The sequence below is a fragment of the Motiliproteus sediminis genome, assembly GCF_017912535.1.
Taxonomy (GTDB): domain Bacteria; phylum Pseudomonadota; class Gammaproteobacteria; order Pseudomonadales; family Balneatricaceae; genus Motiliproteus; species Motiliproteus sediminis.
This window is the reverse complement of sequence record NZ_JAERQK010000009.1, coordinates 1-57,012: the sequence shown is the minus strand read 5'-3', so window position 1 is coordinate 57,012 and position 57,012 is coordinate 1. Positions and strand designations below refer to the sequence as shown.

The following is a 57,012-nucleotide window of genomic DNA, read 5'->3' as shown; positions in this document are numbered from 1 at the left end:
GCGCATCCGCGTCAGCCCACTGAAGAGCTTCGACGACGCCCTGATCGGCACCAACTACCAGAGCGAAGACCCGGAAAGCCCGGCCCTTGACCAGCACCTTGACATCTTCAAACGCGTGCAGCTTCTGGGTGCCGACGTGCAGCAGAATGGCAGCTACACCCTGACCCTGGCCTACGTTGCATCCGGTCGCATGGACGCGGCATGGTGCAAAGGCATCACCGAGTGGGAGCTGGAGCCAAGCCTGCTACTGCTGCAGGAAGCAGGCAGCCTGAGTGGCGACTTCAATGGCGGCAACGCGCTGGCGCAGCGCGGCGAACTGGTGGCGGCCAACCCCAAGCTGTTCAAGCAACTGCTGCAAACTATTCGCCCCACCCTCGGCTAGTCCGGGCGCGAAGACACAAAAAAGGCGACCTTCGGGTCGCCTTGTTTTGTCCGTCAAACGCGTTACTCGAACGCGCTGCGCAGCACAATGGTCTCGTTGCGATCCGGCCCCGTGGAGATAATATCGATCGGCGCCTCAACCAGCTCCTCAAGGCGCTTGATATATGCACGCGCATTGGCGGGCAAGGCATCCAGAGAGCGCGCACCGACAGTAGACTCACTCCAGCCCGGCAGCTCTTCGTAAACGGGAACCACCGCTTCGTAGCCTTCGCTGTCGTAAGGAGTAGGCACCTCGTTGCCTGCAGCATCACGATAAGCCACACACACCCTGATAGTCTCGAGTCCATCCAGCACATCCAGCTTGGTCAGGCAGATACCGGAAACCGAATTGATCTGAATGGAGTGCTTCAATGCAACTGCGTCAAACCAGCCGCAGCGGCGCGCACGCCCCGTGGTGGCGCCAAACTCATGCCCCTGCTTGGCCAAGTGTGCGCCAACCTCGCAACCGAGCTCCGTCGGGAAAGGACCGGAGCCGACCCGAGTGGTGTAGGCCTTGGTAATACCCAGAATGTAATCCAGATAAAGCGGACCGAAGCCACTGCCGGTGGCCGCGCCACCGGCAGTGGTGTTGGAAGACGTCACGAAGGGGTAGGTACCGTGGTCGATATCCAGCAGCGACCCTTGCGCCCCCTCGAACAGAATATTGTCACCGTTACGGCGGAAGTCATGCAGCATGCCGGAAACATCGGCCACCATCGGCCGCAACTCTTCCGCCATTGCCATGCAGTGATCCAGCGTTTGCTGGAAGTCGACCGGCTCCACCTTGTAGTACTGGGTCAGGGAGAAGTTGTGATACTCCAGCACCTCCTTGAGCTTGGTAGCAAAGCGCTCCGGGTCAAGCATATCACCCAACCGCAAACCCCGGCGCGCCACCTTGTCCTCATAGGCCGGGCCGATACCCCGACCAGTGGTGCCGATCTTGTTTTCGCCACGAGCCAGTTCGCGCGCTTGGTCCAGAGCCACGTGATAGGGCAGAATCAATGGACAGGCGGGACTCAGACGCAGGCGCTCACGCACCGGCACATCCCTGACTTCCAGCTCAGCAATCTCCTTCAGCAGCGCTTCCGGCGACAACACTACGCCGTTGCCGATCATGCACAGCTTACCTTCGCGCAGAATGCCTGACGGAATCAGGTGAAGAACGGTTTTCTCACCATCGATCACCAGTGTATGGCCGGCATTGTGACCGCCCTGGAAGCGCGCCACCACGGCCGCCTGCTCAGTGAGCAGATCGACGATCTTACCCTTGCCTTCATCGCCCCACTGGGTACCCAAAACAACGACATTCTTGCCCATAGTCGGTAAATCTCTGTGCGTAAATTCAGTTAATTCAAACGGCTTTGACAACCCAGTTGCCATCCACCTCAACCAGTTGACGATTGCAGCCCATGTCCACTGCATCCGCCACAGCACCGGGTAACGCGCACACCACGCGCTCACCCGCTACCCGTAATTCGTTCACGCGACGCGCCAGCGCGGCGCAATCACTCACCGGCGCAAGGACACCTTCTGCCGGTGCGACCTCAGCGCAGGACATTTCGACGATCACTTTCAAATCGGCGCTAAAACCCGTCGCCGGGCGCGCCCGACCAAACACTTTGCCGATCTGATCGTAACGCCCACCCTTGGCGACCGCCTGACCGTACTCCGGCACATATACGGCAAACACCAGGCCGGTGTGATAGTTATAACCACGCAGCTCGGCCAGATCGAAGTAAAGCGTGACCGCCGGGAAGCGCTCGGTTACAGCAGCGGCCACCTGAGCCAAATCGGCCAGCGCCGCCGCAACCCCGGAATCGTCACCAAGGCTTTGCTGGGCAGCAGCCAGCACCGACTGATCACCGCTAAGACGACACAACGCCTTCAGGCGTTCCCGCTGCGCGTCAGCCACCGGCAATCGTGCCAGCAGCTCACCCAACTCCGTCATGGCCTTGCCCTGCAACAAGCGGAACAGTTCCGCCTCATCATCGGCATTCAGCCCGGCTTCGGCAACCAACGATCGATAGATCGCTACGTGGCCAAGATCCAAGGTCAGCTTCTCAACACCGGCCGCCGCCAGCGCCTCCAGCATCAGACACACCACCTCGATATCGCTTTCCACCCCGGCGTGGCCATAGAGTTCGGCGCCCACCTGCAGCGGCGAACGACCAGCCTGCAGTGTCGCCGGTACGGTATGCAGTACCGAGTTGGCATAACAGAGTCGAGTCGGACCCTGGTGATTCAAACTGTGGGCATCGATACGCGCCACCTGCGGCGTGGTGTCGGCCCGCAACCCCATCATCCGCCCGGTGAGCTGGTCCGTCACTTTAAAAGTACTCAGATCCAGATCGTTACCGGTACCGGTCAGCAGCGACTCGAGGTACTCCACCATCGGCGGCATCACCAGGTCGTAGCCCCAACAATCAAACAGGTCCAGCAAGCGACGGCGTAACGCCTCGACCCGGCGCGCCTCGGCAGGCAGAATTTCCTTCACACCATCCGGCAACAGCCAGCGATCTGCGATGGACATAGGGTATCGAACTCCTTTAATCACCGGCTCAGCGAATCAGGTATAGCGCGCCGGTACCGATCAACATACTGAACAGTCCCATCAGCCGCAGCGAACGATCATCGATTCTTGCCAGCTGAGCCACCAGGGCGCGCCAGCGCTGGGGGTAGAGAAAAGGCACCACCCCCTCAAGAACCAGCATTAAACAGCCGGCAACCGCCAATTCGTGCCACAAATCCATCAGGTTACCGCTGCGTAAACCGTTTCGCCGACGCCAAAAAAAACCGGGACTGATCCCGGTTGGCGAATACTATCACGAAAAAGAGGACGGGCGCAGCTATTAATCCAGCCGCGCCCGAGACCCTATTTGCTGTTACCGCCGGTAGCGCTATTCAGATACTTGAAGAACTCACTTCCCGGCTCCAGCACCATCACGTCACCCTTGTTGGAAAAGGTTTCGCGGTAAGCCCCCAGGCTACGGTAGAAGGAGTAAAACTCGGGATCCTGACCATAGGCCTTGGCGTAGGTAGAGGCCGCCAGGGCATCCCCTTCACCACGGATACGTTCGGCATCACGGAAGGCGTTAGCCAGAATAACCGTGCGCTGGCGATCGGCATCCGCGCGGATCCCCTCGGCCAGCTCCTTACCCTTGGAACGCAGCTCGCGCGCTTCCCGCTCACGCTCAGTACGCATCCGATCGTACACCGACTGACTCACCTCGGCCGGCAGATCGATCCGCTTGACCCGCACGTCGATCACTTCGATACCCAGCTCCTCGGAGGTGATGTCGTTAAGCTCTTTGGTCAGCTCCACCATCATCTCTTCACGCTCGCCGGACACCACCTCGTTCAGCGTACGGCGGCCGAACTTGTTCCGCAGCCCTGTATCCATCCGCGACGACAACAGGTCGGATGCCCGGAACTCGTCACCCGAGGTCGCGGTATAGTAGGTGCGCACGTTGGAGATCTTCCACTTCAGGAAGGAATCCACGATCAAGCGCTTCTTCTCCAGCGTCAGATAGTCCTGCGGACGCGAATCCAGCGTCTGGATACGGGCATCAAACTTACGCACCTCGTTCACTACAGGCAGCTTGAAGTGCAGCCCCGGCTGGATATCCGGATTAACCACCTCGCCAAAGCGCAGCAATACCGCGCGCTCGATTTCGCTGACGATGTAGATCGACTTGGAGCCAACAATCAGGACCAGCAGCAGTGCCGCCAGCCCGGCAAAAGATTTACCACCCATGGTTAACGCTCCTCCCTTCTGGGTGCAGCCTGACGACGCAGACGCTGGATGACCTCATCGGCTACCTGCTCCGTGCTCGCATCGCTAAACGCCTGCGAAGACTTGACTGAAGAGGCACGCCCGCCACCCTGCTCGACCAAACGGTCCAGTGGCAGGTACATGATGTTGTTGCCACCCTCGACATCCATCAGCACCTTGGTGGAGCTGGACATCACCGACTGCAGCGTATCCAGGTACATCCGCTCGCGGGTAACCTCCGGCGCCTTGCTGTACTCGGCCTGCAGTTGGATAAAGCGGCTCGCCTCACCCTCTGAGCGAGCAACCACTTCTTCACGATAAGCATTGGCCTCTTCCAGCAAGCGCTGAGCCTTACCGCGCGCTTCCGGAATGATGCCGTTGGCATAGGATTCCGCCTGGTTCTTTTCGCGCTGCTCGTCCTCACGGGCCTTGATCACATCATCAAAGGCTGACTGCACTTGTGTCGGTGCACGCGTGCTTTCGACGTTGACCTTGGAGATCTGCAGACCAGTGCCGTAGTCGTCCATATAGCTCTGCAGGCGATCCTGCACTTCGGTCGCCAGCAATGCCCGCCCCTCGGTGAGGATAAAGTGCATCTCGGAGGTACCCACCACGTGACGCAACGCACTCTCAAGCGCATGGGACAGGCTCACTTCAGGATCTCGCACCTGCAGCACAAACGCCTGGGGATCGGTAACCCGGTATTGCACCTTCAGCCCCACCTCGACGATATTCTCGTCTTCGGTCAGCATCAGCGCGCGGTGGTCCTTGGAACGAACCTGAGTCACGTTGACGGTAAAGCGCTGGTCGATCAGGGGCGGATTCCAACGCAGACCCGGCAGCACGGTGTCATGGTATTTACCCAGGCGCAGAATAACGCCACGCTCCTGTTCGTTAACGGTATAAAAGCCCATTGCAGCCCAGATAACCGCCGCGCCCACAACCAGCACCAGCAGGCCACCAAGCCCCAAACTGGAAGGACCGCGACCGCCTCCTTTGGAAGAGCCACCTCCACCGCCGAAGATACCGTTCATCTTCTCCTGCAGTTTCTTCAGTGCTTCGTCCAGATCGGGAGGCCCCTGATCGCCACGATTACCGCCACCGCGGTTACCGCCACCCCAAGGATCTTGATTACCCCCGTTTCCACCCGGCTCATTCCAGGCCATAACAGTCTCCGTTTGATTAACAATTCAGCGCCAGCGCATTGTAGGAAGCCACCCATCAGCTTTCAAGGTAGCGCCCTTCAATGCGCGGGCTCCAGATAGCGCTCGGGACGGATACCCGCCCGGCTGAGCGCCTGCAGAAAATCGCGTTTGCGAGTGCGCACCTCAAGTTCGAGCTGACCGTCATCGGCCACCCTTTCGGCCAAAACCGCACCCAGTGCATAGAGCTGAGCCCGAAAAGCCCCTTCCCGCGGCTCCAGCGTCAGCCATCGGTGGACAATATCCTGACCGAGCAGTTCACTCGCCGCTTCGAATAGAAGATCCAGACCAAGCCCTTGCTGCGCCGATAACCAAACCCTAACCGGTTTGCCATCGGCATCACGATCGATGCGCGGCAGGGCACCCTCGATCAGATCGATCTTATTGTAGACCTCAAGCATCGGCACCTGGTCGGCACCGATTTCGTCCAGCACCGCATGGACTTCGCCGATGTTCAGGTCACGCTCTTCGGATGCTGCATCGATCACATGCAGCAACAGGGTTGCCTCAATCGTTTCCTGCAGCGTGGCGCGAAACGCCTCCACCAACTTGTGCGGCAAGTGACGAATAAAGCCGACCGTATCAGCCAGTACCGCAGGCCCCACATCGGCCAGCTCGATCCGGCGCAACGTCGGATCGAGTGTCGCGAACAGCTGGTTGGCCGCGTACACATCCGAGGTAGTCAGGGCATTAAACAGGGTCGATTTGCCCGCGTTGGTGTAGCCCACCAGCGACAACGTCGGCGTTTCACTGCGCCGGCGCGCCCGCCGCCCCTGATCGCGCTGGCGGCGAACTTTCTCCAACCGCCGGTGGATCGATTTGATCCGTGCCCGTAGCAGACGCCGGTCGGTTTCCAACTGGGTTTCACCCGGCCCACGCAGACCAATCCCCCCCTTCTGTCGCTCCAGGTGGGTCCAGCCACGAATCAAGCGGGTAGACATGTGCTCAAGTTGCGCCAGCTCCACCTGCAACTTACCTTCGTAGGTGCGCGCACGCTGGGCAAATATATCGAGAATCAAACCGGTACGGTCAAGCACCCGACACTTCAGGACTCGTTCCAGATTGCGCTCCTGACCGGGCGAAAGGGCATGATTGAACAGCACCAGCTCAGCCTCGTGAAGACGCACCTGCTCCGCGATCTCTTCGACCTTTCCGGCGCCAATAAAATATTGAGGGCTGGGACGATGACGGGCACCTCCGACCAGAGCGACCGGATCGGCGCCTGCTGAAAGTGCCAACTCTTCGAACTCCCTCGGGTCTTCACGATCCTCTTCATCACTCAGATCAAGATGGACCAGTACCGCTACTTCGCCCGATTCAGGGCGTTCGAAAAACAAGCAAATACCTCAGATCAGGCGTTATCCCCTTCGGGACTCAACACCGGAGTCTTGACCGGACGCGAAGGAACCACGGTAGAGATAGCGTGCTTGTAGACCATCTGACTAACGGTATTTTTGAGCAGAATCACAAACTGATCGAAGGACTCAATCTGCCCCTGCAGTTTGATACCGTTGACCAGAAAGATAGAAACGGGAACCCGCTCCTTGCGCAACACATTCAGATAAGGGTCTTGTAAGGTTTGCCCTTTTGACATTCTGTACTCCTTAAGCACTGACTCGTAGTCAAATAGTTGGTTTCTGGTTAGCGTCGCTGGGTAACGGATTCAGCGCCTGACGGAAGCGCCCAAGCATAGTCGCTTTGCAGCATTGCTCTTCCCTATATTAGGTAGTGATCCACCAATTTCAAGGCGTTGCTGACGAATTCCGGATCCGTAGCGTCCACCCGATGCAGATCGGACCAGCTGCGCAACCAGGTCAGCTGGCGCTTGGCCAATTGACGCGTTGCGATAATACCACGGTCAACCATCTGTTCGTAATCGATTTCGCCTTCAAGATAAGACCACATCTGCCGGTAACCCACGCAACGAATGGACGGCAGGCCCGGATGCAGGTCACCGCGCTGGTAAAGCAACTCCACTTCGGCCTGAAAACCTGCGCCCAGCATCTGCTTGAAACGGGTCTCAATGCGGCGATGCAACATGGCGCGATCGGGAATCTCTACGGCCAACTGCAACAGTTTGAATGGCAACCCCGCCTGCTGCTGCGCCTGCCACAACTCGGTGAGGGTCTTGCCACTGATTTCGTAGACCTCCAGAGCCCGCTGCAACCGCTGGGGATCGTTGGGATGGATGCGCCCGGCCGACACCGGATCAACGACCTGCAGGCGTCGATGAAGCGCCTCCCACCCGTGCTCCTCCGCGTCTGCCATCAGCCTGGCACGCACTGCCTCATCCGCTGGAGGCAGGGCTGCCAGCCCTTGCAGCAGCGCTTTGAAATAAAGCATGGTGCCGCCCACCAGTATCGGCAAGCGCCCCCGGGCATGACTGGCGCCGATGGCCGCCATGGCGTCAGCGCGAAACTCCGCGGCCGAATAGCTTTCCCGCGGATCGCGGATATCAATCAACTGGTGAGGGTACTGCGCCAGAATCGCAGGCTCCGGCTTGGCACTGCCGATATCCATACCACGATAAATCAACGCCGAATCCACACTGATGATATCTACCGGCAACTGATCGGCCAGGCGTATGGCGAGATCAGTTTTGCCGGTCGCGGTAGCGCCCATCACGCAGAGCACCGGAGGCATAGGCTTGGCCATGATTACTGCCCCCGCATAAAGAGCTTATCCAGCTCCACCATACTCAGCTGGGTCCAGGTGGGCCGACCATGATTGCACTGACCACTGCGCTCAGTATGCTCCATGTCTCGCAGCAGCGCGTTCATCTCCGCCACCGTCAGCTGGCGGTTTGCACGGACCGAGCCATGACAGGCCATGGTGGCAAGGATTTCATTCTGTTGCGCTTCAATACGGTCGCTACTGCCCAACGCCCGCAGGTCAGCGATCACATCGCGCACCAATTGCTCCACATCGCCGGATTTAAGCAGTGCCGGTACCTGCCGGATCACCAGTGATTCGTCGCTCATGGTCTGCAGTTCGATTCCAAGACGCTGAAACAGCTCGGCATACTCCTCGGCGCAGCCTACGTCCGCCGCGCTAACCGCCATATTGACCGGCACCAGCAACGGCTGTGATTGCACGCCCTGCTGCTCGTAGGACTGTTTCAACCCCTCATAAACGATCCGCTCATGGGCCGCATGCATATCCACCAACACAAGCCCTTGAGTATTCTGCGCCAGGATATAGATGCCGTGCAGTTGCGCCAGCGCATAGCCGAGCGGCGGCACGGCGAGTTCTTCACCCGTATCCGGGTCCACCGCCGCAGGTATCGACTCTGGAGCCGCAGCTAGTCCGCCAGCAAGCGGGCCCGATTCAATCAACCGACCGTAAGCTTGTACCTGCTCCGCTACCTGCCCCGCCACCGGGCGCTCCGGAGCCTGGTAAAGATTCATCGCATGTTGACCGCGAAATTCACCCGCTGCCACACCGCTCACGGCAGCAGCAGGAGCGGGTGCCAACGTATCGCCGCCGCTATTCGCTGGGGCGGGGACCACACCACTGGACTGATCAGCAGGACTGACTTCAGCCAGCCCGCGATGCAGGGTACGGAACAAAAAGTCATGCACCAGCCGGCCATCGCGAAAACGCACCTCGTGTTTGGTTGGATGCACGTTGACGTCAACATCCGCCGGATTCAGCTCCAGGTAGAGCACAAAGGTAGGGTGGCGCCCACCATAGAGCACATCTCGGTAAGCTTGACGCACCGCATGTGCCACCAGCTTGTCGCGAATGGCCCGCCCATTGACAAAGAAGTACTGCAGATCGGCCTGGCTGCGAGAAAAGGTCGGCAACCCAACCCAACCCCAGAGCCGCAAGCCGGAGGCTTCCACGTCCAGCGCGATGGCGTTGTCAATAAATCCGGTGGAACAGAGACTGGCCACTCGGCGCAGCTGCTCCTGCTCGCTCGCTGCCGGGCGTAATTGGTGAATCACCCGGCCGTTATGACTGAGCTGAAAGCCAACATCATAACGGCTCAACGCCAAACGCTTGACCACCTCCTCGAGGTGCCCGAACTCGGTTTTCTCGGTGCGTAAAAACTTGCGCCGCGCCGGCGTGTTGAAGAACAGATCACAGACTTCAACACTGGTGCCTTGCGGATGCGCCGCGGGCTTGACCGCCGCTTCCATCTCGCGCCCCTCGGCCACCACCTGCCAAGCTTCGGCCGAATCGGCGCTACGGGAGGTCAGCGTCAAGCGGGAGACAGAGCTGATACTGGCCAGGGCCTCGCCACGAAACCCCAGGGTAGCCACCGCTTCCAGGTCGTCGAGGTCACGAATCTTGCTGGTGGCGTGGCGACTCAGCGCCAGTGCCAGATCATCACGAGGAATGCCGTTACCGTTGTCCCGCAGGCGAATGCGTTTGACACCACCCTGGTCCACATCGAGTTCGATCCGGTCGGCACCGGCGTCGATACTGTTTTCGAGCAGCTCTTTCACCACCGACGCCGGGCGCTCGACCACCTCCCCCGCTGCTATTTGGTTGGCAAGACGAGGAGATAACAGCTGAATACGGCTCATGAACAAAACGGTCCGAAACTAGGATATAAAGATCAGGATGCGGGGATCTGCAGCACCTGACCCACGCGGATCAGGTCATTCTTCAATCCGTTGATTTCACGCAGGCGCTGGATGGAAACACCCTGTCGACTGGCAATGACCGACAGGGTATCACCTCGGGCCACCCGATAGGAACGCCCGGTGCGCTGCTCCTTGAGCAACGCCAGTTGGGTCATCGCCGGCGGTTTGCGCTCGAAGTGTTGTTTAACACCTTTGAATACGGCATGAGCCAGTTTGCGCTGATGGTCGCGACTTTTCAGCAAACGCGCTTCAGTGGGGTTGGAGATAAACCCGGTTTCCACTAGGATCGACGGAATATCCGGCGATTTCAGCACCACAAAACCTGCTTTTTCAACATGCTTCTTGTGCAGCCGCGCCACCCGACCCATGTTACGCAAGACATATCCGCCCACCTCGCTGCTGTCACCGATCACCGCAGTCATCGACATATCCAGCAGCACCCCCGCAAGCACATCATCCTTGTCGGTCAGGCTTAGAGTGCCGACACCGCCAATAAGGTCGGTACTGTTCTCTCGTCCGGCCAGCCAGCGCCCCATCTCACTGGACGCCCCCCGCGCCGACAGCGTCCAGACCGAGGCGCCACGGGCGCGCTTGTCTTTGAACGCATCAGCATGAATCGAAACGAACAGATCGGCCCCCGATTTACGGGCGAGCCGGGTCCGATCACGCAGGGACACGTAGTAGTCTCCCTCACGAATCAGCACGGGCTTGAATCCCGGCTCGGCACTCAACAGACGGTGCAGTTCCTTGGCGATTGCAAGAACCACCTCCTTTTCCCGCAACCCGCCGGGACCAATCGCACCGGGGTCGTCACCGCCGTGACCGGCGTCGATGGCAACGACCACATCACGCCCCTTGACCAACTTCTGGGTCTGGGCGGTATCAGCGACGGTTTTTTCCTTCGGCTGGTCAGCGGTGACCAGATCGACCACCAGGCGGTGGCCATACTGGTCGTTGGGGGCCAGATCAAAACTACGCGGCTGTACTTTACCCCGCAGATCAAGCACCACTCGCAAGTCATCACCCTTGCGGATACCGCTGCGCACCGCCTTGATGGGACTGTTATCAAGGTCCAGTACAGCAAGATCAAACGCCATCTTGCTGTTATCAATATCCAGCACAATGCGGTCCGGGTTATCCAGCGGAAACAGCTTATGATTGACGGGGCCGCTGAGGTCAAACACCAGACGAGTGTGATCCGGCGCACGCCAAACGCGCACCTTGTCGATGCTGGCAGCACCGCTCAGGGTACTTACCATCAACAGCAGCAGGACGCTCACAACTCTCAGCACGCTGCCCGGTTCCCCTTCTTGCTAGTCATTTGTAGTTATCATTATTGTCGGCCCGGCTCCCGAAAACCGTAGCCTCAGTTTTGGACCACTGATTTGGCCAATCGCTCCACGACGGCGCGCCCTCGCTCGCTCACCCCGTCACAACGCAGACAGCGCCCCTCGCCCGCCAGGCTAATGTGGACCTCCAGATCAGCTTGCGGCAGCACGCCCTCACCCCGTTCGGGCCACTCAATCAACCGCAGTGCGCGGATGGCGAAGTAGTCGCGAATACCCAGATACTCCAGTTCCTCCGGGTCAGCAAGGCGGTAGAGATCAAAATGATAAACCACTCCATCCGCCATGTCATAAGGCTCAACCAGGGTATAAGTCGGGCTTTTCACCGCGCCCGCATGGCCAAAATGCTGCAACACCCCCCGGCAGAGGGTGGTTTTACCCATGCCCAGATTACCGTGCAGAAAAACGGTCAGATCGTCGCCGGCGGCCGCTGCCAGCTGCCGCCCCCAGGCCACCATAGCAGCTTCGCCGTGCAGCTCGCCCTGCCAGCACATCCCGCTCATACCTCCTCCGCAAACAGATCTGGATTGAGCCAACGTCGCATCGGCAAAAGCAGGTCCGTCGCCAGCAGGCCACGCTCGCCGTGACTGGCAGCCAACTGATCCGCCGCCAAGGCATGCACCAGCACCGCGGCCGCGGCGGCCTCTTCGCAGGCCAAGCCCTGAGCCAGCAAAGCACCCATCGTGCCCGCCAAGACATCACCCATACCGCCACTGGCCATGCCAGGATTGCCCTGCGCGCACACCCACACCCGCTCGGCGGACGCCACCAGCGTACCCGCCCCTTTCAACACCACAACACCGCCATATCGCTGCTGCAGCCGCTTGACGGCAGCGAAGCGGTCGGCCTGAATGTCAGCAACACTGCAGCCCAGCAATCGGGCCGCTTCCCCCGGGTGCGGCGTCAATACCCAGTTGTCTCGCTGGCGTTCGCTCACCAGCTCACCCCTATCCAGCAGATTGAGCGCGTCCGCATCCAGCACCAGCGGACAACTCAGACGCTGGACCACATGCAGCAGCTGACCGGACCAAGCGCTCTGTCCCAGCCCCGGCCCGATCACCACCACCGTCGGACGCTGCAGCAGCGGCTCCAGATCCTGGCCCGAACGAACCCCATGCACAATAAGCTCAGGTGTGCGAGCGTTCAGCGCCGGCTGATGTGCCGCGCGCGTAGCAACGGAGACCAGGCCTGCGCCGCTTCGCAACCCCGCCTCCGCCGCCATGGCAACCGCACCAGCCATGGCATGATCGCCACCGACCACCAGCAGGTGTCCGTAGCGCCCTTTATGAGCGTTGCGCTCGCGTCGTGGCAGCCAGGCCCGCAGACAGGCCGGCGCAAGCAACTGCAATCCGGTTGGCACCTGCGCATAAACCGCGTCATCAACCTGCAGGTCATCAAACAGGCAATCGCCGCGGTACTGAGCGCCCTCATTGGTCATCAGTCCGCGCTTGCGACCGATAAAGCTTATGGTCACCGCAGCATTCACCGCCACCCCCATTACCGCCCCGGTGTCCGCGCACAACCCCGAGGGGATATCCACCGCCAGCACCGGCAGCCCGGACTCATTCAGCTGTTCAATAGCCTGCCGATACTCGCCGCGCACCTCGCTGCCAAGGCCGGTTCCGAGCAGGGCGTCAACGGCCACATCCGCATCGATGGATTCGGCAGGGTCATAAGGCCGTACTTTTACCCCACGCTGCTCGGCCCACTGCAATGCCTGCAACGCCTCGCCTTGCAAGCGCGCTCGGGTAGCCTCACCACCGGCCATCCGCACCTGCACCTCAAGCTGCTGTTCCAGCGCCAGCGCGGCGATCACCAGTCCGTCGCCGCCATTATTGCCGCCGCCGCAGAGGACCAACAGCCGCTGCGCCTCGGGCCAGCGTCGACGCAGTGCCCGATAGCTGGCCCGCCCGGCCCGCATCATCAGCTCGAATCCGGGCGTGCCTGACGCAATCGCCAACTGATCCAGCCGGCGAGTCTGCTCGGCGGTGTATAGTTGCGGCCGGCGCACGTCTGCCTGTGGCATAGGGGTTCCTACCTTCGTTAGAATAGTTAGCGATTATACGGAGCGATGACGCTCGGTTCCAAGCACCACAGCGGTCGCCATGCCAGCCACACCCAAACAGCTCAACCCCGAACAACTCACCCAGGAAGTGCGCTCCCTTGCCGCCGAATTGGGATTCAGCCACGTGGGCGTGAGCGGTATCGATATTGCGCACCAGCAACCGCGACTGGAGCGCTGGCTAAAAGCCGGCTACCACGGTGACATGGCGTTTATGGAACGCCATGAAAGCCTGCGGTTACACCCAGAGGCCTTGCATCCGGGCACGCTCAAGGTGATCTGCGTAACGCTGGACTACCTGCCGCCGGATGTGGAAACGGTACGTGTACTGCAGAACCCCCATCAGGCTTACATCTCCCGCTACTCGCTGGGGCGCGACTACCACAAAACCCTGCGCAAACGGCTGGTACAGTTCGCCAAACGGATAGAGCAACGCTGGGGGAGCTTTAACTATCGCGCCTTTGTCGACAGTGCACCGGTGTTGGAAAAACCCCTGGCGCAGCAGGCGGGTCTCGGTTGGCAGGGTAAGCACAGCCTGCTGATCAACCGCCAAGCCGGCAGCTACTTCGTCCTCGGCGAGCTCTTTACTGATCTGCCTTTGGTCGAGGATCCGCCGTACACCCAAGACCACTGCCGCAGCTGCAGCGCCTGTATCGATATCTGCCCCACCGATGCGATTGCCGAGCCTTACGTGTTGGACGCCCGCCGCTGCATCTCCTACCTGACCATCGAACTCAAAGGCTCCATTCCCGCAGAATTGCGTCCCTTGATCGGTAATCGGGTCTTTGGCTGCGATGACTGCCAACTGGTCTGCCCCTGGAATCGCTACTGCCACTTCAGCGCCGAAGACGACTTTAAACCGCGCCACGACCTCGACCGCACGGAGCTGGCCACCCTGATCAGCTGGGACGAGGAAACCTTTCTGAAAAACACTGAGGGGTCAGCGATCCGGCGCACCGGCTACGAGGGCTGGTTGCGCAATCTGGCGGTCGGGCTGGGCAACAGCGGCGGTGGAGAGGCCGCCATCAAGGTCTTGAATCAGCATCGCGACCACCCCTCCGAGGTGGTACGCGAGCATGTCGCCTGGGCGCTACAGCGCCTGGTCGCGGGGGAACCGCCATCCACACTGCCACTGACCGAGCGCCAACCGCGCAAGGTGCGCCACCTGCTCTAGGGAAGGGATGCAGGCCTGACGGCTAGCTCCCGGGCTCGGCGGCACGCGATGCCGGCAGGCTGAGTCGCGCGTGACGCTCAGTCGGCGCGAATAAACTCCGCGCGGTAGTGACGCAGCTCGTTGACCGAGTCCTTGATGTCGTCCATAGCCAGGTGCGCACCACTCTTTTTCACTCCCGCCAACACATCCGGGCGCCAGCGTCGCGCCAACTCCTTGAGGGTGCTGACGTCCAGGTTGCGGTAGTGAAAGAAGTGCTCCAGCTTTGGCATGTAGCGGTAGAGAAAACGGCGATCCTGACAGATGCTGTTACCGCACATGGGCGAAGCCCGCTCGTCGACGTACTGACGCAGAAATGCCAGCGTCTGGGCTTCGGCTTCCGCCTCGCTGATGGTGCTGTTGCGGACCCGCTCGGTCAGGCCGGACTGGCCATGCTGGCGGGTACACCACTCGTCCATGCCATCCAGCAGCGCATCCGGCTGATGCACCGCGATAGTTGGCCCCTCCGCCAGTAGATTGAGGTTGGCATCGGTAACCAGGGTAGCAATTTCGATAATGCGGTCGTTATCGGGATCGAGGCCGGTCATCTCCAAATCGATCCAGATCAGGTTTGTTGCACGCGACATAACGGCCTCTCGTCCGGTGAAATTGTGGTATGTTTGCCTTTTAAATCTGCGGTTTCAAGTCCCCGCCTCCGATAAGGCTACGTTTTCAGCATCCATGTCAAAACGCAAACTCACACGGCGCCAGTCCTGGCGTATTCAAAAGGTCCAGGAAGAGCGTGCCGAGCGAGCCCAGCGCAAGGCCCAAAAGATTGAGGTGGAGCTGACCAGCGGCGAGCTAGGGCCGGAACAGGAAGGGCTGATTATTTCCCACTTCGGCGCTCAGGTAGATGTAGAGGGCAGCGACCGCATCATTCGCCGCTGCCACCTGCGCGCCAATCTGGGGTCGCTGGTGACCGGCGACCGTGTGGTCTGGCGAGATGGCGAACCCAACGGGGTCATCGTCGCCACCCTGCCGCGCCGCAGCCTGCTGTCACGCCCCAATATGCATGGCGACCTGCGACCGGTGGCTGCCAACATCGATTACATCGTCATCACCGTCGCTCCGGAACCAACGCCCTACGCCAATCTTATCGACCGCTACCTGGTGGCGGCGGAATCGGTCGATATAGAGCCGGTCATCCTGCTCAACAAGAGCGACCTGATCACCGACACCAACCGCCCGCAGCTCGATCAATTGCTCGGCCTGTACCAGCGCATCGGCTACAAGGTGCTGACCGCCTCAACCCATAGCAGCGACGGACTGACCCAGCTCAAGCAGGAACTCAATCACCGCATCAGCGTTTTTGTGGGCCAGTCGGGGGTGGGCAAGTCCTCGCTGATCAATGCGCTGATGCCAGGGGTTGATATCAAAGTCGGCGCGCTGTCCGAGGCAAGCGCCAAGGGCACCCACACCACGACCACCGCACGCCTCTATCACTTTGCCGACGGCGGTGACCTGATCGACTCCCCCGGCATCCGTGAATTCGGCCTGTGGCATATCGGCCGCGAAACCCTGCTGGAAGGCTTCCGTGAGTTTCGCCCCCATCTCGGCTACTGCCGTTTTCGCGACTGTCGCCATGAACAGGAACCTGGCTGTGCATTGATGGCCGCGCTGGAAAACGGCGAGATCGAGCCGCGACGAATGGAGAGCTACCGCTCCATTCTCTCCAGTCTCGACGAGGCCAACTTCTGAGCCGGTGACAGGGATAGGCAGGGGTCTGCACGGGTGCTATAGTCCAGACATCATTTCTGAGCGGATGCGACACAAGGAACGGATGGAGCAGCAGGCCTCGCCCTACGGACTGGATCAGTGGATCACCTTCCTGCGGGACAAACCGCTACCCATCCATGCGCGCACCAAACTGCTGATGCGCAACCTGTTCGACAGCCCGGATGCGTCGCTCAAGCAGTTCCAGCCCGTGATCGCCTCAGACCCGGTTCTCGCCGTCCACGCTATCGGCCTCGCCAACCAGCTCAATCGCAATCCCGATACCGACGTTTCCACCGCCGACCTGGCCGTTGCCACCCTCGGCATGGACCACTTGCATGCGTTGACAGAAAAACTGCCGGTGATAAAGATCAACCACCAGAGTGTTCCCCACAAACAGTATTTCCATACCATCGCCAACAGCTATCACGCGGCCACTCAGGCTACCAATCTCTGTCGCTTCAGCAACCCCGCCGTTGTCAACGAAACCCGCACCGCGGCGCTGGTATATGGCGTCGGTCACTGGGCTCTTTGGCGTTACGCACCGCGCCAGATGAGCGAAGTAAAAATCCGCATCTATGAGCAGGGGGCGGACACCGCTCTTGCCGAAGACGACGTGCTCGGCTGCACCATTCAGGACATATCCCAGCATCTGGCCGAGTCCTGGCACCTGTCCCGACTGGCGGTCGAGGCGCTGCGACACGCCACCTCGCCGGATGCGGAGATGCTCGACAAGCTTCACCGCTACGCCGGCAATAACGACAATCTGTCAGACGCCGACCTGCGTGAGGTCAAGCAGTTACTCAATGCGCCTTTCTATCCGGTCAAGCTCGCCAACTGGCTGTCCCTGACAGTGCCCTACGGCTGGACGCAGCCGAAAGCACTCCGCCTGATCGAACTGATCACCGACTTCCTGCAGCAGCCCCCTGATGACGTCATCAAACGGCTGCATCAGAACTGCCTCACGGCCTCACGTCAGTACCATATCGCCGGCATTCTCTCGCCCGCGGCGATGCTGCTATTGCTGCCCTCGGATCAGGTCCTGAGCTACCGACTGGAGTCCCCCTCTGGGGTCAGCACACCGCGAGTCAACGACAGTCCCGCACCGGCACCGCAACCCGCAGCGGAACCGGAAGCCGAGGACAGCCCCATGGCCGACGAGGCGCTGTACGCCCAGATTCTCAAACGCCTGGGCACCGCGCCCTCCCTCTACAGCGACGAGACCCAGCTGCTGACCGATTTGCTGCGGGGCTTGCGTCTTGGCCTCGGGCTCGAGCGAGTAGCGCTGTTCCGGGCAGAACAAGGCAACTTGGCACCCTTTAAACAATCGGGATTCGCCCGGGGCGAGCTTTTGCCCCGTTTCACTCAGAGCCTGAAGGTGCCATCGCTGTTTAAAAAGCTGGCTCAGAAACCGCTGGCGGTGTGGATCAATACTGACAACCGCGAGCGGATCTGGGCCGAGTTACCTGAGCGCTTCAAGGGCATCTGCCATCAGCACAGTTTGATATTGACGTCGCTGTTCATCGACGGCGAAGCCCGCTATATAATCTACGCCGATCGCGGTGACGCGCTGCGGATGCTCAGCCGCTTTGATTTCAAACAGTTCAAGCAACTGGCCACGGCGGCCAGCCGCTGTCTCAGCCTCCCGCCCACCGATCCCGATCCTGATACCGATACCGATACCGATTGACCTGCTGCGGAACTCCTACAACCTATGGCCTTATTGCCCCTGATTATCGATGCCAGCGCGCTTAACAGCGCCCTCCGGTTACCCGACTTACTGGTGGTCGATCTTTCCAGCGCGGAGAGCTATGCCAAGGGGCACATCCCCGGCGCCGTGCACCTCGACCCCAAACGCCTGCTGCGGGGCGATGGCCCGGTGCCCAACCGCGCCCCCTCCGCCACCCAACTCAGTCAGCTATTCAGCGAACTGGGGCTGCGCCCCGACCTGCAGGTGGTCGCTTATGACGACCAGATGGGGCCTTGGGCCGGCCGCCTGATCTGGAGCCTGCATCTGGCTGGGCATCAGCAGGCGTCATTTCTGGACGGTCAACTGCCCGCCTGGATTGCGGCCGGCGGGATGCTGGAGACCACTCCCAACCAACCGCAGCCAACGACCTTCAACGCCACCATCGACAGCAGCCTGATTGCCGACAAAGCCTACCTGTTGCAGCATCTCAGCGACCCCGACATGGCCATCTGGGACGCGCGTTCACCGGCGGAGTACCGCGGCGACAAAGTCATCAACGCTGCCAAAGGGGGGCACATCCCCGGGGCCCGGAATCTGGAGTGGACCGAGACCCTCATTAGCGCTGACAACTGGCGCCTCAAGGATCGCGAAACGTTGGCTTCAATGCTTCTGGCACAGGGTTTCTCGCCCCGGCACGAGCTGGTAACCCATTGCCAAACGCACCGCCGCTCAGGGTTGACCTATATCGTCGCCCGCGCACTCGGTTATCCGCGGGTGCGGTGCTATGATGGCTCCTGGTTTGAATGGGGCAACGCGCCCGACACGCCGGTGGAATCCTGATTCTGACCGCCAACATTAACCCGACCGATTAAGAAACGACGTGACTAAATCCCGCCTATTTGCCCTGCTTCAGTACATTATCCCCCAGCATCTGTTATCCCGCCTGGTCGGCCAACTGGCCGACAGCCGGATCAGCTGGATCAAAAACAGCTTTATCGGTCTCTTTTTGCGCCTTTACGATATCCGCATGGAGGAAGCCAAAGAGGAGGATCCACGCGCCTACCCAAGCTTCAACGCATTTTTTACCCGGGCGCTCAAAGCCGACGCCCGCCCGGTGGATCCCAACCCCAACCATATTGTCTGCCCGGCTGACGGCGCCATCAGCGAGCTGGGAACGCTGGAGTACGGTCGTATGCTGCAGGCCAAGGGTCACAGCTACAGCGTTACCTCCCTGCTGGGGGGCGACCAGGATCGTGCGCGCCCCTTCCTCAACGGTCGCTTCGCCACCATCTACCTCTCACCCAGCGACTATCACCGCGTTCACATGCCCCTCGACGGTCGCCTGCGTGAAATGATCTACGTGCCGGGCGACCTGTTTTCGGTCAACCGGGCTACCGTCAGTGAAGTTCCCAACCTGTTTGCCCGCAACGAACGCCTGGTCGCAATCTTTGACACCGCCGCGGGCCCCATGGCGATGGTGCTGGTGGGCGCCATGATCGTAGCTGGAATTGAAACCGTATGGGCCGGTCAGGTGACCCCCAAACGCCGTAGCATTGAGCACACCTCCTACCTGCCGCAACCAGCAACGCCAATTGTGCTGGCCAAAGGCGAGGAGATGGGCCGCTTCAAACTGGGCTCTACCGTTGTGCTGCTGTTTGGTGACGACGCCATGGAGTGGCTCGACAGTTACACCGCCGACGCCCCGACCCGCCTGGGCGAAGCCTTCGGTCAACTGATTGAATCCTGAGCGCGCGCCCCCATATTGGCCTGAACGCACACCGACCGGAGTCACCCATGCATACATTCTGGAACGCAGCCCTGGCACAGGCGGGGATCTCGCCACAATCGCCCGCCCCGTTGACGGCTCCTGCCGATGGCTGGATGACGCCGCTCAACAGCCACCGGGTATTACATCTGCACGGCCCCGACACAGAGAAGTTTCTCCAGGGACAGGTAACCTGCGACCTCAACCAACTGACGGCGGATCACAGCCTGATGGGGGCAAACTGCACCCCCAAAGGCAACGTCATCAGCGCCTTCCGCCTGCTTCAGCTTGCGCCCCACAACCTGCTCCTGCGGGTCAACGACGCCATCGCCGACGCGGCCCTGGCCAACTTGCGCAAGTACATCGTATTTTCAAAAGCGGAGCTGGACGATGGTGCCGACAGTTGGGGCGGTATCGGCCTCGGCGGACAGACGGCCGCCGCGGTGATCGCACAAGCACTCGGGGGCTGTCCCGCCGAGGTCGAGCAACAGTATGCCTTCGAGCAGGGCGTGGTGGTGCGCGTCCCCGGTGAGTTGCCGCGCTACGAGATCTGGGCATCCAGGGAGCGGATTCAACCGCTGTGGGACCAGCTTGGTTCCGCGCTTGCTCGAGTCGCCCCTAACTTCTGGCGTGCGCAGGAAGCGCGCGCCGGCCTGATCGAGCTGGACGCTGACAGCGTCGACAGTTATCTGCCGCATATGCTGAACCTGCAGGCGGTGGCCGGAATAAGCTTCACCAAAGGCTGCTATACCGGTCAGGAAGTGGTTGCTCGCCTGCAGTATCGTGGCAAGCTGAAAAAGCTGCTCTACGCCGCTACCGTTACCGCCAAAGACGCGACCCCCGGACAGCTGCTTCACAGTGACACGCGCAGCAGTGCCGGCAAAGTGCTGGCGGTGATCCCGCAGGAGGATGGCAGCCAGCTGTTGCAGGCAGTCATCAACAAGGGAGAAGCAGACGCAGGCGCGTTGCGCCTGGAGGCGGCCGATGGGCCTGCGGTCACCCTGCTGCCCCATCCCTACAGCATTGATCCGGCGCTGTTTGAACGCGGCTAGCCGCTGTCACCGAACCAAAGAAGGGATTAGCGCAGGGGTTCATCAGCGTAGTGCCAGCCCACCAGCGGCTGCAGCTCCTGATGAACCGCCGGCCAACCGCATACCAGTAACCGGTCAATACCCGGCCGGTAAGGTTCACCCCGCTCGTTGGTCACCGGGCAGCCGTTCATCTCCAGAAACAGCAGGCCGGCAGCCACATCGTAAACCTGCAGGTCGCTCTCCCAGAATCCCTGCAGGAACCCGGCGGCCACGTAACTGAGATCGAGCGCGGCCGACCCCATGCGCCGAATCCCGCGCGTCAACGGCAATACCGCCTCGGTGCAAGCAAAGAACGCCGCTGCCAGGTCGGGCGAGCGGTAGGGGAAACCGGTCCCCAGCAACGCCCCCTCCAGCGACAGGGGTACCGGCTGCGCCACCACCTTGCCGTTATGTTGAAAGCGCCCGCCACGCCAGGCACGGAAGCACTCCTGGCTCTGGGGTTTGTAGACCATGCCGAGTTCGGCGCGACCGTCAACCACCAGCGCAACCGATATGGAGTAGTGCTCCAGACCGCTCAGGTAGTTGGTCGTGCCGTCCAGCGGGTCGATCACCCATTGAGTGGACGAGTTTCCGCTAGTCCCTTGCTCTTCACCACAAATACCGGCCTCCGGTACCAGCTTGGAGAGGCCTTCGGTCAACATCCTCTCGGTGGTGATATCAACGTCGGAAACAAACTCCCGCCGCGACTTTTCGTCGCCACCACCCGGCGGCATTTGACGAAACCGGGAACGTTGGTAAGCAGCGGCACGCTCCACCAGCGACTGCACCCGATCTAATAGGAACTGACTCATAGGCGCGTTAATGACCCTTTCGCTCAGCCTTCTGCTCGGACAGCAACAGGTCCAGTGCCTTCAACAGATCATGGGATGACAGCATGCCGACCAGTTCCTGTTCCTTGTTGAGCACAGGCAGAGCACCAAAGCGATGTTCCAGCAGAATACGGGTTGCCTTGGCAATGGTGTCGTAGGTGTGTGCCACCATCACGTTGCGGGTCATCAGGTCACTGACCGAAAGGTTATCGTCAAGGTGATAGATGTGGGCCAGATCCGGTGCTTCATCCACCCACTCCGGGCGGCGCAGATCACGGTCACTAATGATACCCAGCAGCTTGCGATCCTCATCAACCACCGGCATATGGCGCACCTCGCTCTCGCGCATCCGGAAAAACGTCTGCCGAATACCATCATCCGGTTGCGCCGTCAGTACCTTGGCGGTCATGAAGTTACTCACTTTCAGTGGCATAGATAACCCCTTATTTTCAATCTGTTGAACCAATCACGACTCACACAGCCTTTGTAACATGTTTACTCAAAAACAAAAACAACCGGCACGGGCCACGATCAGCGCAGCCGTCCACCTGAGGGGGAGCGATAGCCTCAGGCGCAGAGTGCGCTTGGCAGCATACGCCTCCTGCGACCTCTGCTGTAATCAAACCGGAGCCTTTGAGGTATAACCAAAAAGAATGGAACTATTGCTGCAACACAGCAGTCAGCCGGTAGTTACGCCGACAACTTCCTTACCGTGCCTGTAGACGGACTATTCGATGTCAAACATTTCTGCTCTGGAGAAACGTCTGCTCAGCGCCGCCGACCGACTGGCAACGCGTGAAAGCGTCAAGCTCACCGGCGACGGTCTGGACGAACTCAAACCGATTATTCGCGGCGGCTGCCTGAAAATGGATGTGATGGGGTGCGCCGATGACGAAGCACGTATCGACGCCGCCGAGAGCAATCTGGCGACGTTGATTCGCAGCATTGCCAAAGAGGTCAAGGGTAATGGGATCTACAAAATAGACGCCAAGGCGATCGAAAAAGGGATCTCTCGGGGCTCGGTGTGGCCCTTTACCTGATCGCCGAAGCGCGCGATGTCCGCTCCCTCCGGCCACAGGGAATCAGTGGTTGAGAAATTTACGAATCAGCACTTTGTTCTGATCAAAAACAAACTTACCGACGTCGTAACGCAGAATATGCTTACCGTCACCGAGTGTGAACGGCTTGGTTTCGCCCAGCAACTGCAGCACCTCCGCCTCGGTGGTAACGCCAACGGTTAACGCCTCCAGCTGCGCCTGCGTTACTCCCCGGGAGTCGGCGACCCGACCCAGATTATGTGGTGCCACCGGCTCCGGTGCCGAATCTTCAACCGGGGTTACGGCAGGAGTCACCGGCTGCGGCACTGGCTGGCGGGGCTGGGGTTTGAAATCTTCCTCGCTACAGGCAGCCACAAACAGCATCGCCAGAAGCACTAATAGCGGTTTCAACACAGACACCTCACTGTTTCACACTGTGATCTGTTGGGCATTATACCCTCGAACCCCGGCGCTGGCTTCCTCCACCGCCAGCGTCCGGATGACGCGGCGCAAAAAAGGGTTATACTCGCCCTTTTACCGACTTGAACCACCACCATGCGTGCTACCGTTATTGCTTTGACCCTACTGCTGGCCCTGCCGGCCAGCCTGACCTCCCGTGCCGACAACCTCACCCTGCTCTACAGCGGCAACCTCGACGGTGAGCTGGAACCCTGCGGCTGCACCCTCGACACCGACTTTGGCGGCATTCAACGGCGCGCCACCTTTGTCGACCAGCAGCGTGAACAGAACCCGCAACTGGTGCTGATCTCCAGCGGCGGGCTATTTTCTCCGGAGATGGGCAGCGATCAGATCAAGCACCGCTTTATCCTCACCGGCCTGGCGCAACTCAATTACGACGCCGTAGGGCTACAGTGGACCGACCTGACCCACGGCCCCGAGTTTCTCAAGCAGGTGGCGCTGCCCTTCAGTGCCGCAAACTGGATCGGCAGCGAGTTTCCGCGCAGTCGCCTGATCGAGCGCAATGGCCATAAAATTCGCTACCTGCAGTGGCTGGATCCGGCCACCTCGCCCTATGCCAGCATGCCAGCCCTATCTCCGATCACCCCTGACAGCGCGACGCTGGCCGCCGAGCTACAGAAGGCCGAAGCGGCCGGGGAGCTGACCATGGTCGCGACCACGCTTGACCTCGAACAAGCCCGGGCACAGCTGCCCCTCAATCAGATTGACCTGCTGATTATCGGCTCCGCATACGAGTTGTTCAGCGAACCAGTAGCTCTGGGAAACGGCCCGCTGGTGCTGCAACCTGGCTCGCGTGGCCAGCGTATGGGCAAGCTGACTCTCGATATCGCCGATGGCAGGATTACCGGCTGGAATCACCTCATCACTGAACTGCCCGACAGCGTCCCCAGCGCGGCGCGGCTGGACGCCTGGTATCAGGCCTACAACGACGCCCTGCGCGAAGACTATGAGCAACGTGTCGCCCAGCGCCAGCAACTGGATTCGGGCGACTCACCCTATCTGGGCGCCGACCAGTGTCAAAGCTGCCACAGCGACCAGTTCCGGCTCTGGCAGACCACCGACCATGCCCGTGCCTTTGAAGATCTGGAGATCGTCGGCAAGGCGTTCGACAGCCACTGCGTCGGCTGCCATGTGGTGGGCTTCAACCAGCCCGGCGGCTATCTGGATATCACCTTGACCGACCATCTGGCCGGGGTGCAGTGCGAGAACTGTCATGGTGGGGGCCGCGAACACGCCGAAAGTGCCGGCCAGGTGGCCACGCTGAACAAAGAGGCGGCAATGGAAACGCTCTGCATGCAGTGCCATGTCAAGGAGCACAGCCCGCAGTTCAATGTGGAAACATACTGGCCACGGATCGCGCACCCCCTGTCACGCTAAGCCAGGGCTGGTACGGTCGCTTAGCGTGGGCGCGCCAACCGCACCAGCTTGAAGCGGCCGTTGTCGGCAAAGGTGTCGATTTCACCAAACAGTGCCGCCGCTTTGCGCTCCAGCGGCACGAAGCGGTTAACCACGAAGGCGGCCTGACCGTTCGCTTCCAGATGACCCGCGGCGGCCCGCAGAAACCGGTCGGTCAGCTCCCCCTCGACGGCAAAACCTTGATGAAAGGGCGGATTACAGATCACCAGATCAAAACGCCCGGTTACCGCATCGCCGGCGTCCGCCGCCACCACCTGATGTCCGACGCCACAAGCACCGAGGTTACGCGCACAGGCGGCCAACGCGGCGGCGTTGTTGTCGGTGGCGGTGACCGAATCGACCGCACGACGCGCGCAATGCACCGACAGATAGCCGTAACCACAGCCCAGATCCAGCACCCGCGGTCTGGCCACCGCCAGCCGCTGCCAGACCTCATCCAGTGATGCGATCAGCCAGGCACTGCCCTGGTCGATCTTGTCCCAGCCGAACAATCCCGGCTTGCTGACAAAGCGCTCACCACCAAGCTCCAGCTCACGCAGCTCGGCGTAACGCTGGTCGTCCAGCGGCTCGCCCAGCGCCCCTTGACGGCAGAGTTCAGCCACAAAATCGCCCTTGCCGAGCTTATGCAGCCCCCCCTCACCAAGACGTTCTCGCGCCTTGGTGAAATAGGTCTTGATGCCCTCCTGCTTACCTCCGAGCAACCACAGCCGGCCACCGGGCTTGAGCCGCAGACTGAGCTGGTTGATCACGTGATGCACCACCGCTTTCTCCTTGGACACGCGGTAATAGGCCTGATCCAGCGTGCCATGAACCCAGGAGGAGAAATCAAAGTCGCTGAACTGCACCGGCCCACAGGCGGCCAGCCCCGGCAGCAGATCATAGCGGTTGGTAAGCAGATCCAGTCCCGAGGGCAGCGGGTGTTGCTGCGACCGGGCCAGGTTTTCATCCACCACCCACAACCCCGCGCCCTGATGCCGCTGCAGCCGCTGCCGTAACGCCTGCTCGATCAACTCACTCATGACCGCTCCGAAAACTGTCGATCTCGTCGCTGCGCAGATGGCGGTACTCGCCTTCGGCCAGCGTCGGATCCAACGCCAGCTCCCCGATCTGCTCCCGATGTAACGCCACTACCTTGTTACCCAGCGCGGCGAACATCCGCTTGACCTGATGATAGCGGCCTTCGCTCAGGGTGACTCGGGCCAGGCACGGCCCCAACCGCTCCAACGTCGCCGACCGTGTTGGCTGCTGTTCGCCGCGCAGCAGAATCCCCTCGGCAAACTGCTGCTCGGCGTTCTCCACCAGCGGCTCGGCAAGCTCGGCCAGATAGACCTTGGCACAACGGTGCCGCGGTGAGGTGATGCGATGGGTCCACTGACCGTCGCTACTCAACAGCACCAGCCCGGTGGTATCAATATCCAGCCGCCCCGCCGGGTGCAGGTCACGCTGCAGCTCGGGCGGAATCAGATCCAGCACCGTTGGATGTTCACCATCGGTAGTCGCGGACACATAACCCGCCGGCTTGTTCAGCATTAGATAACGCGCCGAAGGCATGGCCACCGGGTTGCCATCCAGACAAACCTCGGAGGCATCGCCAACCGCCGTGGCCAGCTTTTTGGCCGCTTTACCGGCAACGGTAACCCGCCCGCCCCGGATCGCGATATGGGCCTGTTTACGGCTCAGATTAAGAGCCTGGGAGAGATACTTATCCAGCCGCATTGGCACGGGCCTCCTGTCGTTGGCGCCAGCTATAGAACAGTGACAGCCCCACCAGATATATCGTCGCCGCGGCAAAACCGAGCAGCGTTCCCCAACCCACGCCAACCGACGCATACGCAAAGTGCACCGTCACCGCGTAGATCGCCAGGGCCCACAAACCCACAGGGTAGTTGCGAATGACGGTATAGACCTGAGGCTTACCGTAGCTGTAATGGATTATCAGCATAAAGGGGAACAGGGTAATCGGAAATGCCGACAACAACCCTGCCCAGGCCGGACCGATCCACTCCGCCAGACCGGTGATCAACAGCACGGTGGCAGCGGCCATCAGCGCGCGAAACAACAGCACACCATGACTGAAGCGTACCCGCGTCCCGACCACCGCGTTGGGAATTCCCCGGAACCAAAAAGTACACAGAACAATCACCAGAACCGTCAACACCCCGCCACTGACGAGGGCCAGCGGCAAGCTGTTCAGCAGCGCCGAGACAGCCAGAAAGCCGGCCACACCTGCGACTGCGGCTGCCGGCAGGTGACCACGGGCCACGCTGCGCGAGCCCAGCCAGTAGCATCCGGCCAGCGCCAGACTGGCACTGAATCCGGCCAGGGTGTGACTGGCCGCTTCTGCGGCAAACGCGGCGCCCTGCTCCACACCAATAAAAAACAACGCAATCGCACTGCCCAGCGGATAGCCGGACAGGATCCCCGCCACCCGCGGACTGACATGCTCTGCCACCAGTGACAGTCCAACCACCGCCGCGATGGACACCAGCACTTTCCATACGATCAGAAATTCCAAACCCCGCTCCCCAGCAGCCGGCTTACCCGAAGGCGGCCATCTTATACGCGAATATCGCCCCGTGCGAGCACCGGCAAGCGGTTTGCCGCGTGGCGACCATAACCCCGGTACATGATCGATAGTCGTTAACGGAATTGGATCCAGCCAGGCGCCACCGCCAAAGTAGGCGTTTGTGGATCAACTTACTCTCGGAGTCCGTCTCATGGCTGTATGGCCCATCCGCCTTCGCCACCTACTCTTCGTGGCCGGTATTGGTACCACCGCACTGCCGGCGTCGGCCTCAGCCGGGCAATGCGACACCCAGCAACCTCCGCTTGGCGAAACCAAGCTCAAGTTGCAGTTGATCGATCGCGGCTACAGCATCATCAACCTGAACTTCAATCCCGTCACCGGTTGCTATTTCCTCTACGGATACAACGACAAGCGCGAAAAAATATACGCGCTGTTCAGCGCCAGCAATGGCCGACTGGTGCAGCAGTCAGCGGCTGACTGATCCAGCCTGGCCACGGCTCCCTAGCCAGTCTCCAACTATTTAAGTACCCTGCGGCGAACAACCGGCCGGGGGAATACAGATGCAGACGACGCCTATTCACATTCAAACACCGCTGCTGGCATCGATGCTGTTAAGCCGTTTCACCGGTGGACAGGTATGGCTCAAACTTGAGGCCCTGCAACCCTCCGGCTCGTTCAAAGCCCGCGGGGTTGGGCATGCCTGCCAACACTACGTCCGCCAAGGCGCCAAGCAGCTGCTATCCTCATCCGGCGGCAATGCTGGACTGGCGGTCGCCTACGCCGGCCGCCAGCTCAAGGTACCGGTCACCGTAGTGGTCCCTCAGACCACATCGGCGCGGGCAATCGAACTGATACGCGCCGAACAGGCCAAGGTAGTGATCGAAGGCGCGTCCTGGAACGACGCCCACGAACACGCCCAGCAACTGGCCACCGACGACGGCGCCTACATCCACCCCTTCGACGACCCGTTACTCTGGCAGGGGCACGCCAGCCTGATCGACGAGGTTGCCGAAGCGGGGCTGAAACCGGATGCGGTGGTGCTATCGGTGGGCGGTGGGGGCTTGCTCTGTGGCGTCATCGAAGGGCTCAACCGGCAAGGCTGGTGCGACGTTCCGATTGTCGCGGTAGAAACCGAAGGCGCTGCCTCACTGCAGGCGGCGGTGAGCGCCGGCCGTCCGGTAACGCTGGACGCCATCAACAGCATCGCCACCTCTCTGGGTGCCAAACAGGTGGCGGCCCAGGCGCTGACCTCGGCCAGAGATAACCGCGTCCTGTGTTATCAGGTCAGTGACCGCGAGGCGCTGGATGCCTGTCTGGCGTTCGCCGATGATCACCGCCTGCTGGTGGAACCCGCTTGCGGTGCCGCTCTCGCGGCCGTCTATCAGCGCGCAGAAGCGCTAAACGACAAGACCAATGTTCTGGTCATCGTCTGCGGTGGCGTCGGTGTAACCCGCGCGCAGCTGCAAGCCTGGTCACAACAACTGGGCTGACCAGAGGCGCCAACTCAGCCTTTGCGACCCTGGTCACCAAAGTACTCGCGATCGCCATGAGCGGTAACCGCTTCGGCGATACGCCGCATCGCCACCACATAGGCGGCGCTGCGCAGGGTACGCCCCTCATCTGCCGCGGTATCCCACACTTTGTCGAAGCTGCGAGTCATATACTCCGCCAAGCGGGTACGTACTGTTTCCAGATCCCAGGGATAGCCGGACATCCCCTGCACCCATTCGAAGTAACTCACCGTCACCCCGCCGGCATTGGCGAGCACATCCGGGACCACGGTAACTCCCCGCTGCTCCAAAACTTTTTCTGCCGTGCTGTCAATCGGTCCGTTGGCCACCTCGACGATATGACCCGCTTTAACCGCGTTGGCGTTGCCAACGGTGATCACATTCTCCAGCGCTGCCGGCACCAACAGATCCACATCCAGTTCTAATAGCTCGGCGTTGCTGATCTCCTGGTGCTCAATCAACTGACACACCGACTGCTCGCAATACACGGCCCGCATCGAGCGGCTGGTTTGCTTTTCATGCCACAGCGACTCGATATCGAAGCCTTGTTCGGAGTAGATCCCGCCTTTGGAGTCACTCACCGCCACGATCTTGTAGCCCTCCTGCTCCAGCAGTCGCGCCAGATGATACGCCGCGTTGCCAAAACCCTGAATCGCCACCCGCTTTGACGCCGGCTCCCAGTCCAGGCGCCGGGCCAACTCGCGCACGCACAGATACGCACCGCGCCCGGTGGCTTCGTCACGGCCCACACTGCCACCGAGACGTACCGGCTTGCCGGTGATCACCGCCGGCGCCCGCTGGCGCTTGATCGCTTCAAACTCATCCATCATCCAGCCCATGATGCGCGCGTTGGTGTACACATCCGGCGCGGGAATATCGATCTGCGGGCCGATCACATCCGCCATGGCGCGCACATAAGCGCGGGAGAGACGCTCCAGCTCCATCGGCGACAACTCCTTGGGTTGTACTTCAATGCCTCCCTTGGCGCCGCCGTATGGCAATCCGGCCAAGGCACACTTGATGGTCATCCACAGACCCAGGGCCTGCACTTCGTCGAGAGTTACCTGCGGATGGTAGCGAATACCGCCTTTGGTAGGGCCAAGCACATCGTTATAGCGGCAGCGATAGCCTTTGAAATAGCGCATGGAGCCATCGTCCATTCGCAGCGGTAACGACGCACAGAAAGTCGCCTTGGGGTGCAGCAGTTGCTCAACGACCTCATCGCTAACGCCGGCATCCTCACCGATCGCCCGAACCCGCTGTAACGCGTCCTGATATACATTGGCCACTTCCGCCATAACCGTCTCCTTCACCCTTAACCGATGTGGAAACCATAGACGCTCCGACCGGCAACGCATTACAGCCATGCAAAGTTGTTGTCACAGCAACGGAAAATTCCTATGCTAGCGGCTCCTTTCGAGCATCAGCTCCGCGGGTGTAGTTCAATGGTAGAACGGCAGCTTCCCAAGCTGCATACGAGGGTTCGATTCCCTTCACCCGCTCCACTAAAGCAGCCAATCATAGTTTCAATAGGTTACCCGATCCCAACAGGGAGTCTTCTCGTACCCAGTAGGACAGTTGTGAGGAGTTCTTCTCGTTTTGTCGCACTCCGCGCCGCCTGGTTGGGGGCGATCAAAGGCTTTGAGCGCTCTAGGCCGCACGCCGGCCGATGCGATGACTGTAACGCCAATAGCTGACCAGCGATCCCGCAATGATCAGGATTAAACCGGCCAGGGTTCCGGCTGAGTGGCTGAGCATATTAAGGGCGATCAGCCCGGCCGCGAGGTACAGCAGAGGCAAGGATTCGTATAGATACTTGGGGATCATGAGGCACCTCCGGTGAGATCAGCAGATGAGGAACGCTCCGTTGTTCTGCTGCCGTCAGGAGTATCCGTCTCCGCAGCCCCCTAAATCTAGCTGACAAATCGCACTTTTTACAACCAGAAGTAGATAGTCCATTTCCAATGGCGCAACGAAAAGTGGCTCAAATAGATCGATTGATAATACCCGACTATTTTGGTTAACTACTTTCACCACCGCGCCGCTGGAGCCGCTTGTGTTTACCTCAGCTCACCTTTATCCCTGTCGATACGCCACCCTTGGGCAAGCCGACTTTTTTGCGCCGGTGGAGCCCCGGGGGCTCAACCACCCTCGCCTGATTCATCTGAACCAACCTCTGGCCGACCACTTCGGCCTCGGCGGCGCCGACTTCACTCCCGACAACTTTCTTCATTACCTTGCCGACAAACGCCTGCCCGAAGGGGTGCAACCGCTAGCCTGCGCCTACTCCGGTCACCAGTTTGGAGTATTCAATCCACAGCTGGGTGATGGCCGGGCCATGCTATTAGGCGAATTCGCCGACCCTCAGGGGGAGCGTTGGGAGTTTCAGCTCAAGGGATCGGGACCGACGCCCTATTCCCGCGGCTTTGACGGTCGAGCGGTGCTGCGCTCGGTAATCCGCGAATACCTCGCCAGCGAGGCGATGGCGGGACTCGGCATCCCCACCACCCGTGCGCTGTGCGTGGTGGACAGCGACACACCGGTATTTCGCGAGGAGGTGGAGAGCGCATCGATGATGATCCGGGTGGCCCCCAGTCATCTGCGCTTTGGCTCGTTCGAGCACTTTTACGCCCGCCAGGAGTATGACCGGTTGCGCCAGTTGGCGGACTTCTGCATCGAGCACTATTTCCCAGACTTAGCCGAACGCAAGGATCGATACGCCGCCTGGTTCGAAACGGTGGTCGTTCGCACCGCCAAACTGATCGCCCAATGGCAAGCGGTCGGTTTCTGCCACGGGGTGATGAATACCGACAACTTCTCCATTCTGGGACTGACCATCGACTACGGTCCCTACGGCTTTCTGGAAACCTACGATCCCAAGCATATCTGCAACCACTCCGATCATCAGGGACGGTACGCCTTTGAACTGCAGCCGCGAATGGCGTTGTGGAACTGCTACTGCCTGGCCCAGGCGCTGACCCCGCTGGTCGATAAAGCCGCCCTGCAAGCGGCACTGGATCGCTACGACCCGGTGTTGCAGAAGCACTATCTTGAGCGGATGCGTGCCAAGCTCGGCCTGTGGCAAGCCGGCCCGACGCAGGAGCAGATCGACGAAGCATTGGTCGCCGCCCTGTTTCAGCTGATGCAGGCGCAGCAACTGGATTACAGTCGCTTTTTCCGCGGGCTTTGCGCTTATGTGGACAGCGGTGACACCAACGAATGGCTGCTGCAGCAGGGCGAGCGTGGGCCGATAGAAGCCTGGCTGGCCGATTACCGGCTACGCCTTGAGGAGGAACCGGATGCCGACAGGGCAAACAAGATGCGCCGTGAGAATCCCAAGTACGTGCTGCGCAACTATCTGGCGCAGCAGGCGATCGATGCCGCCAAAGAGGGCGACAACCGGCTGGTCGATCAGTTATTGACCCTGTTGCAGGCGCCTTTTGACGAGCACCCGCAATTCGAGCCGTTCAGCGCCGCAGCGCCGGAATGGGCAGCCGACCTTTGTGTCAGCTGCTCATCCTGAGCGGCAGCCGGGTTAGTAACCCGGCGGGGTGTGAACCTCAGACGTTGCCGCGCGGCGCGGCGCTAGCCAGCGCTGGACGCGAACGACGACGGGGCCGGCGTTTGGCCGGTGCGTTGGCATCACTGCGGTTACCGCTGTGCGGATTGCTGTTACCGCCCTGAGCTGATTTGGCAGCCTGACCGGGGTTGCCACCACGGCGACGCCCCGTGCCCGCTTCGCTGCCACCGCGCGGCTTGGCAGAGCTGCTGCTGTTGCCGGTTTGGGACGTTCTGGGCGGCTTGGGCTTTTTCGGTTTCTTAGGCTTTGGCGGCGCCCCCAACGGCAGATCCGGCAGTTCATGCTGCGGCTCAAAGTCATCCACGTATTCGCGCTTCAGCTTCTTGCGAATCAGTCGTTCAATTCCGGCCAGCTCCTTGAACTCGTCGGCACAGACCAGTGATACCGCCTGACCACTGGCACCGGCCCGGCCGGTTCGGCCGATACGATGCACGTAGTCTTCCGGTACGTTGGGCAGCTCGAAGTTGACCACCTGCGGCAGCTGGTCGATATCGAGGCCACGGGCGGCGATATCGGTCGCCACCAACACCCGCACCTCACCCTTCTTGAATCCGGCCAGCGCTTTGGTACGCGCTCCCTGGCTTTTGTTGCCGTGGATCGCCATCGACTTGATGCCGTCCTTTTCCAACGTCTGTGCCAGCCGGTTGGCGCCGTGTTTGGTGCGGGTAAAGACCAGCACCTGCTGCCACTTCTGTTCCTGGATCAGGTGGCTCAGCAAGGCGGGCTTGCGCTTCTTGTCCACCGGGTGCAGCCACTGTTTGACCGTGGTGGCGGTACTGTTGGGCGGCGACACTTCAACGCTGACGGGATCATTAACGATGGTCGCCGCTAGTTGCTTGATATCGGCAGAGAAGGTGGCCGAAAACAGCAGGTTCTGGCGCTTGGCCGGCAGTGCCTTGAGGATCCGGCGAATATCGTGGATAAAGCCCATATCCAGCATCCGGTCCGCTTCGTCCAGCACCAGCACCTCCAGCTGGTCGAACTTGACCGCGTTCTGGTTGTACAGATCCAGCAGCCGCCCTGGTGTCGCCACCAGAACATCGACGCCCTTGCGCAGTGCCATCATCTGCGGGTTGATCTTGACCCCGCCAAACACCACGGTAGAACGCAGGGTCAGGTAGCGGCCGTATTCGGCGACGTTCTCCCCCACCTGAGCGGCCAGTTCCCGTGTAGGTGTCAGCACCAGCGCGCGGCATTGGTTCGGTGACGCCGAGCGTCCTGCCGCCAGACGGTGCAGGATCGGCAGGGTAAAGCCAGCGGTTTTGCCGGTACCGGTCTGGGCGGCGGCCATCAGGTCGCGGCCGCTCATAACGGCGGGGATCGCCTTGGCCTGAATCGGTGACGGCTCGGTATAGCCCTTGTCGCTAACGGCACGCAGGATCGGTTCGGCCAGGCCGAGAGAGGTAAAACTCATAATGGGGATAACTCAGGATGCGCAGGGCGCGAATTCATAGGTGCCGCGCGCGATCTCGCGAGGGGCTTTGGTGTGCGCGCATGATACCGGATTCCATACGCTATGACGAGGCGGAGAGCGGATACGCCGCCAGCAACTGGCGTTCTTCCAGGGCTCGCTGGTCGGCGCAAGCACCGGGATGTGGACTGAGCTGATGACGCACGGTGGTGGGCGCGCCGCCCAGCACCAGCACCCGATCCGCCAGCGCCAGCGCTTCACGCACATCATGGGACACCATCAGCACCGCCATCTCCGGGTAACGCTGACGCACCCGCTGCAACACCCGCTGCATCGCTTGCGCGGTGGGCGGATCGAGGGAGACAAAGGGCTCATCCAGCAGCAACAGCTGCGGCTCCACCATCAGCGCTCGCGCCAAGGCCGCCCGCCGCGCCATCCCCAGCGACAGCTGACGGGGGTAGTGCGCAGCGCATCCCTCCAGTTCCAGATCACCTAACAGCCGCTCTACCTGATCGGCACGAGCGGGCGCCACCAGGGTGAGGTTTTCGGCCACCGTGCGCCAGGGCAACAGGCGCGGCTCCTGAAACAGATAGCCCAACCGGCAGCGGTCCAGACCTTCGAGCCGGCCGTCAAAATCCTGGTCGAGGCCCGCCACCAGATTCAGCAGGGTGGTTTTACCGCAACCGGACGGACCCAGCAGGCATACCAGCTCCCCGGCCTCCAGCTGCAAGGTGAAGTCACGATAGAGTGGACGGGTCGCCACTAGCTTGCGCGCTATGGTCAGTCGAATCATAACGCTGCCTCCGTGCGCCAGCGGTTCTGGCGCTGCTCCCAGGGCTGCAGCAGCCACCATTCTATCGCCTGCACTACGGCGATGAACGCCAGGCTATAGGCCAGAATCAACGCCACGTCGAACATCTGGAATCCCAGATGCAGCTGAAAGCCAACACCGTTGCTACGCCCCATCAGCTCCACCACCAGCACAATTTTCCAGATCAGCGCCAGACCCGAGCGCGAGGCCGCCAACAGGTAGGGGCTCAACTGAGGCAGCCAGATATCGCGCAGCAGGGTCAACCGCCCCAACCGATAGACCCGCGCCAGACTCTGGTACTGGCGATCCAGACTACGTGCGCCTTCGCGCAGGGTGACCGCCACGTTGGGAACCTTGTTGATTACCACAGCGGCCACCGCCGCCAGCTCGTTCAGCCCGCCCCAGATGTAGAGCAGGATAATCACCACCAGCGCCGGTACGTTGAGCAGGGTTACCAGTAACGGATCAAGCAGGGCGTTGAGCCGCGGTCGCCGCCCCATCGCTACCCCCAGCGTCACGCCGAGCAGCATCGCCAGCACAAAGGCAACGCCGACCCGGGCCAGCGTCATCCCCAGATGCAGCCACAGCTCGCCGCTGAGCGCCTGCTGGGCTAACACCCCCAGTACCTGCACGGGTGCCGGCAGCAAGGGGCCGCTCACCCACCACGCCAACAGCTGCCACAACAGCAGCAGCGCCAGCAGTGGCAGCACCCGACGCAGGCTGGCAGCCGCCATTAATCGCCGCCCCGCCAGAACAACTGTGGGTCCAGCCGGGTAGCCGAGCCCACCAGCGGCGCACCGCCGATCTCGGCCAGCACCTGAAAGAGACGTTCGGCATCACGCAGATGGGCCGCGGTCAAAACGGCCGGGGTGCCGGAGCGGTAACCGGCCTGCAGACGACGATAAACGGCCTCATCCTCGGCCCGCATCTGCGGACGCAGCGCCTGCCAGCCGGCCTCCTGCCGGTTGAGATAATCGCGCGCTAAGCGCACCGCGCGCTGCAGGGCAGCTACGCGCTGCGGATGTTCGCGGGCCCAGGATTCGGCAAACACATAACCCAGCAGCGGCAGGTCGGTACTCAGCCCCAGCTCCCGACCGAGCTGATCAAGATCCACCAGCGCGCGCCAGCCCCTCGCTTCCAGCCGAGCGGCGTAATGCCAGAAAGTCACCACTGCGTCCAGCTGCCCTTGCTCCAGTGCAGCGTTGAGCAGTGGCGGAGCACCAAACTGCAGCGAGGACTCCTGTTTGAGGTCGATACCACGTTGCAGTGCCACCGCCTGCAGCAGCAACCAGCCTTTGCTCAACGGGCCGCCCGCCACACCGATGCGCCGGCCACGCAGCTGTTGCAGTTGCTGAATGGGGCTATCGGCGGCGACCACGACCTTGCCGACACTGGCGGAAAAAGGCATGAACTGGAGCTTGTCGCCCGCTGCACGCTGACGTGCGACCCACAGCCAATCGGCGACGATAACCTCGACTGCACCACTTTTGAGCGCCGTTTGCGTCGCCATCATACTGGCCAGCGGCACTAGCTGCAGGCTAAAACCCTGCTGTTGGTCGAACCGCTGCGCCTGCAGGGTTTGCAGTTCCCAGCTGACCGTGCCGTATTTCAGCACCGCCGCGCGGATAAGGGGTTGCTCGTCAGCCTGCGCAGCAGCCCCAGCAAAGCACAGCAATGCCAGCACAGCGGGCCCGCAGCGGCACAACAGCGAAGTAACAGCAAACAGCAGCGGCATGGCAGTCTCACGCGGTGATCATGGATATTCAGGTAGATATCACGGTAGAGCGCAGGAAGGCCGGGGCAAAATAGTACTTTCGACCCCTTTTACAGCCGCTAAGGTAGAATACACTTGCTACAGGTCTAACGATCTAATAGTCGTAACATCATAATAATAAAGACACGTACGGGAGCCTTACCTTGTACAACCTACTGATTGCCGACGACCACCCCCTGTTTCGCGAAGCGATTGCCGGGGTTATCCGCAGCCGCTACCCCGATGCCGTCATTGTTGAAGCCGAAAATCTCGACGATGCACTGGCCCACGCCGAAGCTAACGAAGATCTCGATCTGATTCTGCTCGACCTCAACATGCCGGGAATGCATGGCCTCAACGGATTGATGCAGCTACGCAATGAAGCGCCCACCATTCCGGTGGTCATCATCTCGGCAGAAGAGGAAAAGAGCATCGTCTTGCAGGCGATGACTTATGGTGCCGTGGGTTTCATTATCAAATCGCTACCGCGAGAAAAGATGACCCAGGCGCTGGAGCAGGTACTCTCCGGGCAGGTCTACCTGCCGTCCGACGTGATCCGTTCAGCGCAGGATTCCAGCAGCAGTCGTCATCGCCGCCAGGATGACAACGCCATCCCTCCGGAGATGCTTAACAGCCTGACCCGACGCCAGCTGCTGGTGCTGGAGCGGATGGCCAACGGCGAATCCAACAAACAGATCGCCTACAACCTCTGCATCGCCGAAACCACGGTCAAAGCCCACGTTTCCGCCATTCTGCGCAAGCTCAACGTCCACAACCGCATTCAGGCCGTACTCTCTGCCAGCAACATCGACTTTAACCACTATCTCAAGCGTTGAGACCAGCCCTTAATACCGCCGGCCCACGCCACCGGCGGTATTAATCTGCAACACAACTGCCACCCATTTGCGCTTCACTGCCCTGCATCAATGTGAATGAAGGCTCGATCCATTAGAGTCAACGTATTCATTGAGCATTTGGCAGGTAGTACGATGAAAACAGGTGTGACCGTTGCGCTATGCATGGTGACGTTACTGCTGGGCTGTTCCACCGATTCCCATGATGCCCAGGGCAGATGGTCGGGTGTTTTGATCAACCAGGGCATCACCGTTGAACTCGGGCAGCTCACCATCGGCAAAGACTTTATCGAGATCCCCTACCTCGACGAACGCTACGAGCAGCTCAGCTTTGAAAGCCGCAACAACGAAGTTCACTTCGGTCGCAAGAGCAGCGCCAACTTCCAGGGCGAGGGTGCTCAGATCTCCGGGCGGGCAGCCCAGGGATCAATCAAGCTGAGCGGACCCGACCGCGGTTTGATGAGTTTCAATCGCATCCAGGGCACCATCAGGCTGCGGCGTTAACCCACGCCAGCCTGGACCTCGGTAATCAGCGCCAGCGGCACCCGTAGCGAGTTGGCGACGATGCAGATTGATTCGGCCCGCTGCAGCTGCCGCTCTGCGGCGTCCAGGTCAGCGCCCGGAGCCAGTGTCAGTCCCACACGCAGGGTCGCCCGGGTAAAACGCATCTGCCGCTCCACCTTATCCAGCACCCCTTCGACCGCAACATCGAGGCTCACCCAGGCCAGCCCCGAGGCTTTGGCCAGCGCCCGAAAAGACAGCGCATAACAGTTACCCAGCGCCGCCAACAGCAACTCTTCCGGCGACCAGTGCTCACCCGAACCGCCAAAGGTGGTCGGCGTGTCCACCCGCAGCGGTGGCAACTGATCGCAACCGGTGGTGAGGGGTTGGTTAGCTTCGGCGTTGACCTGAACCTGATAGTGATGGGGAAAGGGCTGCATAGATCCGCTCCATGGCTGTCAATCAAACCACTGTAGCAGAAGCGATTAACCGGGTGGACAAACAGCGATTCATGCGTGCTCGCACCCTTAAAGCCGGCGCCACTGCGCCTAGTTGGGGGTGTCAAGAGAGAGGGAGCGCTGGATCAGTCGCCAAGAGCCGACACCTCAGCGGGCGTCAGCGGGCGATATTCGCCGGGTGCGAGGTCCGGATCCAACGCCAGGCTGCCAATCTGTTCGCGATGCAGGGACAGCACCCGGTTGCGAAAGCGACCGAACATCCGCTTGATCTGGTGGTAGCGCCCTTCAAACAGGGTCAGGCGCACCTGCCTGGGGCCGAGCTGCTGCAGCTCAACCGGCCGGGTGGTGATACCCTCGTAGTCGAAATAGATTCCCTCGGCGAAACGACGCGCGGTATCGGGGTGGATCGGATCTTCAGTATCGACCCGATAGACCTTGGCGACCCGACGCTCCGGCTCGGTCAGGCGGCGCGACCAGCGCCCATCATCGGTCAACAGCAGCAAGCCGGTACTGGCGCGATCCAGCCGCCCGGCAATATGCAGCTGGCCGCTATCGGCGTCATCCAGCAGCTCCATCACCGTAGGATGATCGGGGTCCGAGGTGGCACTGAGGTAGCCGCCGGGCTTGTGCAGCATAAAGTAGCGCGGCTGACGGGTCTGTATCGGCTGGTCATCCAACGTCACGCGGCTAAACGGGGTTACCGGATAACAGCCATCGGCGATCCGCACGCCATCCACCGCGATCCGTCCGCTGGCCAGCCAGTGCCGCGCGAGCTGACGACTCCCCTGGGGCAGATTGCCCAGCATACGATCAAGACGCACGTTTCAACTCCGCCTCACCGTTGTGCCTCCCGCCTCAACAGCGCCGCAACACTGCTCTTGGCGGTGCGAGTCAACTGCTGCATCACCGCGAACGGCACCCGGCTCAAGCCATGTTCCTGCTCCAGATCGGCCAACATCTGCAGCCACAGCTGCGCGGTCATCTCCGCATCGGCCAGCGCACGGTGATAAACGCCCTCGGTGGGCAGGTTCTTGTACGCTACGAGAGTGCCCAGTTTATGGTTGGGGGCCTGCGGATAGAGCCGCCGCGCCGCCAGCATGGAACAGACAAACGTCCCGCCGACGGGCAGCCCTATGCGGGCGAATTCCGCCTCCAGAAAGCGGCTGTCGAACGACGCGTTATGGGCCACCAGATGATCGTCGCCGACAAAGGCGGCGAATTCACTCATCACCTCGGCACAGGGTGGCGCATCAGCGAGCATGGCGTTGCTGATCCCGGTGTAGTTCTCGATAAAGCCGCTGATCCGCCGCCCCGGATTCATCAACGCCTGAAAGCGGTCTGCCACACTGCCGTTGAGCAGCCGTACGGCACCGATTTCGATGGCGCGGTCACCCTGGTCGGGCGACAGACCGGTGGTTTCGAAGTCGAGCACCACCAAGGTGTCGGCGGGGCGGTTGAGAGCTGGGGACATGAAAACTAACGCGGCCAAAAGCGCCCATTATAGCGAGGGTATCGAGCAGCGTCAGCAAGCAGCTGCCGACGGTCAAACAAACCCACGGATAACCGCCGCTCAAGCCACTGTCGCCGGCATCATCAGGTGATGGGCCACCGCCTTGAGCTTGGCCGGCTTAACCGGCTTGTTCATCAGGCTGTACCCCAGATCGCGCACCTGCTGCTTGAGTTCGTTGCTGTAGTTGGCGGTGATCATCAGTACCGGCGCGTCGATCGCCAGCGGCTCCAGTTGGTGCAGCGCCTCAAGCCCGGTCACGCCATCGTCCAGATGATAATCCACCACAAACAGATCGATACCGCGCGCCAGCTCATCCGCCTGGGCCTGCACCCCGGCGACATTGCGGGCGGTCAGCACTCGGCACCCCCAGCCACCCAGCAGGGTCTGCATCGCTTCGCAGATGGCGTGATCGTTATCCAGCACCAGCACCCGCTTACCCAGCAACTGCTGCTGATCGAGCTGCGCCACCAGGCCCGACTTGAACGCCGGTGCCGCGGGCACCTGACCAAAAGGCACCTCCACCGCAAAGCAGGATCCACGGCCAAGGATGGAACGCACCTTGATACGATGATCGAGAATCCCCGCCATCTTATCGACGATCGCCAATCCCAGCCCCAGCCCCTTATCGCGGGCAGAGTTATCGGGCTGCAGGCGGTTGAACTCTTCGAAGATCTCCTGCAATTTCTCGGCAGCGATGCCGATACCGGTGTCCCAAACCTCGATCGACAGACCGGCGGCGGTACGCCGGCACCCCAGTAGAATGCGCCCGGCACGGGTATAACGGATGGCGTTACTCAGCAGATTGCGCAGAATCCGCGCCAGCAACTGCGAGTCGGTGCAGATCACCGCACTGGAAGGCACAAAATGAAAGGCCAGACCGGCATTCTGTGCCAGCGAGCGATACTCGTTGGCCAGGTTGCCCAGCAGGTCGCGGGCGGAAAAAGCGGTCTTATCCGGTTTAACCGCCCCGGCATCCAGTTTGGAGATATCCACCAACGCCCCCAGCAGTGATTCCACATCCTCCAGCGAGTAATTGAGCGACTCCACCAGCTGACGGGTGCGCTCATTCAGACCATGCTCCAGCAGTGAAGCCGCAAACAACCGTGCAGCGTTCATCGGCTGCAACAGATCATGGCTGGCGGCAGCAAGGAACTTGGTCTTGCTGTGGTTGGCGTTTTCAGCCTCTTTCTTGGCTTCCAGCAGCATGGCATTGACCTCGGTCAGTTCCGCGGTGCGCTCCGCCACCCGCTGCTCAAGATGCATATAGGACTCGCGCAGCGCCTCGGCCGTGCGACGGCGCTCGGTAATATCCTGTACCAGCACGTAGAAGCCGTCGACCTGGCCATCGCGGTCGCACTGGGGCACGTAGGATTTGACCACGTAGCGATCGTCGCCGTCGGCGCGCGATTCGGAGATATCAAAGGTTACCGTTTCTCCCGCCAGCGCACGGTCGATAAAGGGCTGCAGTTTCTGCTGCTGTTCCGGGGTGAGAATATCCGCCAGCCGCCGACCCAGAATCGCTTCCCGGTCCCAACCGTACCAGCGTTCGTAGGCGCGGTTGGTGAAGCCGAAGGTCAGCTCCTTGTCGACGTAAGCGATCAACGCCGGCACCGCATCGGTGATCAAGCGGATACGACGCTCACTGGCGGCCAGTGCCTGCACCGCGCGACTGCGCTCGGTAATATCGGTATAGGTGTTAACGAAACCACCATCCGGCAGCGGATGGGTTTTGATCTCCAGCACCCGGCCACTGCTCAACACCTGTTCACTCTGCAGCAGCGCCTTGCCGTCAGCATCGGTGCTGCGCGGAGTGAGCGCCAGCACCTCGGCATCGGCCATCAACGCTTCAAAGGGCACCCCCACCGCCAGTCTGCTGCGCGGTATACCGGTAAGCTCCGAGAAGCGCTGGTTCCAGGTCTCCAACCGCTGCAGTGGTCCCACTACCACCACGCCCTGTGACAGGTTGTAAAGGGTGTTTTGCAACAGCTCCGACTTCTTCGCCAGCGCCCGTTCACGCGCCGCGCGCTCGTTTTCGATTAACGCGGTGATATCCTTGTAGAGCACCACCAGCCCGCCATCGCGGGTGCTGCGTTCGCTCACCTGCAGCCAGTTACCGCTGCGCAGGCGAAACACCTTGCCGTCGCCCAGCAGGGTATTACTGCCACCGGTCATGCTGCGGCCGGCATCATAGAGGCGGTCGATCAGACGAAAGCGCTGGGACAGCACTTTGATCTCCTGTTGATGCATGCCGGGGCGAATCTGCACCCCGGAGGCGCGCCAGAATTCGGAGAACTTGGAGTTGGCCAGTACCAGCCGGCGGTCGCCGTCGTAGAGTACGAAAGCGTCAGAGATACTTTCAATCGCGTCTCGCAGCAGCCCGTGCGCGTTCTGGGCCTCGTTGCTGGCCGCCTTGAGGGCGCGATTGCTGTGCTTGAGTTCGCTTAGCGCCGCGTTGAGCGCCTCGGTCCGTTCCCGAACCTGCTCGGCCAGAAACACCGCGTGCTCGAAGTTGCCGTACGCACCGCCATGATTGGAAGGCCCCGATTCCACCCGCTCCATCAGCGCCCGGTTGATCTTGCGCAGCCGCCGGTTTTCCTGCTCCAACTGCAGCAGGCGGCGCTCCATCGCCAACTGACCGCAGTCACCCACAGCCGGAAACTCACTCAAGGCAGGATCGTCCCAGCGCGACCCCGGTAAAGGTCTGGTTGAGGTGCATACCGTCAAACTGCTCCCCATAGGTATTGAAACCGACCACATGGTTGTCGCGCAGCAGCGCCGACACATCCTCCTGTATGCCACTGTGCTCAATTTCCAACCGGCGGAAAATACAGTCGTAGCCGATCATCAGCTGCGGTTCGCCGATGCGCCGGCGCAGCTCATCAAACAGCTGCTTCAGACCACCCACCAGATTAACCGGGTGGGAGCGGGTCAGCACAATGCCGGTTTCCACCGCGCAGTAGAACGACAGACTGAGGTCTTCATTCACCTTCTGGATCGCCCGTGGGTAGAAACGATCACCGATGCGGACACTGAGTGGATTGAGGGCGAACACCAGCGAGTCCAGCTGATCGACCCGCAGATTCAAGGTACTGGCGTATTCCAGCGCCGCCGGATTGGCGTTCAGCTCCAGCACCCGGCGTTCGTCAGCGACCGCCTCTGTCACCACCAGTTTGTCGCCGCTGTCTTCAAGGTGGTCGATGCTGAACACCTCGAAATCACAGCAGGTGTTGATCAGCAACAGTACCGCCGCATCGGAGTGAAACTCGCCGTTGCAATAAACATGGGTGTCACGCAGATGCAGGTCGTCACCGGCGGACCCTCCCAGCAGTGGTATCAAACCCAGATTGGCGCTAAGCACGTTCAGCAGTTGTTCTTCACGCACCGACAGCCCGTCCAGCAGCGCCAGCGCAAAGCTGTGCCCTTTGATCGGCGCCACGGTGCGCTCCTTGCAACGATCCAGCATGCTGTGCACCAGCTGCTGGGCATCGTAAAACGAGAACTCCGCCAGATTGTGAAACAGCGCCACCTCGATGGCAAAATGCTCGGCGCTGAACGCCACGGCGGTAATGCTGCCGCGGCTATAACCCAGCGGGGTGATTTCGCCGGCGGTGGTGCACCCCACCAGCGGCACGTCGGGAAACTGCGTCTGCAGCGCGGACGACAGCAACCCCAGGTCGTAATCGGTGGAACAGAAAAACAGCACCAGGCTGGGGCTGACCGACTGTAACTGCTGGCCCAGTTCCGCCGCCGCCTGGAGGGGATTACTGAGGTTGGATACCGCGGTACGTGCCGGGGCAGACTCGGTGGCCAAGGAAAGGGGCATAACACACTCCCGACACAAGACGATAGCGTCATTCTGGAACCGGGCAGATGGCGGGTAAATACTACTTCCGACCCCAATTCAGCCTGGTGAAAACGGGGCTGGATTGGCGCGCGGGCAAGATCACCCAAACCTGCTGGCCTTGCAGGCGGGGTGTCATTCACTGCAGCGCTGGAGCGCTACCTGCCCCCATGGCACGACATCAGCGTCATGCCAGCAGCAACAGAACCAGCGCGACTATGACAGCAGCGCCGAGACTGACAAGCCATTTATTGTCCTGCCACAGGGTGACCGCACGATCGCCAACCAGATACACCAGCAGCGCCAGGGCATAGTAACGAAGGCCGCGGGAGAGCGCTGCCGCGGCAATGAACGGCAACAATGGATAACCGCTGGCACCAGCCGCCAGCAATGCCACTTGAAAGGGTATGGGAAGAATCCCCACCGCGACAATCGCCCAGAACCCGTATTGATCAAACAGGGTTCTAAACTGTTGCTCCTGCTGGGTCCAGGAAAAGTACTCGATCAAACGCAGGCCGATGGACTCGTAGAACAGATAACCCACCCCGTACCCAACCAAGGCTGCCACCAGGCACCCCAGTGTCACCACCGCCGCCGTCCGCCAGAGACGATGGCGGTTGGTCGCCATAAACGGAAGCACGATCAACTCGATTGGAATGGGTATCACCAGAGTTTCCGCGAACGAAGCCAGAAATAACACACCGAGCGCACGCCGGGAGCGCTGGACGCGCCGGTTCCAGCGTGCAACGGTTGAGGTGCTTTGGTTATGTTCGCCCTTGTCTGACAGGCCCAAACCGGACTCCCTGCGCTGGCTATGTGCAGCACTCCGCCACGACAACGCGAGTTGAACAGATTAATCGCGCCCCGGGGTTACGGACAACTCAAGGGTAGCAAAACATCTGCCGGAGACCGGCATCACGACCCTCTCGTCGTTGCAGGACCGCGCAGGCGTTTGCCTTTGACACCTGGCCCGGGCCTGCGAACATCGTCCCCCTCAGCTAGGCTTACCCTTCATCAATGCAAGGCACGCGCTCATCATGCAATTTAAAACACCACCCCGGGAAAACACAGCGGACGGCAAACCCAGACGCGTTGGCTTCGAGCTGGAATTTTCCGGCCTGACCCTTGATCAGGCGGCCGAACAGCTATGTCACACGTTCGGCGGCAGGCTGGATCGAAACTCCAGCGCCGAACTATCGCTGCAAACCGATAAGTTTGGCACCTTCAACATCGAACTGGATTGGGATTACCTTAAACGCAAAGCCAAACAGGCGCAGCAGCAAGACGAAGGCCACGAGTGGGTCGAATTCCTGCATCAGGCCGCCTCCCACGTGGTCCCGCTTGAAATAGTCTGCCCGCCGATAGCGCTCGACCAGCTCGACGAACTCAACCCTCTGGTCGCGGCGCTGCGCAGTGCGGGTGCCAAAGGTACCGACGACTCGCTGATTGCAGCCTACGGCGTCCATATCAATCCCGAATTACCCGATCTCGAGATCAACACCATCGACCACTATCTCAAGGCATTTGCGCTGCTCCAGTGGTGGCTGGTAGAGGCTCACGAGGTAGACCCTGCGCGCAAACTCAGCCCCTACGTCGACCTGTACCCAGAACCCTATCTTGAAGCGGTACTGACCGACTCAGCCCCCACCATCGACACAGTGTTCGACCGTTACCTCAAGCACAACCCGACACGCAATCGCGCACTCGACCTGCTACCGCTGCTGGCGGAAATTGACCAGGCGCGGGTGCGCCAGACGGTTGACGATCCCAAGATCAAAGCCCGCCCCACCTTCCACTACCGGCTGCCCAACTGCATGGTAGAGCAGGATGACTGGAGCCTGGCCAGCAGCTGGAACCTGTGGTGTGTGGTCGAACAGCTCGCGGCGGACCCCGATGCCATAGCAACCCTGAGCGCACGTTTTCTGGACCGCTCCCGCCCCCTGATCGGCGTCAGCCGCAGCAGTTGGCAACAGGAGATTTCACAATGGCTCAACGACCGCGGGTGGGCGTAACCGGTAACGGCCGGCGCTGGTCGCCCTCCTGGTGGTGCACCCGCCTGGCACTGATTTTGGCGGGGGCACGTCCGGAGCGACTGAGTGTGCGTCACTCCTGGTCCGGCAAAAAGCTGGATGCACTGATCATTGGCGGCGGCGACGATATCAGCCCTGAACATTATGGTGGTGATATCAATGCGCAAGTACGACTCGACCCGGCGCGCGATCAACTGGAGATTGACTGGATCAAGCGCGCCCTGCAGCAACGCATTCCGCTGCTAGGCATCTGCCGCGGCGCGCAGTTGATCAACGTTGTCCTCGGCGGCTCGCTGCATACGGATATTCGCCACCTGCGCAAACTCACTTACAACCGACCCGGTCTGCTGCCGACCAAACAGGTTCGCCTTGAACCGGCATCCCGCCTTGCGGCTCTCTGTCATAGCAACAAACTGCGCGTTAACAGCCTGCACCATCAAGCGATAAAGGAGCCAGGTACTGGCCTGCAGCTAGTGGGGTGGGACCTGGACAATCTGACCCAGGCGGTAGAAAGCACCGAGGGAAAACCGATCATCGGTGTGCAGTGGCACCCGGAATACCTGTTCTACCTGCCGTCCCAGTTCGCGCTGTTTCGCTGGCTGCGCCAGACTGGCGAATGATCAGCAGCTACCTGCTGCTGTTCGGTTCGGCCTTTCTGGCCGCGACCATTCTGCCGTTCTACTCCGAGGTCCTGCTGTACGCCCTGCTCCGCCAAGGCGGCGATCCCATGATGCTGGTGCTGGTAGCGACGCTAGGCAACACCTTGGGCGCGGTGGTCAACTGGGTATTGGGCCTGTACCTGCTGCGCTTCAGGCACCGCAGATGGTTCTACTTCAATGACAACCAGATCAACAACGCCCAACGCTGGTTTCAGCGCTATGGCGTCTGGTGCCTGCTATTGGCCTGGCTGCCGGTGGGTGGCGACGCACTGACCCTGATCGCCGGGATCATGCGCGTACGACTGCTGCCATTTCTTATTTTGGTGGGGACTGGGAAAGGATTGCGCTACGTGACCGTGGTTTATCTGGCCGGGTGGCTTCCCGCTTAGGCAGGGCACGCTGATCGATCGGGTCAGCGGAAAAAACCGGACAGCACCTACTGAAGAGGGAGAGGCACTGTCCGGACGGTCTGCGCTTGGATTCAGACCGAAAATTAGAAGTTGATGACCGCGCCTAGGGCGATGGTGTCGACTTCGATGGTGGTGGATTTCTGCTCCGAGGTGCTGTATTCACCGACCAGGGTGAAGTTGCTGTTAACGCTGTGGAACCAGGCAACCGTGGTGTTCTCAAGATCCAGATTATCGCCGGTTCCGGTGGTGCTGCCCTCATTTTCCCCGTAAGAGGCAACGATGCGCTCGCTGCCGAAGCTGTAGGAGGCCTGCACCAGATAACCATCGACATCGCCGTTATTGGTGGTCGGCAGGTTACCGAGACCGGCGTTACCGATGCCGTCGGCCTGGAAGCCGGAAGCGGTCAGCGACAAGCCGCCGAATTTGACGTTGGCGCCGTAGGCTACGCCATCGCTGCCCACCTTACCGCCACCGCCGGGCTGCTCCGAGGACTGGGTCATCGCACCCAGCCACACCTTGTAGGAGCCGCCGTCAAAATCACCGCCAAAGGTCGCTTCCGCTTCGATACGCGGTGCGCTTTCTTCCGAGGTACCATTGCTCTTGTTGGGATCCATCAGACCCACGGCCAGCTTGAAGCCGCCCATATCCGGTGTGCGGTAGGTGATCTGCGCGTTCGGCATCGGGTAGAGATAACCGGTGCCGATGTTGCCGAAAGAGACGTTGCCACCATCGAGACCGGTGGTGATGGTCTGGCCGTAGCCCATCAGGATCTCATCACTAAGGATGCTGGTGCGGCCAAACAGGCCGAAGTCCTTACCCACCAGCACCTCACCGAAGTCGCCAGCAACGGTGGCATAGAACTGACGCACGTCGATCAGGCTGGCGGTACCGGAACCACCCGCATCCACACTGCGGTTGACGTCGCTGTCGTTGATCGACACCCAGAACGACGAACGCCCGCCTAGTTGCAGGCCGTCCACCTTTTTGGCGAAGTTAAAGCCGATATAGTTGGGCAGGAAACCCATCTTGACCCGCGACTGGCTGCGATCGGGCTGGCCGTTCTGCTCCTGGTCACTGGTGACGTAGAAGGTGTTAAAAAAGCCATCTACGGAAAAACTGGTGTCATCCTGATCGTAAACGGTAATCGCCGCTTGAGCCTGACCGATCATGGCCAAAGAGACTGCCGCCGGTAACAACCCTTTCATCAGTTTATTATTTTTCATTGTTTCCATCCCATTGAGGTTCGTCGGTTTGGTTTGCTGTACCGAGTATTCCGAACCCAGTGAATGGAACCCATTCGCCAAAGCAGGCGATTTCCTAGGCTTTTGGCGGTGCTCCGAACGAGTGCCGACCTAGGTAGTGCGGGCAGCACTTAAGCGCCGCCGCCACGGTAGTGAGGCTTTGGTAGGCCGGCACCGCCGCCACGGTAGTGAGGCTTTGGTAGGCCGGCACCGCCGCCAGCAGCGCGACCTCCGCATTACGCCTTTAGACCCATTGCGGATCGCCGGGCCTACATGTGGCTATCGATGAACTGGAGGTTGTCGAAACTGCCGAAGTGGCAAGGCAGCAAACGGCGCAGAGCGGACATACTTGGAAGGCTGTTTCAGGGCGTTTAAATCTCCTTGCCGTGCGCTCCGATACCGCTCGTTGCGCCCACTCGGGCGCCTTCATTTCTTTTGCGCGCGCAAAAGAAACCGAAGCAAGGCCACTACGGCCATCCATGGCCTTACGTGGCATTCGCACATCCATGTGCATCAAAAAGCGCCCCACTTACTTGTCGGCTACGCCGATTCCCTGCGCAGGGCACGAACAATCCGGGGATCGTCAGAATGGCCGTCCCTGGCCATGCTGCCGCCGCTTCGCGCATCCAGCGCTCGCCCCTTGCGGGCCTTAATCGGATTGTTCGCACCCTGCTCCGGCTGCGTAAAAGGGGGAAGGTGGAGCTGCCGGAAGGTTTGGGATTTATATCCAGCGAATAAAGGGACTTAGGTTACATAGGTTACATAGGTGACATAGGTGCGGCTGGCACCCAGGGCCCGTTAGAAAGTCGACGAGCACTGGTGTCACTTGAGGGTTTCAGCCCGTCAAGGGCAAGGCCTGGATGGCCGCCGCCGCAACAGTATGGCCAGGGAGGGCCATTCTGTTGAGCCCCTCAAGTGACGTCAGAGCGCAGGTCCCGCAGGGCGACTTTCGTGGGCGAGTGCTTTTTGGTTACTTTTAGTCACGACTGATAAAAAGTAACCCGCCCGGGTGGGCGGAACAGAGGCTGTCATGCAACGCGGAAAAGAGCTTTGAACACTTCGCCAAGCGAGCCAAGTCAATGTCCGCTCTGCGCCGTAAACGGCCTCCCCCGCCGGGCCTCAGCCCCCCAACGCCAACATCGCCAAAAAATGGGTCGGAAGTACCATTGCCGCCCCGCCGACTGGCGCTCAGGATGAGACTTACCCGATCACTTCGCTAAGGATTGCGCCGTGCTGCCACTTCGTCGCTGGTTTGCCCTGTGCTGGATGCTGGCTCTGTTGCTGGGACCGGCAGCGCCCAGTTACGCCATCACCGGCGAGGAGCTGCACCCGCTGATCCAGCAGTTGTTCCCCAAGGCGACTCGCATCGAACCGCCACTGGCCGACTTCCCGGTGGTGCCGGTGTACCAGTTGAGCGAGCTGCTGGGCTACGCCTTCCAATCCCAGGATTTCACCGATCTGCCCGGTTTTTCCGGCAAGCAGATCAAGCTGCTGATCGGCATTGATGCCAAAGGCCGTTTCACTGGCGTGCGGGTACTCGATCACCACGAGCCGGTATTTCTGCACGGCCTCGGGCCGGAGCCGCTATTCGACTTCGTCAACCAGTATCAAGGCCACTCGGTGGCAGACCAGATCATCATCCACAGCGGCCGCCGTGGCGAACCAGGCGGCCCGGTGTTTATTGACGGTGTCACCAAAGCGACCGTATCGGTGATCATCATCAACGACACCGTACTGTCGGCAGCACTGCAGGTCGCACGGCGGCAGTTGGAAGGGTTCGCCCAACCGCCGGCGGCGATCCCTAAGCCCGACCTCTACGAGCCGCTGGACTGGAACCAACTACTGCAGCGCGGGCTGGTCAGGCAGTGGTCACTAGCGATAGGGAACGTTGAAGAAGCACTGGGGCGCAGCCTCGACAGCTATCCCGAGTGGCAGCCAGAGGATGACGGTCCGGTGTTCACCATCCTCTACTACGCCTACCTGAATGCGCCGCTGATCGGCCGCAATCTGCTCGGCGATGGCGGTTTCGAGCGCCTGCAACAGGTACTCAAACCGGGGGAGCAGGCACTGATGGTGCTCACCGAACGAGGCTGGCCCCATGTGCGCGACGACTTCAAACCGGGCACGGTGCCGGAACGGGTGGGGCTGGAACAGAACGGCCTGTCGGTGGAGCTGCGCGATCTCAACGTCGGCACCGAACTGCCGCTGATGCTCGACGGTACGCCCGAGTCCCTTGCCTATCACCTGCTGCGGATCAAGGCGCAAGCGGGGTTCGACCCGGCCAGCCCGATGGATCTCCGGCTCAACGTCACCCTGGCACGCAACCACCTGATTCAGGACAACGCCCACTTTGTTGATCGCTACCAGCTGCCGGACGCGCTGTTCGACCGGGTCGAACAAGCCGAGCCGGGGAAACCGCAGCCGCTGTGGCTGATGCTATGGCAACAACGCTGGCCGCAGGTCACCATCCTGCTGCTCGCCCTTGGCTTGCTCAGCGCGGCCTTTGTCCACCAGCACTGGCTGACCGAACGCCCGCGACTGTTCTACACCTTCCGCTGGAGCTTTCTGCTGTTCACCCTGTTCTGGCTGGGCTTTTACGCTCAGGGACAGCTGTCGGTGGTCAACATCTACACCCTGTTGCTCAATATTGCCGACGGCTTTGATATCACCATTTTCCTGCTCGACCCGGTGATCTTTATCCTCTGGGTGTTCACCTTTATCAGCCTGTTTATCTGGGGGCGCGGACTGTTCTGCGGCTGGCTCTGCCCCTTTGGCGCGCTGCAAGAGATGGTCGGCTGGCTGGCGCTGAAACTGCGGATTCGCCAATGGCGGATCAGTGAGCGCTGGCATCGGCGGCTGATACGGCTCAAATACCCGTTACTGGCGGGGCTGGTAGGCAGCGCGTTCTATTCGCTGACCCTGGCCGAACGGCTGGCCGAGGTGGAACCGTTCAAGACCAGCATTACGCTGGTGTTCGAGCGCAGCTGGCCGTTTGTGCTTTACGCCCTGCTGCTATTGGCGGCGGGCCTGTTCGTGCACAAATTCTATTGCCGTTACCTCTGCCCGTTGGGCGCGGGCTTGGCGGTGATCGGACGGCTGCGCCGGTTCGAATGGCTGCAGCGGATCGAACTCTGCGGCGACCCTTGCCAGTTGTGCCGACGCCACTGCGGCATCAACGCCATTCACCGCGACGGCCGCATCGACTACGACGAATGCATCCAGTGTCTGGAGTGCATCGCCATCCTCAACGATGACAGCCGCTGCGTCGCCAGCCTGCAGCAGCGCAAGCAGCAGGCCCGCCAGGGCGACCGCATCGCCGCAGTCAGCATCGAATCACCAGCCGCCGGCTGAGCGGTGGCTCAGAGTTCCACGACCAGATCGGAGCGGATGGTGCTGGAGCAAGCCAGCCGGTAGCCGGCAACGATCTCGTCCTCGGTGAGAGTCGCTGTGCTGCTCGCCTCGACCTCGCCCGCCAGCAGCTGGCATTTGCAGGAACCGCACACCCCGCTGCGGCAGGCACCGATCACCGGCAGCCCGGCGCTCTCCATCGCCTCCAGCAGGGTTTGACCATCGGTCACGGTGACCGTCTTGCCGAAGCGCGGCGCCTGCAGCTGGAATTGCGCGCCGCTACTGGCGCCAGCGTCGTTGGCCGAGGCCGGTACGAAGCTCTCCTGATGGATCAATTCGGCCGGCATACCACGCGCGTGGGCAAACTCCACCACCGCCGCCATGTAGGACTCGGGACCACAGGTAAACAAGGTTTTCCCCGCCACTTCGGTCACAATGCGATCAAACAGCGCGCGGTCCAGCCGCCCCTGCAGGTCGCCTTCGCGGGCTGGTTGACCGAGAACCCGATGGAGGCGAAAGCGTTCGTCCTGCGCGGCCAGCCGATCCAGCTCGGCGGCCATGATCACCTGGTCCGCGTTGCGGGCGCTGTAGACAAAGTCGATCTCGCAGCCCGGCCCGTTAGCCAGCAGCCAACGGGCGATGGAGATACAGGGGGTAATGCCGCTACCGGCGCTGAACAGCAACACCTTGTCGGTGCGCGGGCAGTCGAGGGCGTTGAACTCGCCGGCTGGCGCCATGCCGGGCAGCATGTGCCCCGGTCGCAGGTGATCGAGCAGGTGGTTGGAGACTTTGCCCCCTGGCACCCGCTTGACGGTGATCGCCACCTGATCCGGCTGGCAGGGGCTGGATGAGAGCGAGTAGGCGCGGTGCAGTTTCTGGTCGGCCACCTCCACTTCGAAGGTGATGAACTGGCCCGCCTTGTAGGCGAAGGGGCTCTGGTTGGCGGCGCGGAAGGTAAAGGTGGCGGTGTCGTGGGTTTCCTCCACCCGGCCGGTACAGATCAGCGGCGCGAACAGAGCGGCGTTGGCGGTCATGATCAGTAACTCCTTATCAGAAAAGAGCGGATGGACCCAAAACACCGGCCGCCTCAGTCACAGCGATCGGCACACTCTGGGGAAGGAGGGGTCCACCCGGAAAACGGATCAGCCGGGCGCCTCGCGCCCGGCTAGCTTAATTAGAGGAATGGTGCCTCTCAGGCGGATTTTTGCAGCATCGTCGCCAGATCGTCTTCCACCGTACCGATGGTGGTCAGGCCGAACTCCTGATTCAGCACCGCCAGCAGGTTATCGGTCAAAAAGCCCGGCACCGACGGACCAACGCGGATGTTCTTGACCCCCAGCGACAGCAGGGTCAGCAGCACCACGATCGCCTTCTGCTCGAACCAGCTCAGCACCAGGTTGAGGGGCAACTCGTTGATGTCGCAGTCGAACTCCTTGGCCAGCGCCAGCGCCAACTGGATCGCCGAGTAGCTGTCATTGCACTGACCGATATCCAACAGACGTGGAATACCGTTGATGTCGCCAAAGGGCTTTTTGTTGAAGCGGAACTTGCCGCAGGCCAGGGTCAGAATCACGGTGTCATCGGGCGCCGCCTGGGTGAAGTCGGTGTAGTAGCTGCGCTCGGACTTGTCGCCGTCACAGCCGCCGACCAGGAAGAAGTGGCGGATATTGCCCTGCTTGATCTGCTCGATCACCGCCGGCGCCGCGTTCATCAGCGCGTTGCGGCCGAAGCCGACGGTGATCCGGTGCGGGATCTCCTCGTAAAGAAAGCCCGCCTGCTGCTCGGCGCAGGCGATCACCTCGCTGAAATCGTCACCCTCGATATGACGCACGCCGGGCCAGCCGACGATGCTGCGGGTGAAGATGCGGTCGCCGTACTGGCCGACGTTGGGATCGATCAGGCAGTTGGAGGTCATGACGATAGCACCGGGGAAATCGGCAAACTCTTTCTGCTGGTTCTGCCAGGCGCTGCCGTAATTGCCCACCAAATGTTTGAACTTGTTCAGCTCCGGGTAGCCATGGGCGGGCAGCATCTCGCCGTTGGTGTAGACGTTGATGCCGGTACCCTCGGTCTGCTCCAGAATCAGCTTGAGGTCACAGAGGTCGTGACCGGAAACCAGGATCGCTTTGCCCGGCACCGCTTTGACGTTGACCTGGGTCGGCGCCGGGTGGCCGAACTTTTCGGTTTCGCCGCGATCCAGCATCGCCATTACCCGGTAGTTGAGCTGGCCGATCTCCATGGCGCAGTTGAGCAGCGCCGCCAATTCGGCCGGATCGCTGCCGAGCCAGGCCATGATGCGGTGGAACTCCGCCGCCACGCTGTCATCCTGCTGGCCCAATACCCGTGCGTGCTCCATGTAGGCCGCCGCGCCCTTGAGGCCATAGAGGCACAGCAAGCGCAGCCCCATCACGTCAGCATCGACGCTCTCCTTGCCGCGGTTAACCGCCGCCTCGGGGGCCTGTGCCAGCAGTCCGGCGTGATCCGCGGCCAGTTCAAACTGCGCCGCCGCAGTGGGGGTTGTCGGTGTCTTACCCGCCGCCACGCAGGCCGCCAGGTAACGCTCGCGCAGCAGATCACGGTACTGCTGCGCCTGACGGGCGTAGCCGGTGATCCGCTCGCCTTCGAAGTTAACGTTGGTCAGGGTGGCAAAAAACGCCTGCGGGACAAAGGCGTCCACTGCCCGGTCGACGATCCCGAACGTCCGCGCCTGTTCGGCGTAGAACGAGGTACCCTGCAGGGCGTAAACCAGCAGATCCTGCAGATCGGAGACCTCGGCGGTCTTGCCGCACATGCCCTGGGTATAGCTGCACCCCTTGGCGGTGGGAGTGGTGATGGTGTGCTCACACTGAACGCAAAACATAATCGCAATCCTTACTGTTGAACTAGGAGATTCACAGGGAGGCGACAGTATCCGATCAAAAGCGTCAGGCTCTTGATGAAGGTCAATTCCGTTCGAAAGCAGTACCGAAGTCGTAAAAAAGTTGTGCCGCCAACCACAGATGGCGGCGGCACGGGTGGCGGGGATTATCAGTCGTTAAAACGTGGCTCAGGCAGTGGCGTCTTGGGAAAACTCGGCGCCAACGAAACGCTGCTCCAGGTAGCTGACGATTTCCGAGGATTCATACAGCCAGCGCACCTGGCCGTTGCCCTCGTCGATCCGCAGGCAAGGCACCTTCACCTGACCGCCGCCCTGCTCCAGTTCCGCGCGGTGAACCGGGTGGTTTTTTACCTCACGGGTCTCGATGGCCAGGCTATGGCGCTTCATGCTGCGGCGAACCTTGACGCAGAACGGGCAGGCTTTGTACTGGTAAAGCGCCAGCGCAGCAGTTTGCTGATCAATCAGCGCCTGCTGCTCGGCGGAGCGCTTCACCCCACGGGGCAAGGTCAGGGCATTAATCAGCAGAATCAGGCGGCCCAACAGCCAACGGATAACTTTCATCAAGCTTCAACTCCAGCAACAAATAACAAGCGCAGGAGTTTAGCAGAAACCGCGCATTAAATGACATATCTCACGTCGAGATCATCCGCCCGGCATCAGCGCCCGCCATCGCTCCGCCTCGGCGGCGTCGGGTTGCAGGCCCAATTCACCCTGTGCGGCCGCATCGGCCAAGCGCGTGATCGCCAATGCGTGGCCCTTGGCCGCCGCCTGGCGGTAATAGGTCAGCGCCTTGGCACTGTCGGGGCGGAAGTGGAATTCAAAGCCCTCTTCGTAGATTTTGCCCATCTGGTAGCACGCCCGCGCATCGCCGGCGCTGGCCGAGCGCTCGAGGTAGATAGCCCCCTGAATCCGGCTCTGCACGCTGTCGCCGCGCAGAAACAACAGATAGCCATAGACCGACAGCGCGCGGCGGTGACCTACATCCGCGGCCAACCGAAAAGTGCCCATAGTCCAGCGATGTTTGCGCGTAGAGTCCGCCAGCCAGCGGGAACGAAACGCTCCATAGGCAAGCCAAAAAAACAGTGGAGCCAACAGTTTTAACAATCCGCGCGATAACATCTGAACGCCTCATATCCGAGTGACTGACTGCGACTTTACGCTAAAGGGGTACTGGTGACCAAGCGCCCGTGCCGCTACCATTAGGGACATTACTGATTCCAGTACCGTTAAATCCGTCGACGGGCCCGCTCTGATGCCCGTCCCCGACCCCGGGAGAAACTCATGCAATTATCCGATTCCAGCCTGCTACAGCGCCGGGCGTACATTGACGGCCGGTGGAGCGATGCTGCCGATCAACGCACCTTCTTCGTCACTAACCCCGCCAATGGCAAGATAATCGCCGAGGTAGCAGATCTGAGCGCAGCCGACGTAACCCGCGCCATCGGCGCCGCCGACGCTGCCTGGGCCGGATGGCGGGCGCTGACAGGCAAGGAACGCAGCGCCATCCTGCGCCGCTGGTTCGAGCTGATCATGGCTGCGCAGGAGGATCTGGCGATCCTGATGACCACCGAGCAGGGCAAACCGCTGGCCGAAGCCCGTGGGGAAGTGGTCTACGGCGCATCATTTGTGGAGTGGTTCGCCGAAGAAGCCAAGCGGGTCTATGGTGATGTCATCCCCGCCCACGGTGCCGACAAGCGCCTGCTGGTGCTCAAACAACCGATCGGTGTCGCCGCCGCCATCACCCCCTGGAACTTCCCCATCGCCATGATCACCCGCAAGGTGGCACCGGCGCTGGCGGCCGGCTGCCCGGTGGTGGTCAAGCCGGCGGAGCTGACCCCGCTGTCGGCGCTGGCACTGGCAGAGTTAGCCGAGCGCGCCGGCATTCCCGCCGGGGTGTTCAACGTGGTCACCACCACTGACGCGCCCACCACCGGCACGGTGATGTGCGAGGACACGCGGGTGCGCAAGCTCTCCTTTACCGGCTCCACCCCGGTAGGCAAATTGCTGGCGCAACAATGCGCCGGTCAGGTGAAGAAAGTGTCGCTGGAGCTGGGCGGCAACGCCCCCTTTATCGTCTTCGACGACGCCGATCTGGATAAAGCGGTGGCCGGAGTGATGGCCTCGAAGTTCCGCAACGCCGGCCAGACCTGCGTCTGCACCAACCGTATTCTGGTTCAACGTGATATCCAACAGGCCTTTGCCGACAAACTGCGCGCAGCGGTGGAGCAACTGGTAGTCGGTGACGGCTTCAGCGACGGCGTGCAGATCGGCCCGTTGATCGATGACCGGGCGCTGGCCAAGGTGGAGCGACTGGTCGCCGACGCGCAATCCGGCGGTGCGCGACTGGTTACCGGCGGCCAACGGTTGGAGGGGCTGTTAAACGGTTACCAGCCCACCCTGCTGGCCGATGTGAACAACCAGATGGCGATCTCGCAGGAGGAGATCTTTGGCCCGGTGGCAACGCTGATCCCGTTCGACACGGAGGAGCAGGCGATCACAATGGCCAACGACACCCCCTTTGGCCTCGCCGCCTATTTCTATGCTCGCGATATCGGCCGCGTCTGGCGCGTGGCGGAAGCACTGGAGTACGGCATGGTGGGAATCAATGAGGGGATCATCTCCACCGAGCTGGCACCCTTTGGCGGCATCAAGGAGTCGGGGCTTGGTCGCGAAGGTTCGCGTTACGGGATCGACGATTACGTGGAGATGAAGTATCTCTGTATGGGCCTATAAAGCCACTGTTGGCTTCACGGCAAGTGGCCATCAGGCACTTGCTAAGTGGCCCGAAGCGGCGCGGAGCGGACGTTTTTGCTCGGCTGAGAAGCGACTAAATCAATGGCGTTTGAAGCTCATTTGCTGTGTTGCTTGAAAGCCTTTGTTCCGCCCACTCGGGCGGCCCTATTCTTTGGCAAACGTTCCAAAGAACAGGGGAAGAAAGAACTACTTGTGCCTTATGCTCCCCTGGTTCCGCCGCCCTACGGGTCCACTGCGCGCGGCAACGGTGATTCTGGCGGATCGGACGGCACATACCTGTGCCGCAATCCGGCTCGGCGTCCATGCCTCGCCCCGCGCTTTGCGCGGGCC

At 60.9% G+C, this 57,012-nt stretch carries 55 protein-coding genes and 1 tRNA gene (1 of these 56 only partly in view); 20 read left to right on the top strand and 36 right to left on the bottom strand.

Annotated elements, in window-relative coordinates; translation table 11 throughout:
- Window positions 1–382, top strand: partial view of an inositol monophosphatase family protein gene (locus JJQ76_RS14400; protein ID WP_210397575.1) — the 3' end only. Its footprint begins 419 nt before the window's first position; 382 of the gene's 801 nt are visible here — the last part of the coding sequence; the start codon falls outside the window, past its left edge; its stop codon occupies window positions 380–382.
- Between the two features lie 62 nt (window positions 383–444).
- Here JJQ76_RS14400 and JJQ76_RS14395 read toward each other — a convergent pair whose 3' ends face one another.
- The 12 genes from JJQ76_RS14395 to JJQ76_RS14340 form a co-directional block, all read right to left on the bottom strand.
- Complete coding sequence (locus tag JJQ76_RS14395; RefSeq protein WP_210397574.1) at window positions 445–1,737, bottom strand: adenylosuccinate synthase; 1,293 nt, start codon at window positions 1,735–1,737, stop codon at window positions 445–447.
- Window positions 1,738–1,771: 34 nt separating this feature from the next.
- On the bottom strand, window positions 1,772–2,950 hold the full coding sequence (locus JJQ76_RS14390; protein WP_210397573.1) for an ATP phosphoribosyltransferase regulatory subunit: 1,179 nt from the start codon (window positions 2,948–2,950) through the stop codon (window positions 1,772–1,774).
- Between the two features lie 28 nt (window positions 2,951–2,978).
- Window positions 2,979–3,170 carry a DUF2065 domain-containing protein gene (locus JJQ76_RS14385; protein WP_210397572.1) on the bottom strand — a complete coding sequence of 64 codons (192 nt, stop codon included), beginning with the start codon at window positions 3,168–3,170 and terminating at the stop codon, window positions 2,979–2,981.
- 122 nt (window positions 3,171–3,292) lie between these two features.
- Entirely contained in the window at window positions 3,293–4,174 is an 882-nt protein-coding gene (gene hflC / locus JJQ76_RS14380) for a protease modulator HflC (RefSeq protein WP_210397571.1), read from the bottom strand.
- 2 nt (window positions 4,175–4,176) lie between these two features.
- Entirely contained in the window at window positions 4,177–5,358 is a 1,182-nt protein-coding gene (gene hflK, locus JJQ76_RS14375) for an FtsH protease activity modulator HflK (RefSeq protein ID WP_210397570.1), read from the bottom strand.
- A 77-nt stretch (window positions 5,359–5,435) separates the two neighbouring features.
- Complete coding sequence (hflX, locus tag JJQ76_RS14370) at window positions 5,436–6,731, bottom strand: ribosome rescue GTPase HflX (protein ID WP_210397569.1); 1,296 nt, start codon at window positions 6,729–6,731, stop codon at window positions 5,436–5,438.
- Window positions 6,732–6,745: 14 nt separating this feature from the next.
- On the bottom strand, window positions 6,746–6,988 hold the full coding sequence (hfq, locus tag JJQ76_RS14365; RefSeq protein ID WP_210397568.1) for an RNA chaperone Hfq: 243 nt from the start codon (window positions 6,986–6,988) through the stop codon (window positions 6,746–6,748).
- A 122-nt stretch (window positions 6,989–7,110) separates the two neighbouring features.
- Window positions 7,111–8,049 carry a tRNA (adenosine(37)-N6)-dimethylallyltransferase MiaA gene (gene miaA, locus JJQ76_RS14360; protein ID WP_210397567.1) on the bottom strand — a complete coding sequence of 313 codons (939 nt, stop codon included), beginning with the start codon at window positions 8,047–8,049 and terminating at the stop codon, window positions 7,111–7,113.
- A 2-nt stretch (window positions 8,050–8,051) separates the two neighbouring features.
- A complete protein-coding gene (mutL, locus tag JJQ76_RS14355) occupies window positions 8,052–9,926 on the bottom strand; it encodes a DNA mismatch repair endonuclease MutL (protein ID WP_210397566.1) in 1,875 nt (624 codons plus the stop codon).
- A 32-nt stretch (window positions 9,927–9,958) separates the two neighbouring features.
- Window positions 9,959–11,278, bottom strand: a complete 1,320-nt coding sequence (locus JJQ76_RS14350; RefSeq protein ID WP_343232542.1) for an N-acetylmuramoyl-L-alanine amidase — start codon at window positions 11,276–11,278, stop codon at window positions 9,959–9,961.
- Between the two features lie 74 nt (window positions 11,279–11,352).
- A complete protein-coding gene (tsaE, locus tag JJQ76_RS14345; RefSeq protein ID WP_210397565.1) occupies window positions 11,353–11,835 on the bottom strand; it encodes a tRNA (adenosine(37)-N6)-threonylcarbamoyltransferase complex ATPase subunit type 1 TsaE in 483 nt (160 codons plus the stop codon).
- Window positions 11,832–13,358, bottom strand: coding sequence for an NAD(P)H-hydrate dehydratase (locus tag JJQ76_RS14340; protein WP_210397564.1), 1,527 nt, complete (start codon window positions 13,356–13,358; stop codon window positions 11,832–11,834). The genes tsaE and JJQ76_RS14340 overlap by 4 nt, the downstream gene beginning before the upstream one ends.
- Before the next feature lie 79 nt (window positions 13,359–13,437).
- Here JJQ76_RS14340 and queG point away from each other — a divergent pair, with 79 nt between their 5' ends.
- A complete protein-coding gene (gene queG, locus JJQ76_RS14335; RefSeq protein ID WP_210397563.1) occupies window positions 13,438–14,568 on the top strand; it encodes a tRNA epoxyqueuosine(34) reductase QueG in 1,131 nt (376 codons plus the stop codon).
- Between the two features lie 77 nt (window positions 14,569–14,645).
- On the opposite strand, the gene orn is transcribed toward queG, so the two are convergent.
- Window positions 14,646–15,191, bottom strand: a complete 546-nt coding sequence (gene orn / locus JJQ76_RS14330) for an oligoribonuclease (RefSeq protein WP_210397562.1) — start codon at window positions 15,189–15,191, stop codon at window positions 14,646–14,648.
- Window positions 15,192–15,285: 94 nt separating this feature from the next.
- Between orn and rsgA the strand changes: the two genes are divergently transcribed.
- From rsgA to ygfZ, 5 genes are all read left to right on the top strand, one after another.
- Complete coding sequence (gene rsgA, locus JJQ76_RS14325) at window positions 15,286–16,302, top strand: small ribosomal subunit biogenesis GTPase RsgA (RefSeq protein ID WP_210397561.1); 1,017 nt, start codon at window positions 15,286–15,288, stop codon at window positions 16,300–16,302.
- Between the two features lie 64 nt (window positions 16,303–16,366).
- Window positions 16,367–18,007 carry an HDOD domain-containing protein gene (locus JJQ76_RS14320; RefSeq protein ID WP_210397560.1) on the top strand — a complete coding sequence of 547 codons (1,641 nt, stop codon included), beginning with the start codon at window positions 16,367–16,369 and terminating at the stop codon, window positions 18,005–18,007.
- Between the two features lie 24 nt (window positions 18,008–18,031).
- On the top strand, window positions 18,032–18,847 hold the full coding sequence (locus JJQ76_RS14315) for a sulfurtransferase (RefSeq protein ID WP_210397559.1): 816 nt from the start codon (window positions 18,032–18,034) through the stop codon (window positions 18,845–18,847).
- A gap of 40 nt (window positions 18,848–18,887) precedes the next feature.
- The gene (gene asd, locus JJQ76_RS14310; protein WP_210397558.1) at window positions 18,888–19,754 is read left to right on the top strand and encodes an archaetidylserine decarboxylase; all 867 of its coding nucleotides are present in this window, start codon (window positions 18,888–18,890) and stop codon (window positions 19,752–19,754) included.
- A 47-nt stretch (window positions 19,755–19,801) separates the two neighbouring features.
- Window positions 19,802–20,824: a CAF17-like 4Fe-4S cluster assembly/insertion protein YgfZ gene (gene ygfZ, locus JJQ76_RS14305; protein ID WP_210397557.1), complete on the top strand. Its 1,023-nt coding sequence runs from the start codon at window positions 19,802–19,804 to the stop codon at window positions 20,822–20,824.
- Window positions 20,825–20,850: 26 nt separating this feature from the next.
- Here the strand turns inward: ygfZ and JJQ76_RS14300 are convergent, their stop codons facing one another.
- Together JJQ76_RS14300 and JJQ76_RS14295 are read right to left on the bottom strand one after the other, a co-directional pair.
- A complete protein-coding gene (locus JJQ76_RS14300; RefSeq protein ID WP_210397556.1) occupies window positions 20,851–21,654 on the bottom strand; it encodes an inositol monophosphatase family protein in 804 nt (267 codons plus the stop codon).
- A gap of 7 nt (window positions 21,655–21,661) precedes the next feature.
- Complete coding sequence (locus JJQ76_RS14295; protein WP_210397555.1) at window positions 21,662–22,105, bottom strand: CBS domain-containing protein; 444 nt, start codon at window positions 22,103–22,105, stop codon at window positions 21,662–21,664.
- A gap of 301 nt (window positions 22,106–22,406) precedes the next feature.
- Between JJQ76_RS14295 and JJQ76_RS14290 the strand changes: the two genes are divergently transcribed.
- Window positions 22,407–22,712: a hypothetical protein gene (locus tag JJQ76_RS14290; protein ID WP_210397554.1), complete on the top strand. Its 306-nt coding sequence runs from the start codon at window positions 22,407–22,409 to the stop codon at window positions 22,710–22,712.
- A gap of 42 nt (window positions 22,713–22,754) precedes the next feature.
- Here the strand turns inward: JJQ76_RS14290 and JJQ76_RS14285 are convergent, their stop codons facing one another.
- Entirely contained in the window at window positions 22,755–23,120 is a 366-nt protein-coding gene (locus JJQ76_RS14285; protein ID WP_210397553.1) for a hypothetical protein, read from the bottom strand.
- 144 nt (window positions 23,121–23,264) lie between these two features.
- On the opposite strand from JJQ76_RS14285, the gene JJQ76_RS14280 reads away from it, so the two are divergent.
- Complete coding sequence (locus JJQ76_RS14280) at window positions 23,265–24,566, top strand: multiheme c-type cytochrome (RefSeq protein WP_210397552.1); 1,302 nt, start codon at window positions 23,265–23,267, stop codon at window positions 24,564–24,566.
- Window positions 24,567–24,586: 20 nt separating this feature from the next.
- On the opposite strand, the gene JJQ76_RS14275 is transcribed toward JJQ76_RS14280, so the two are convergent.
- The 3 genes from JJQ76_RS14275 to JJQ76_RS14265 are packed head-to-tail and all read right to left on the bottom strand — an operon-like array spanning window position 24,587 to window position 27,120.
- The gene (locus JJQ76_RS14275; RefSeq protein WP_210397551.1) at window positions 24,587–25,624 is read right to left on the bottom strand and encodes a class I SAM-dependent methyltransferase; all 1,038 of its coding nucleotides are present in this window, start codon (window positions 25,622–25,624) and stop codon (window positions 24,587–24,589) included.
- Entirely contained in the window at window positions 25,617–26,321 is a 705-nt protein-coding gene (gene rsuA / locus JJQ76_RS14270) for a 16S rRNA pseudouridine(516) synthase RsuA (RefSeq protein ID WP_210397550.1), read from the bottom strand. Before rsuA ends, JJQ76_RS14275 begins: the two co-directional genes overlap by 8 nt.
- Complete coding sequence (locus JJQ76_RS14265; RefSeq protein WP_210397549.1) at window positions 26,308–27,120, bottom strand: hypothetical protein; 813 nt, start codon at window positions 27,118–27,120, stop codon at window positions 26,308–26,310. Before JJQ76_RS14265 ends, rsuA begins: the two co-directional genes overlap by 14 nt.
- 202 nt (window positions 27,121–27,322) lie before the next feature.
- Here JJQ76_RS14265 and JJQ76_RS14260 point away from each other — a divergent pair, with 202 nt between their 5' ends.
- A complete protein-coding gene (locus tag JJQ76_RS14260) occupies window positions 27,323–27,613 on the top strand; it encodes a hypothetical protein (protein WP_210397548.1) in 291 nt (96 codons plus the stop codon).
- 79 nt (window positions 27,614–27,692) lie between these two features.
- Complete coding sequence (locus JJQ76_RS14255) at window positions 27,693–28,622, top strand: pyridoxal-phosphate dependent enzyme (RefSeq protein WP_210397547.1); 930 nt, start codon at window positions 27,693–27,695, stop codon at window positions 28,620–28,622.
- Window positions 28,623–28,636: 14 nt separating this feature from the next.
- Here the strand turns inward: JJQ76_RS14255 and JJQ76_RS14250 are convergent, their stop codons facing one another.
- Entirely contained in the window at window positions 28,637–29,941 is a 1,305-nt protein-coding gene (locus JJQ76_RS14250) for a Glu/Leu/Phe/Val family dehydrogenase (RefSeq protein WP_210397546.1), read from the bottom strand.
- A gap of 133 nt (window positions 29,942–30,074) precedes the next feature.
- On the opposite strand from JJQ76_RS14250, the gene JJQ76_RS14245 reads away from it, so the two are divergent.
- Window positions 30,075–30,148, top strand: a tRNA-Gly gene (locus JJQ76_RS14245).
- A gap of 145 nt (window positions 30,149–30,293) precedes the next feature.
- Here the strand turns inward: JJQ76_RS14245 and JJQ76_RS14240 are convergent.
- Window positions 30,294–30,470 (bottom strand): hypothetical protein, encoded by a 177-nt coding sequence (locus JJQ76_RS14240; RefSeq protein ID WP_210397545.1) that lies wholly within the window; start codon window positions 30,468–30,470, stop codon window positions 30,294–30,296.
- 229 nt (window positions 30,471–30,699) lie between these two features.
- On the opposite strand from JJQ76_RS14240, the gene JJQ76_RS14235 reads away from it, so the two are divergent.
- Window positions 30,700–32,166, top strand: a complete 1,467-nt coding sequence (locus tag JJQ76_RS14235) for a protein adenylyltransferase SelO (protein ID WP_210397544.1) — start codon at window positions 30,700–30,702, stop codon at window positions 32,164–32,166.
- A gap of 37 nt (window positions 32,167–32,203) precedes the next feature.
- Here the strand turns inward: JJQ76_RS14235 and JJQ76_RS14230 are convergent, their stop codons facing one another.
- The 4 genes from JJQ76_RS14230 to JJQ76_RS14215 form a co-directional block, all read right to left on the bottom strand.
- On the bottom strand, window positions 32,204–33,637 hold the full coding sequence (locus JJQ76_RS14230; protein WP_210397543.1) for a DEAD/DEAH box helicase: 1,434 nt from the start codon (window positions 33,635–33,637) through the stop codon (window positions 32,204–32,206).
- Between the two features lie 100 nt (window positions 33,638–33,737).
- Window positions 33,738–34,427, bottom strand: coding sequence for an ABC transporter ATP-binding protein (locus JJQ76_RS14225; RefSeq protein WP_210397542.1), 690 nt, complete (start codon window positions 34,425–34,427; stop codon window positions 33,738–33,740).
- Window positions 34,424–35,179, bottom strand: coding sequence for an ABC transporter permease (locus JJQ76_RS14220; protein ID WP_210397541.1), 756 nt, complete (start codon window positions 35,177–35,179; stop codon window positions 34,424–34,426). Before JJQ76_RS14220 ends, JJQ76_RS14225 begins: the two co-directional genes overlap by 4 nt.
- Window positions 35,179–36,180, bottom strand: coding sequence for an ABC transporter substrate-binding protein (locus JJQ76_RS14215; RefSeq protein ID WP_210397540.1), 1,002 nt, complete (start codon window positions 36,178–36,180; stop codon window positions 35,179–35,181). The genes JJQ76_RS14220 and JJQ76_RS14215 overlap by 1 nt, the downstream gene beginning before the upstream one ends.
- A gap of 182 nt (window positions 36,181–36,362) precedes the next feature.
- Between JJQ76_RS14215 and JJQ76_RS14210 the strand changes: the two genes are divergently transcribed.
- Together JJQ76_RS14210 and JJQ76_RS14205 are read left to right on the top strand one after the other, a co-directional pair.
- On the top strand, window positions 36,363–37,034 hold the full coding sequence (locus JJQ76_RS14210; RefSeq protein WP_210397539.1) for a response regulator: 672 nt from the start codon (window positions 36,363–36,365) through the stop codon (window positions 37,032–37,034).
- Between the two features lie 153 nt (window positions 37,035–37,187).
- Entirely contained in the window at window positions 37,188–37,556 is a 369-nt protein-coding gene (locus tag JJQ76_RS14205; protein ID WP_210397538.1) for a hypothetical protein, read from the top strand.
- On the opposite strand, the gene JJQ76_RS14200 is transcribed toward JJQ76_RS14205, so the two are convergent.
- The 6 genes from JJQ76_RS14200 to JJQ76_RS14175 all read right to left on the bottom strand — a co-directional run bounded on the left by JJQ76_RS14200 (window position 37,553) and on the right by JJQ76_RS14175 (window position 44,155).
- Window positions 37,553–37,993 carry an OsmC family protein gene (locus JJQ76_RS14200; RefSeq protein WP_210397537.1) on the bottom strand — a complete coding sequence of 147 codons (441 nt, stop codon included), beginning with the start codon at window positions 37,991–37,993 and terminating at the stop codon, window positions 37,553–37,555. The genes JJQ76_RS14205 and JJQ76_RS14200 overlap by 4 nt on opposite strands.
- Before the next feature lie 143 nt (window positions 37,994–38,136).
- A complete protein-coding gene (locus JJQ76_RS14195; protein ID WP_343232541.1) occupies window positions 38,137–38,832 on the bottom strand; it encodes a pseudouridine synthase in 696 nt (231 codons plus the stop codon).
- Between the two features lie 14 nt (window positions 38,833–38,846).
- The gene (locus JJQ76_RS14190) at window positions 38,847–39,482 is read right to left on the bottom strand and encodes a 3'-5' exonuclease (RefSeq protein ID WP_210397536.1); all 636 of its coding nucleotides are present in this window, start codon (window positions 39,480–39,482) and stop codon (window positions 38,847–38,849) included.
- 99 nt (window positions 39,483–39,581) lie between these two features.
- A complete protein-coding gene (locus JJQ76_RS14185) occupies window positions 39,582–42,188 on the bottom strand; it encodes a hybrid sensor histidine kinase/response regulator (protein ID WP_246480866.1) in 2,607 nt (868 codons plus the stop codon).
- Entirely contained in the window at window positions 42,181–43,344 is a 1,164-nt protein-coding gene (nosP, locus tag JJQ76_RS14180; protein WP_210397535.1) for a nitric oxide-sensing protein NosP, read from the bottom strand. Before nosP ends, JJQ76_RS14185 begins: the two co-directional genes overlap by 8 nt.
- A gap of 205 nt (window positions 43,345–43,549) precedes the next feature.
- Window positions 43,550–44,155, bottom strand: coding sequence for a YqaA family protein (locus JJQ76_RS14175; protein ID WP_246480857.1), 606 nt, complete (start codon window positions 44,153–44,155; stop codon window positions 43,550–43,552).
- A gap of 244 nt (window positions 44,156–44,399) precedes the next feature.
- On the opposite strand from JJQ76_RS14175, the gene JJQ76_RS14170 reads away from it, so the two are divergent.
- The 3 genes from JJQ76_RS14170 to JJQ76_RS14160 are packed head-to-tail and all read left to right on the top strand — an operon-like array spanning window position 44,400 to window position 46,440.
- A complete protein-coding gene (locus JJQ76_RS14170; RefSeq protein WP_210397534.1) occupies window positions 44,400–45,374 on the top strand; it encodes an amidoligase family protein in 975 nt (324 codons plus the stop codon).
- The gene (locus JJQ76_RS14165) at window positions 45,347–46,012 is read left to right on the top strand and encodes a gamma-glutamyl-gamma-aminobutyrate hydrolase family protein (RefSeq protein WP_210397533.1); all 666 of its coding nucleotides are present in this window, start codon (window positions 45,347–45,349) and stop codon (window positions 46,010–46,012) included. Before JJQ76_RS14170 ends, JJQ76_RS14165 begins: the two co-directional genes overlap by 28 nt.
- The gene (locus JJQ76_RS14160) at window positions 46,009–46,440 is read left to right on the top strand and encodes a YqaA family protein (RefSeq protein WP_246480849.1); all 432 of its coding nucleotides are present in this window, start codon (window positions 46,009–46,011) and stop codon (window positions 46,438–46,440) included. Before JJQ76_RS14165 ends, JJQ76_RS14160 begins: the two co-directional genes overlap by 4 nt.
- A gap of 104 nt (window positions 46,441–46,544) precedes the next feature.
- Here the strand turns inward: JJQ76_RS14160 and JJQ76_RS14155 are convergent, their stop codons facing one another.
- The gene (locus tag JJQ76_RS14155) at window positions 46,545–47,684 is read right to left on the bottom strand and encodes a porin (RefSeq protein ID WP_246480847.1); all 1,140 of its coding nucleotides are present in this window, start codon (window positions 47,682–47,684) and stop codon (window positions 46,545–46,547) included.
- 1,248 nt (window positions 47,685–48,932) lie between these two features.
- Between JJQ76_RS14155 and JJQ76_RS14150 the strand changes: the two genes are divergently transcribed.
- Entirely contained in the window at window positions 48,933–51,053 is a 2,121-nt protein-coding gene (locus JJQ76_RS14150; RefSeq protein WP_210397532.1) for a 4Fe-4S binding protein, read from the top strand.
- An 8-nt stretch (window positions 51,054–51,061) separates the two neighbouring features.
- On the opposite strand, the gene JJQ76_RS14145 is transcribed toward JJQ76_RS14150, so the two are convergent.
- The 4 genes from JJQ76_RS14145 to JJQ76_RS14130 all read right to left on the bottom strand — a co-directional run bounded on the left by JJQ76_RS14145 (window position 51,062) and on the right by JJQ76_RS14130 (window position 54,936).
- Window positions 51,062–52,084, bottom strand: a complete 1,023-nt coding sequence (locus JJQ76_RS14145) for an FAD-binding oxidoreductase (protein ID WP_210397531.1) — start codon at window positions 52,082–52,084, stop codon at window positions 51,062–51,064.
- Between the two features lie 158 nt (window positions 52,085–52,242).
- Window positions 52,243–53,910, bottom strand: a complete 1,668-nt coding sequence (gene hcp, locus JJQ76_RS14140) for a hydroxylamine reductase (RefSeq protein WP_210397530.1) — start codon at window positions 53,908–53,910, stop codon at window positions 52,243–52,245.
- Between the two features lie 186 nt (window positions 53,911–54,096).
- Window positions 54,097–54,489, bottom strand: a complete 393-nt coding sequence (locus JJQ76_RS14135; RefSeq protein WP_210397529.1) for a glutaredoxin family protein — start codon at window positions 54,487–54,489, stop codon at window positions 54,097–54,099.
- Window positions 54,490–54,570: 81 nt separating this feature from the next.
- Window positions 54,571–54,936 carry a tetratricopeptide repeat protein gene (locus JJQ76_RS14130; RefSeq protein WP_246480846.1) on the bottom strand — a complete coding sequence of 122 codons (366 nt, stop codon included), beginning with the start codon at window positions 54,934–54,936 and terminating at the stop codon, window positions 54,571–54,573.
- A 273-nt stretch (window positions 54,937–55,209) separates the two neighbouring features.
- Between JJQ76_RS14130 and JJQ76_RS14125 the strand changes: the two genes are divergently transcribed.
- On the top strand, window positions 55,210–56,661 hold the full coding sequence (locus JJQ76_RS14125) for an NAD-dependent succinate-semialdehyde dehydrogenase (RefSeq protein ID WP_210397527.1): 1,452 nt from the start codon (window positions 55,210–55,212) through the stop codon (window positions 56,659–56,661).
- The last annotated feature ends 351 nt before the right edge of the window (window positions 56,662–57,012 follow it).

Coding starts and splice junctions, on each gene's coding strand:
- JJQ76_RS14395 (WP_210397574.1), bottom strand. CDS start 1,737: ATGGGCAAGAATGTCGTTGTTTTGGGTACCCAGTGGGGCGATGAAGGC.
- JJQ76_RS14390 (WP_210397573.1), bottom strand. CDS start 2,950: ATGTCCATCGCAGATCGCTGGCTGTTGCCGGATGGTGTGAAGGAAATT.
- JJQ76_RS14385 (WP_210397572.1), bottom strand. CDS start 3,170: ATGGATTTGTGGCACGAATTGGCGGTTGCCGGCTGTTTAATGCTGGTT.
- hflC (WP_210397571.1), bottom strand. CDS start 4,174: ATGGGTGGTAAATCTTTTGCCGGGCTGGCGGCACTGCTGCTGGTCCTG.
- hflK (WP_210397570.1), bottom strand. CDS start 5,358: ATGGCCTGGAATGAGCCGGGTGGAAACGGGGGTAATCAAGATCCTTGG.
- hfq (WP_210397568.1), bottom strand. CDS start 6,988: ATGTCAAAAGGGCAAACCTTACAAGACCCTTATCTGAATGTGTTGCGC.
- miaA (WP_210397567.1), bottom strand. CDS start 8,049: ATGGCCAAGCCTATGCCTCCGGTGCTCTGCGTGATGGGCGCTACCGCG.
- mutL (WP_210397566.1), bottom strand. CDS start 9,926: ATGAGCCGTATTCAGCTGTTATCTCCTCGTCTTGCCAACCAAATAGCA.
- tsaE (WP_210397565.1), bottom strand. CDS start 11,835: ATGAGCGGGATGTGCTGGCAGGGCGAGCTGCACGGCGAAGCTGCTATG.
- JJQ76_RS14340 (WP_210397564.1), bottom strand. CDS start 13,358: ATGCCACAGGCAGACGTGCGCCGGCCGCAACTATACACCGCCGAGCAG.
- queG (WP_210397563.1), top strand. CDS start 13,438: ATGCCAGCCACACCCAAACAGCTCAACCCCGAACAACTCACCCAGGAA.
- orn (WP_210397562.1), bottom strand. CDS start 15,191: ATGTCGCGTGCAACAAACCTGATCTGGATCGATTTGGAGATGACCGGC.
- rsgA (WP_210397561.1), top strand. CDS start 15,286: ATGTCAAAACGCAAACTCACACGGCGCCAGTCCTGGCGTATTCAAAAG.
- JJQ76_RS14320 (WP_210397560.1), top strand. CDS start 16,367: ATGCGACACAAGGAACGGATGGAGCAGCAGGCCTCGCCCTACGGACTG.
- JJQ76_RS14315 (WP_210397559.1), top strand. CDS start 18,032: ATGGCCTTATTGCCCCTGATTATCGATGCCAGCGCGCTTAACAGCGCC.
- ygfZ (WP_210397557.1), top strand. CDS start 19,802: ATGCATACATTCTGGAACGCAGCCCTGGCACAGGCGGGGATCTCGCCA.
- JJQ76_RS14300 (WP_210397556.1), bottom strand. CDS start 21,654: ATGAGTCAGTTCCTATTAGATCGGGTGCAGTCGCTGGTGGAGCGTGCC.
- JJQ76_RS14295 (WP_210397555.1), bottom strand. CDS start 22,105: ATGCCACTGAAAGTGAGTAACTTCATGACCGCCAAGGTACTGACGGCG.
- JJQ76_RS14290 (WP_210397554.1), top strand. CDS start 22,407: ATGTCAAACATTTCTGCTCTGGAGAAACGTCTGCTCAGCGCCGCCGAC.
- JJQ76_RS14280 (WP_210397552.1), top strand. CDS start 23,265: ATGCGTGCTACCGTTATTGCTTTGACCCTACTGCTGGCCCTGCCGGCC.
- JJQ76_RS14275 (WP_210397551.1), bottom strand. CDS start 25,624: ATGAGTGAGTTGATCGAGCAGGCGTTACGGCAGCGGCTGCAGCGGCAT.
- rsuA (WP_210397550.1), bottom strand. CDS start 26,321: ATGCGGCTGGATAAGTATCTCTCCCAGGCTCTTAATCTGAGCCGTAAA.
- JJQ76_RS14260 (WP_210397548.1), top strand. CDS start 27,323: ATGGCTGTATGGCCCATCCGCCTTCGCCACCTACTCTTCGTGGCCGGT.
- JJQ76_RS14255 (WP_210397547.1), top strand. CDS start 27,693: ATGCAGACGACGCCTATTCACATTCAAACACCGCTGCTGGCATCGATG.
- JJQ76_RS14250 (WP_210397546.1), bottom strand. CDS start 29,941: ATGGCGGAAGTGGCCAATGTATATCAGGACGCGTTACAGCGGGTTCGG.
- JJQ76_RS14240 (WP_210397545.1), bottom strand. CDS start 30,470: ATGATCCCCAAGTATCTATACGAATCCTTGCCTCTGCTGTACCTCGCG.
- JJQ76_RS14230 (WP_210397543.1), bottom strand. CDS start 33,637: ATGAGTTTTACCTCTCTCGGCCTGGCCGAACCGATCCTGCGTGCCGTT.
- JJQ76_RS14225 (WP_210397542.1), bottom strand. CDS start 34,427: ATGATTCGACTGACCATAGCGCGCAAGCTAGTGGCGACCCGTCCACTC.
- JJQ76_RS14220 (WP_210397541.1), bottom strand. CDS start 35,179: ATGGCGGCTGCCAGCCTGCGTCGGGTGCTGCCACTGCTGGCGCTGCTG.
- JJQ76_RS14215 (WP_210397540.1), bottom strand. CDS start 36,180: ATGCCGCTGCTGTTTGCTGTTACTTCGCTGTTGTGCCGCTGCGGGCCC.
- JJQ76_RS14205 (WP_210397538.1), top strand. CDS start 37,188: ATGAAAACAGGTGTGACCGTTGCGCTATGCATGGTGACGTTACTGCTG.
- JJQ76_RS14200 (WP_210397537.1), bottom strand. CDS start 37,993: ATGCAGCCCTTTCCCCATCACTATCAGGTTCAGGTCAACGCCGAAGCT.
- JJQ76_RS14190 (WP_210397536.1), bottom strand. CDS start 39,482: ATGTCCCCAGCTCTCAACCGCCCCGCCGACACCTTGGTGGTGCTCGAC.
- nosP (WP_210397535.1), bottom strand. CDS start 43,344: ATGCCCCTTTCCTTGGCCACCGAGTCTGCCCCGGCACGTACCGCGGTA.
- JJQ76_RS14170 (WP_210397534.1), top strand. CDS start 44,400: ATGCAATTTAAAACACCACCCCGGGAAAACACAGCGGACGGCAAACCC.
- JJQ76_RS14165 (WP_210397533.1), top strand. CDS start 45,347: ATGGCTCAACGACCGCGGGTGGGCGTAACCGGTAACGGCCGGCGCTGG.
- JJQ76_RS14160 (WP_246480849.1), top strand. CDS start 46,009: ATGATCAGCAGCTACCTGCTGCTGTTCGGTTCGGCCTTTCTGGCCGCG.
- JJQ76_RS14155 (WP_246480847.1), bottom strand. CDS start 47,684: ATGAAAAATAATAAACTGATGAAAGGGTTGTTACCGGCGGCAGTCTCT.
- JJQ76_RS14145 (WP_210397531.1), bottom strand. CDS start 52,084: ATGACCGCCAACGCCGCTCTGTTCGCGCCGCTGATCTGTACCGGCCGG.
- hcp (WP_210397530.1), bottom strand. CDS start 53,910: ATGTTTTGCGTTCAGTGTGAGCACACCATCACCACTCCCACCGCCAAG.
- JJQ76_RS14135 (WP_210397529.1), bottom strand. CDS start 54,489: ATGAAAGTTATCCGTTGGCTGTTGGGCCGCCTGATTCTGCTGATTAAT.
- JJQ76_RS14130 (WP_246480846.1), bottom strand. CDS start 54,936: ATGGGCACTTTTCGGTTGGCCGCGGATGTAGGTCACCGCCGCGCGCTG.
- JJQ76_RS14125 (WP_210397527.1), top strand. CDS start 55,210: ATGCAATTATCCGATTCCAGCCTGCTACAGCGCCGGGCGTACATTGAC.